Genomic DNA, 57,671 nt, shown 5'->3' with positions numbered 1-57,671 from the left:
CCACATTTAAATAGAGTCCCCAATCCTTGTCTTCTTCACTTGCAGATATGTATTTGAAAAAATCTTCCATTATTGGTCCAAAAAGTGCAAATGAAACGCCAGTTTGTGTATTGAAATTATGTAGGTGTCAATATACATTTGTGTTTCATATTATCAGAATATAACAAAAACAAAAATACCAATTAAATCAAACTAAATCCGAAAATATGCACGCGTTATTAGGAATTATTTATCATTCATTAGGTGGAGTCGCATCAGGTAGTTTTTACATGCCTTTTAACAAAGTAAAAGGCTGGGCATGGGAAAGCTTTTGGATTGTTGGCGGTTTATTCTCATGGTTAATTGTACCACCAATAGCAGCATATTTAACGATCCCAGGCTTTTTTGACATTATCTTAGCCAGTTCATCCCAGATTTTTGCTCTTACATTTGTTTTAGGTCTTTGTTGGGGAATTGGCGGCCTTACTTATGGTTTAGGTGTTCGTTATTTAGGCATGTCATTGGGGAATTCGGTGGTTCTTGGATTTTGTTCAGCTTTTGGCGCAATCGTTCCTTCTATATATTACAATATTAATCCAACAGCGGGGAAGGTTTCTTTTACCGATATGTTGGCTTCTTCAGGAGGACAATTAGTGTTAGTTGGAGTAGTTGTTTGTCTTGTTGGTATTGCCTTGTGTGGTTATGCAGGAATGTTGAAAGAAGGTGAGTTAAGCGAAGAGGATCAAAAAAAGAGTGTTGCAGAGTTTAGTTTGGTGAAAGGTTTAGTGATCGCTATTTTATCTGGTATCCTTAGTTCATTCTTTAATTTTGGTATTGAAGCAGGTAAAACCATGGCCGAATCGGCAGCCTTATTACCCGATTATTTATTCGAAGGTTCAAGTCACTTGTTTCAAAACAATGTATCATTTGTAGTGATTCTTTGGGGTGGTTTAACAACCAATTTAATATGGACTACCATTTTAAGCTTAAAAAATAAGTCATATAAAGATTTTGGAAATAAATCGACACCTATCCGAAATAACATCTTGTTTTCAGCACTGGCCGGAACTACATGGTTTCTTCAGTTTTTCTTTTACGGAATGGGCGAGAGCAAGCTTGGGAATGGTGCAAGTTCCTGGATTCTACATATGTCCACCATCATTCTAACCGCTAACATGTGGGGAATCTACCGAAATGAATGGAAAGGAGTAGCCCCTAAAACCAAATGGACGATAACTATCGGTATTGCCGTAATTATTGTTTCCGTGGTGATTGTTGGTTTGGGGAATGCAATGTAAATGACATTTTTTTTAAGTTTTAGAGAATATTAATTCAGATGATTCACCTGTTTCTGTTGAATTAGAAGAAGTATTTTATTTAGAATATATACGTGTTATGGCAAATAAAGAAATGATTAAAAAGGCCTATGAGTTGGCCAAGGAGCAGTATGCTGCTTTAGGTGTTGATACTGAAGCTGTATTGAATAAAATCAATGAAATTAAAATCAGTCTTCACTGTTGGCAAACTGATGATGTATCGGGTACTGAGAATCCTGACGGTCAACTTTCCGGAGGTATTCAGGCTACAGGTAATTATCCTGGAAAAGCACGTAATATAACTGAAATTATGGCTGACCTGGAAAAGGTAATGTCATTGCTGCCAGGTAAGCAACGCGTAAACGTACATGCTTTATACGGTGACTTCTCTGGTGGAGCTGCTGATCGTGATGCTATTGAAGTAAAGCATTTCCAAGGCTGGATAGATTGGTGTAAAAAGCAAGGTATTGGTATGGACTTTAATGGTTCATTCTTCTCTCACCCTAAGGCTGACAGTGGATTTACCTTATCTTCTAAAGATGAAGAAGTACGTAAATTTTGGGTAGAACACCTTAAGCGTACACGCGAAATTGCTGCTGAAGTTGGTAAACAACTAAAAAGCCCTTGTGTATTGAATACCTGGATTCCTGATGGATCTAAAGATACCCCGGTTGATCGTAACGGAATGCGTTCACAGTTGACTAAATCTCTTGATGAAGGTTTCGCAGCAGAATTTCCAAAAGAATACATGAAGGATGCTGTTGAGAGTAAAGTATTTGGTATTGGTGCTGAGTCTATGACTGTAGGTTCACACGATTATTACCTGGGATATGCTATCAAGAACAACAAAATGATTTGTTTGGATAATGGTCATTTCCATCCAACAGAGGTTGTAGGCGATAAGATTTCTTCGTGTCTTCAATTTGTAGACGAAGTATTACTTCACGTGACACGTCCTGTTCGTTGGGATTCTGATCACGTGGTAACACTTAACGAAGAAGTACAAACAATTGCTTCTGAAATCGTACGTAATGATTTTATCAGTCGTGTAAATGTAGGTCTTGACTTTTTTGACGCTTCCATCAATCGTATTGGTGCTTATGTAGTAGGAACACGTGCAGCACAAAAAGCGTTTATGATTGCTATGTTGGAGCCTACTTCTACATTAGTGAAATATGAAGAAAACGGGCAGAATTTTGAACGTTTAGCACTTCTTGAGGAGTTGAAAACAAAGCCATTTGGTGCTGTTTGGGATTACTACTGTTTACAAGAAGGTGTACCTGTTAGCGAGGATTATATCGCAGAAATACAAGCTTACGAAAAAGAAGTTTTATCTAAAAGATAAGTAGAAGGAGCTGGATGATGAAACACATTTGTTTCATTATCTGGTTCGCTTTTTTATAGAATAAAAATTACAATGGATGGAGATTAAAGTAATCGCAGTTTTTGATATTGGCAAAACCAATAAAAAGATTCTTCTATTCGATCAGGTGTTTAATTTAGTTTATCAATACGAAGAGAAATTTTCGACTACCGTTGACGAAGATGGCTTTGAATGTGATGATATTCAATTGATTCAAAATTGGATGGTGAATACTTTGAGTGTTCTTGTTGAGGAAGGAAAGTTCGATATTCAGGCCATTAATTTCTCAACTTATGGTGCATCTCTTGCCTTTTTAAACAAAGAAGGTAAATTAGTAAAGCCAATTTACAACTACCTAAAGCAAGTAAATCCTGAAATTCAGGAATCACTATTTCAAGAATACGGTGGAATGGATGAGTTTTGCCGTCAAACGGCCAGCCCGGCTTTGGGATTGCTTTTAAATTCCGGAATTCAAGCACTTTGGTTAAAAAAAGAAAAACAAGATATTTGGGAAAAGGTGGAGAATGCACTTCATTTTCCACAATATCTTTCTTTTGTTTTAACCAGACAGATCACTTCTGAACCAACCTCTATTGGCTGTCACACTTTTATGTGGGATTTCGATAAAATGCAATATCACCCATGGCTAAAAAAGGAAGGCTTAAAATTGCCAAAACCTGTTAATAACGATCAGGTTTATCCTGCTCTGATTAAAGGAAAAGAAATTAAAACAGGAGTTGGTATTCACGATAGCTCCGCATCCTTGGTTCCTTATCTTCACAACTCAAAAGAAGATTTTATTCTTGTTTCCACCGGAACGTGGTGCATTAGCATGAATCCATTTAACGATGAGCCTTTAACAAGCGAACAATTAAAGAACGATTGTTTGTGTTTTCTGACTCCTGAAAAGCGACAGGTGAAGTCATCACGATTATTTATGGGGCATTTTCATGAAACGTGTATTGCCAGGCTCAATCATCATTTTAATGCAAGTGATAAGTATTTTCAAAATATTGATTATTGTGAAGATGCAGTAAATTCCATCAACTTAAAATTCGGTAGGGCTTTATTGTTTTTCCCCGAAGGAATTGAAAAATTTAGTGAAGGACTCGAAAAAGTGGATTTATCTGTTTTCGCAGATTATGATGAGGCATACACTCGCTTGGTAATGGAATTAACCCGGTTGTGTGTTTGTTCTATAGAACTTGTTATTCCGAAAAAGGATACAACAAAAACGATTTACGTATCAGGAGGTTTTTCGCGAAATAAAATATTTGTAAGTCTTCTTACCAATTACTTTACGGATAAAAAAGTTCGTACTTCTGAAATTGATAATGCAAGTGCACTTGGAGCGGCTCTGGTAATTGCCGGAAATATAGAGGGTTTTACGACCAATAAAATTGAATTAGAATCAAAATAAAACATAACAATCTCAAAATAAACAAAAATGAATACTTGCAGACGAATTTACTTACCACCTTTAAGTTTGGTAGGCCCAAATGCTTTACTGGAATTAAAAGATGAACTGGCCGCCAGAGGTTTTACAAAAGCTTTATTTGTAACAGATGAGGTTTTGGTGAAGATTGGTGTAGCAGAAAAAGTGGAAGATGTACTAAAAGGAGCTGGCCTGGATTATGTGACTTACAGTAGTGTAAAGCAAAATCCAAATACCGAAAACGTAAAGGAAGGTTTAGCTATTTTAACAGAAAATAAATGTGATTGTATCATTACCTTAGGTGGTGGTTCTCCTCAGGATTGTGGTAAAGCTGTTGGTATTTTAGCAACCAATGGCGGTTCTGTTGAAGAATATGAAGGAATTCATGTTTCAAAAAAGAAATCTTTACCGATAATTGCAATCAATACAACTGCTGGTACTGCAAGTGAAATTACGATCAACTATGTGATCACCGACGAAAAGCGTAAAGTAAAAATGGTGATGGTTGATAAAAACTGTTTGGTAGATATTGCAGTTAATGATAGTATGTTAATGCTAAATAAACCTGCCTCTTTAACAGCCGCAACAGGAATGGATGCCTTAACTCACGCAATTGAAGCTTACGTAACTGTTGGTGCTTTTGAATGGTCAGATACGCTTGCATTAAAGTCGATAGAGCTAATCGGCAGTAGTTTAAGGGATGCGGTAAAAGATGGACAGAATATTGAAGCAAGAACTAAAATGGCTTGGGGACAATTCATTGCCGGACAAGCATTTTCAAATTGTGGATTAGGCTATGTACACTCTATGGCTCACCAGCTGGGCGGAATGTACGATTTGCCTCATGGTGTTTGTAATGCAATTCTTTTGCCTTATGTAGAAGAATTTAATGCAGAGGTATGTGGCGAAAAATTGGGTAAGGTAGCAGAAGCTTTGGGTGCTGATACAACAGGCATGTCGGTAGATGAAAAGAAGAAAGCGGCTATTGCAGCTATTAAAAAATTGTCGAAAGATGTTGGCATTCCTGCAGGATTAAAAGAATTGAATGTTGATCCGAAGGACTTTGAAGCGATGGCGAAAAATGCGATGGCAGATGTTTGTACTGGAGGTAACCCAAGAGAAGTTTCCTTGGAAGAGACCATTAAGATTTACGAAGCAGCATACTAAAAAGAAATTATTTAAATCTTGTGTCTTGATATTTGCGTCTTGATACTAACTTATAAAATGATGAAAAATTTTAATCCGAATTTATTACATCCAAAAACTCAGTTAACACAAGTTATTGGTAAAATTTACAGAGATGGAATGACCACCACATCAGGAGGGAATATTTCTATCATGGATGAAAATGGCGACATGTGGGTAACCCCATCGGCTATTGATAAAGGCAAATTGACCGAAGATGACATTATTTGTGTAAAAAAGGATGGATCGATTGTTGGCAAGCACAAACCTTCGTCGGAATATCCTTTTCACAAGGCAATATATGATGCTCGTCCTGAAATAAAAGCAGTAATTCACGCGCATCCGCCGGCATTGGTTTCTTTCAGTATTGTTCGGGAAATACCAAATACCAATATTATTCCTCAGGCTAAAAAAGTATGCGGAAAAATAGGTTATGCAGAATATGAATTGCCGGGCAGTGAGGCTTTGGGAGCAGTAATCGCGAAACAATTTATTGGCAGCGATTATATGGCCGTAATTATGGAAAATCACGGTACTGTTTTGGGTGGTACAGATATGCTGGATGCTTATACTCGTTTTGAAACATTGGAGTTCTGCTGTCAGACCATCATTAACGCTAAGGGAATTGGGAATCCAACTTACTTAACCGATGAGCAAATTAAAGCCTACGAAGCTCAAATGCCCGAAGTTAAAGACTGTAATACCAATGTGGTAAATACAAGCATCGAAAAAGCGCTTCGATCGGAGATTGTTGAATTTGTTCACCGTGCTTGTCGTCAAAATTTAATGATCAGTTCTTTTGGAACAATCTCGATGCGTGCCGAAGGAAACGATTTTTTGATTACTCCAACAGGAATAGCCCGATGGGATCTTAAAACTGAGGACATTGTTCAGATTAAAGATGGTAAACCGGAGGAAGGCAAAACACCAAGCCGTTCAACCAAGTTGCATCAGATGATTTATGAGCAAAATCCAAATGTGAATACAATCATTATTACTCAGTCTCCCTATTTAATGGCTTACGGTACAACAGGCGTTAAATTTGATGTAAGAACGATACCAGAAAGCTGGATTTTCTTACAAGATGTACCTTGTTTGCCAATTGAAACACAATTTCAGGGGAATACTACAATTCCCGAAATGATTTGCGATACAGTTCCTGCTGTTTTGGTTGCAAACAACTCATTTTTGGTAACTGGTGGCTCTATGATGCAGGCATTCGACCGACTGGAAGTAGCTGAGTTTAGTGCTAAATCTTTAGTGATTGGTGCTCCTCTTGGCAAAATGGTTCCTATTAATGATGAGCAGGTTGAAGATTTGAGAAAGAAATTCTTAAGTTAATTTGAATTAGTTTTATATAGCAAAAAGATGAACTCAACGGTTCATCTTTTTTATTTTATTAAAATGAATTAAGATTTTTCAACTCTCGTGTTGCTTTGATGAATATTCTTTAGGTGATACACCATAATAAGCTTTAAAAGATTTTGAAAAATGTGATAAATTGGAATACCCGATCGCATAACCTATTTCTCCGATGTTAATTTTACTTGTTGTAAGCAGATAGGCTGCCTGTTTCATCCGAATGTTTTTGATGAAATCACGGGCCGACTGATTGGTTAGTTCTTTTAATTTTCGATGCATATGTACTCTGCTGATTCCAACACCATCGGCCAGCATTTCAACATTTAGCTCACTGTTAGAGATGTTATCTTTAATAATTGCCATTACTTTTTGCATCAATATTTCGTCGTGCGATTTTATTTCTATATTTTCTATTTCATGCTCTTTCTTAGTCTGTAATTTGCTATATATCTTTTTCCGGTTTTCTAAAATATTAGAAATCATTTTAAGGATAAATTCACTTTTGAAAGGTTTTACCAAATACATGTCGGCACCCGTTTCAATGCCTTCTGTTTCATTTTCTTCCTTAGAAAGTGCCGTAAGTAAAATAACAGGAATATGGTTGGTTAGAATATTTGTTTTTATTTTTTTGCACAAAGTGATACCATCCATTTCCGGCATCATAATATCACTAATAATCAGATCTGGTTTTTCGTCCAATAAAATTTCATGAGCTTTTTTACCATTTTCACACGCCACTACTTTATAACAGGCAGATAATTCATTGTACAGATAGTTTCTGATGTCAACTTCATCATCAACAATCATAATCTTGTAATTGGTTTTGCGTTTTACACTTTTATCAATAGGAGTTTGGATGTTCTCTTTTGATACCTGCGAAATATATTTATGCGACGGAGCCTGAAAAGCTGTTTTTTCTGTGATAAGATCTTTTGGGGAAAGATGCTCATTTCCAAGAGGAAGTGTAATAATGAATCGACTCCCGGTTTGGTCATTACGGTTTTCGGCCAACAGTTTACCTTTGTGTAAACTAACCAATGAACGGGAAAGATGCAAACCAATGCCTGTACCTGTTGATTGTTTTGTATCCGGAGAATAAACTTGGTAAAAGCGATCAAAAATTCGCTCAATTTCACTTTCCTTAAGTCCTACACCTGTATCGCTGACAGTTATTTTTACCTGTTCATGTTGATGATTTCCTTTTCCAATGGTTTCTTTTGTAATACTTAATTCTATTTCACCTCCTGAAAGTGTAAATTTAAAAGCATTTGATAATAGGTTGAAAACAACCTTTTCAAAATTCAGAGGATCTATCCATACCTCAATATCCGGATCGCTGGTAGTTATACTGAAAGATATGTTTTTATCGTTGGCTAACAGTTCGAAAGATTGAGCTATCTCCTTAATAAAGCTGTAGATGTTTGTTTGTTGAAATTTTATAAGGATCTGTCCTTTGTCAATTCGTCTCACATCCATCATTTGGCTAACCAAACGGTATATTCTATTGGCATTTTGCTGCATAATAAAGAACAGTCTCGAGTTTTTCTCATCAAAATTTTGTTTGATTAATTTTTCTAAGGGATCTAATATTAACGATAAAGGGGTTTTAATTTCGTGAGATATATTGATGAAAAACTGCATTTTCATTTCATTCACTTTTTCCGCATTCAGGCGTTTTACTTTCTCCATGTATAACATAAATATTCCATAGAATAAAGAGCCGATTAACAGAGTCCATAAAATTTTTGCCCAAATCATTTTATACCAGGGAGGGAAGATAATGATGGTAAGTTTTCTTGGCGTTGACAGGTTCTTTTTATCAACGGCACGCACCGAAAAGGTATAAGTACCATGATTTAAATTGGTGTAGGTAGCCCTTTTATTTGTCGAGCTGGTTACGTTCCAGCTTAAATCAAAGCCTTCCATTAAATATTCGTAAGAAACAGCTGTTTGATTGGCAAAATCCGTTGAAGTAAATCCAATCGAAAATACATTATCCTGTTCGCGAAGCCTGATTGTATCTGCAAGAACTATTGATTTATCCAGTATAACATGCTTACCCGATTTATCACCAATTTTCACCGGTTTATCGAAACTTAAAAATTCAGTAAGCATTACATCTCTTACTTCCCTGCTGATAGTTGCATAATCTTTGCTGATTTGCGTTATTCCATTTATACCACCAAAAAACAGTTCTTGTTTATCCGATTTAAAAGCCGCATTTCTCGAGAATTCATTGGCCTGAATACCATCGTAGGAATAATAATTGGTAAAAGACTCATCTTTTGGATTGAATCTGGACAATCCGTTATGTGTTCCAATCCATAATTGGTTGTATTCATCTTCAACTATTGAACAGATCACATTGTTGCATAAGCCATCGTTGATATCATAAAAGCTGGAGCTATCACCGTTTATTTTCACCAATCCCTCGTAGGTACCAACCCATATGTTATTTTCACTATCGGAAAGAATACAGTCGACGGTGTTATTTTTTAGCAGTCCGTTTTCTTTCGAATACTGAGTTAGTGATTTTGTTTTTAGGTTAATATGAAAGAGTCCTACGTAGGTGCCGATCCATAAATTTTGAGCTTTATCAATGTAAACGCAAAGAATCCATTTAGGAATTTTTTCATTCAGCGATTTGGGAATGTCTAGTCCGTCGTAGAACAATTCTTTTTGAGTGTCAAACCTACATATGCCATCATCTAAGGTTCCTATAATCAATTCGTTCTGCTTGTTTTTTGTGATTGACGTGATTTTATTATAAGTTTTACCTGAAGTGTTGTTCTTTTTAGTAGTAAAGGTCTTAAAGCTTCCGTTTTTCTTATCATATCTGATAAGACCATTAATATATCTGCCTAACCACAGATAGTCGTTTGTATCATTATACAGAGTAAGAATATTCTCTCCAACAAAAATTCCACTTTCATTTTTTAAAGGGATGTGTTTAACTTTTTTAGTTGATCGGTTCAAATAATACAGGCCATCTCCATCTGTTGCAATCCAAAGTTCTTTGCCATTTCCGTCAATTGCCGTTATGCAGCTCGACCCGATACTATTTTGATCAAAGGCTTTATACCCATAGGTTTTAAACGTTTCCTGTGATTCGGGCAGTAAATAAATGCCTTTTTGAAAAATACCCAACCAAATATTACCAGTTTTATCTTCAATAATAGAATGAATTTTACTCTTTAAAAAATCGAAAGAGGCATTCACGGTGGTATAGTTTTCCAATAGATTTGATTCTTTGTTCAATAGCTTTAAGCCAAAACCATCTGTTCCTACCCACAGCCTGTTTTTTGAATCAAAAAGAATATCTTTTACCGGAAGATTGTCTTCATTTTGGTTTGCACAGTTGATTGGTTTTACAACTCCGGTTTGTTTATTTAATTGAGCTAATCCACCGTTTAAAAACCCTATATATATAATGTCCTGATCTCCTTCACAGATACATGAAATTTCTTTGTTCAAGAAGAATGTTTGATTGTTTTTGGATAAGGTGAAATTCTTAATTTCTTTCGTGTCCGGATCAAAAGAATTTAAACTCTGGTTGGAAGCGATCCATAATATTCCTTCTTTGTCTTCAAAAATATCTATCAGACTATGTTTGCCAAATTGTTCATTTAGCTTTTCACAATAATCTGGTTTTAGGGTGTTTTTATCGATTCGAATCAATCCATGCCCTGTTGTTGCCAACCAAATGTCACCATTTGATAATGTTATCATACAGGATATAAACAGATGATCTTTTTGATGAGACAGAGCTAATTCTATTTCATGGAAAGATTCTGTTTCATGATTGTATATTTGCAATCCATTTATTTGAGCAACCCATAAATTTCCCTTTTTATCTTCAGTTAATGCAGTTACAAAGTTGTTTTTTAATGAGTTGCTAAAATTTATATTATTTGCGTACGACTTAAATTTGATTCCATCAAATCGATTTAATCCATCTTCGGTAGCGATCCATAAAAAATTTAAATGATCTTGGTAAACCTTATTAATAAGACTATTGGATAACCCTTCGTTATAGTCGAATAATTTTTTTTTTTGAGAAAAAGCGGATATTGAGAATAAGAGAAGAAGAAGAGTGAGATATTGTTTCGGGCGCATAGTTTTGTCAGTTTTCATTAACGGTGTCTAAAAATATTAAAAAATACTAAAGAGTGTGAAAATTACAAGCCTTAATTTAAGCCTAACAGCACAATGTAACCAATAGGAAAGATAATGTAACAAATATGTAATTCGCAGTAACTAACAGAAAATAGTTGGTAACAAGAGTGTTTTAGTTCAAGAAGAGACTATATGTATCTTGTAGTCCAAAGAAATTAACACTTGTAATGCTTAATGCCATATTCTATGGCTGAGGTAAAAAAGTGAATTTGATAAAAATAAAGAATCTGATTTGTTAACCCTAATATGTTTTTAGCAATTGCGAAAATATATTTTAATAAAGCCAAAACCGATACATATGCTTACTAAATATTTCTTGATCATATTTTTGTATTTTATTACTGGAACGCAATGGGCTTCAGGTCAAAATAAATTGGATGGTTCAGAATTGTGGTTTACACATATGGAAACGATTGAAAGCGCGTCGTTTGCCTGCCCATCTTTTATTTGGATACCACAATCATCTCCAACTTTTACCATCATTCACAAAGAACTCAAAAGTGGTCTTAATAAATTGTATAATAGGGAGGTGAAGGATGTAAGCCGATTGAATTCAAATGGTTTATGCGTTGGCACATCCAGCCAAAAAGATTTATCATCTTACTTTAAGAAAGAAGAGTTGAGTGTATTAGGGAATGACGGTTATATCATAAGAACAACAGGCAATAATGTGACCATTATTATTGCAAATACAGATTTAGGAGCATTATATGGTACCTATCATTATTTAAGATACTTACAAACTGATAATACACATAAAGCAAATTTTGACATTGTAGAAGTACCATCATACCAACGAAGAATTCTGAATCATTGGGATAATTTAGACGGCACGGTTGAAAGAGGATACGCTGGTCATTCAATTTGGCAATGGAAGGATTTGCCTCAAAAAATAAGCCCCGGATATATAGAATATGCACGGGCAAATGCTTCCATTGGCATTAATGGAACCGTTTTGAATAATGTAAATGCAAATCCGGCTGTTTTAAGTATTGAATATCTTAAAAAAGTAAAGACGTTGGCTGATATTTTTCGTCCTTATGGGATTAAGGTTTATTTGTCCATAAATTTTTCTTCTCCTTCTGTTCTGGGTGGGCTTACAACAGCAGATCCTCTTAATAAGGATGTAAGAATCTGGTGGCAGGATAAAGCAAAACAAATCTATTCTCTGATTCCTGATTTTGGAGGTTTTGTTGTGAAGGCAAATTCGGAAGGACTGCCGGGACCTCAGGATTTTGGGCGTACTCATGCTGATGGAGCGAATATGCTCGCCGATGTTTTAGAATCTTACGGTGGAATTATAATGTGGCGTGCTTTTGTTTACAATCCTAACGGAAACGATCGCGCTAAGCAGGCTTACAATGAATTTAAACCTCTCGACGGAAAATTTCGCAAGAATGTAATCCTTCAAGTGAAAAATGGTCCTGTTGACTTTCAGCCCAGAGAGCCATTCAGTCCTTTGTTTGGTGCAATGCAGCACACTACCCTGATGCCGGAATTACAGATAACACAAGAATATTTGGGTTTTTCGGATCACTTGGTTTATTTGGGAACACTGTTTAAGGAGTTTTTAAACTCAGATACCTACACAAATGGAAGAAACTCAACAGTATCCCGGATTACTGACGGATCTGTTTACGATGACTCCATAACCGCTGTTGCCGGAGTAGCTAATATCGGTTTAGACAGTAATTGGTGCGGACATCATTTTGCTCAGGCCAATTGGTATGCTTTTGGTCGTTTGGCCTGGAATCATCAATTATCTGCCCGGAAAATTGCAAAGGAGTGGTTAATGCAAACCTTTTCACACGATCAGGATTTTTTGAATCAAATGTCAGGTGTCATGATGGAATCGAGAGAAGCCACCGTAAATTATATGACACCACTGGGATTACATCATTTAATGGGGTGGGGCCATCATTATGGTCCGGAACCCTGGTGTGAGATTTCCGGAGCAAGACCAGACTGGTTGCCAACTTATTACCATAAGGCAGATAGCATAGGTGTTGGATTTAACCGATCATCAAGCGGAAGTAATGCTGTCAGTCAGTATGCAGAACCTTTGCTTTCAGTTTATAACGATCCTGCACTTTGCCCGGAAGAACTTTTGCTGTGGTTTCATCATTTACCATGGAATTATGAATTGATTAATGGCAGAGATTTATGGTCAGAATTGTGTTACAGATACAGCATGGGAGTTGAACAGGTAAAATATTTTCAATGCACCTGGAATTCTCTTCAATCAAAAGTAGATAAAAATAGGTTTAATGATGTGCAAAATAAATTAGCAATACAATTAAAGGAAGCTATCTGGTGGAGGGATGCGTGTTTGCTTTATTTTCAAACTTTCTCTCACAGACCAATTCCTTCTCAACTGGATCAACCTAAATCTAAATTGGAAGATCTTAAGGAACTTAAATTTTTAAAGACTCACCATAATTAATGATTAACAATAACCAAATGGATGATAAATGTTTTTTTTAAAATGACTGGAGAAGGACTTTAGAAATTTAAGTTTTATTGAACTTCAGCTGAGATTGTGAGTGAAAACAGCCAATTTATGCAGCCCGAGGTGATGTGTTTCAGTTTAATGATAAAAACAAATAAAATCAATATGATAAGATTTATTGTGTTAGAGTTGATTGTCTTGTTCAGTATAATCTCTTGTAAAAATGATACTGGGAAGGAATTAAGTGAGAATAAACTTGTGTCTTTTTCAGTAAATGAGAACAATTTCCCGATAGTAAAATCTCAAAAAGGCACTCCCATATATATTGATGATAAAGACTATTCAGGTGTAATCAAAGTCGCTGAATTATTTCAAAAAGACATCGGAAAAGTAACAGGAGTAACTAGTCCTTTGCATATTGGAAAAAATCCTCAGGGTACTGTTATCATTATAGGAACAATTGGAAAAAGTCAATTGATAGACGGATTAATTAAGTCTGGTAAGTTAATCGCAGATGATGTAAATGGGAAATGGGATAATAGTTTAATTGAAGTAGTTGAGAATCCTTTACCAAATGTTGATAGAGCCTTGGTGATTGCCGGGAGTGATAAAAGAGGTACAATTTACGGCATGTTCGATATTAGTCGTAAAATGGGAGTTTCTCCTTGGTATTTTTGGGCTGATGTACCTGTAAAAAAGCATTCCGAAGTATTTATTAAACCAGGTAGATATAATTTGGGTGAACCTAAAGTTAAATATCGCGGTATTTTTTTAAACGATGAGGAACCAGCTTTGGGAAGATGGGCGGTTGAGAATTACGGCGGATTCAATCATCAAATGTATGAGCATGTTTTCGAATTGATTTTACGCTTAAAAGGCAACTTCTTGTGGCCTGCTATGTGGTGGGCTGGTTTTAATAGTGATGATCCTTTAAATGCTAAATTGGCAGATGAATATGGGATTGTGATGAGCACATCGCACCATGAACCGATGATGAGAGCACATGCAGAATGGAAACCATACGGTGGAAAAAAATGGAATTATAAAAAAAATAAAAATCAGTTGGATGCTTTCTGGAAAGAGGGAATTGAACGAATGGGGAATAAGGAAAGTGTTGTTACTCTGGCTATGAGAGGAGATGGCGACGAAGCCATGGAAGAAGGAACCAACATCGAACTACTGGAAGATATCGTTGCCAATCAACGAAAAATTATAGAAGAGGTAACTCAGAAGCCTGCTAATGAAACACCTCAGGTTTGGGCTTTATACAAAGAAGTTCAGGAATATTATGACAAGGGAATGAAAGTACCTGATGATGTTACACTATTGTTTTGTGATGACAACTGGGGAAATGTTAGGGTATTGCCGGAACCAGAATCTGCTGAACGTTCGGGAGGTTACGGTATGTATTATCATTTTGATTATGTTGGAGGTCCGCGTAATTACAAGTGGCTCAATACGAATTCCTTACCACGGGTTTGGGAGCAATTGAGATTAACCTATGAACACGGAGTTGATCGCATTTGGATTGTGAATGTTGGTGACTTGAAACCAATGGAGTTACCTATTTCATTTTTCTTCGACTATGCATGGAATCCTGAGTCGGTTACTGTAAATGAATTATCAGAATATACAACGAATTGGGCATCAGAACAATTCTCTGGAAAATATGCTAAAGAAATTGCTGAACTGCTGGATTTATATACAAAATATAACAGGCGTCGCACACCCGAATTATTGGACAATCATACCTATAGTTTGATTCATTACCGGGAATTTGAAAAAGTAGTTGAGGATTACAACCGTTTAGCACAAAGAGCTAAAAGTCTTTATGATATCATAGATGAGGATCAAAAAGATTCCTTTTATCAGTTGGTTTATTTTCCAGTAAGAATTTGTGCCAATCTGAATGAAATGTATTGGTATGTGGCTAAAAATAAGCAGTATGCTAAAGAAAAAAGAGTTGCAACTAACTTAATGGCAGATAAAGTAGTTGAACTTTTTAAGCGTGATTCGTTGCTTACTCTTGAGTTTCATACGGAATTAGCAGATGGTAAGTGGAATCATATGATGGCACAGCAGCATATTGGTTATACATATTGGAATCAGCCGGACAGTAATACGATGCCTCAGGTAACCTATTTGAAAGTACCGGAAGTAGGACAGCTTTGTATAAAGATTGAAGGGAAAGATAAAATTTGGACAAAGCATGATTCTACTGCGAATCTTTCAATCTTCGATAATATCAATCAGCAGGAAATTTATTTTGAGCTTTTCAATACTGGAAAAAGAGCAATAGATTATAAAATTGAAACTCCTAAGTGGATGAAAATCAGTGAATGTGAAAATAATTTGAAAGAGGAAGAGCGACATTTTGTTTCTGTTAACTGGGATCAGCTTCCTGTCGGTAATTCAGCAGGAACAATTTCTGTATCTGCTAATGGTCAGGTGATTGAACTAGGCGTTATTGCAGATAAAATTGATCTGAATCAAAAGAAGTTACAAGGATTTATTGAGAACGATGGAGTGGTAAGCATTGAAGCTGCAGACTTTAATTCAAGCAGTACCAGTCAGGGATTTGATTGGGAAGTGATAAATGGTTTGGGGAATACAAAAGGAGGTGTAACATCATTGCCGGTAAATAAAGGTTATCAGGAGTTTAGTAAGGACAATTCACATTTGGAATATACATTCACATTGATTAACAAACCTAAAAATGATTCCATTACTCTTTTCATGAGTTTGGCACCAACGCAGGATTTTAAAAATAAAGACGGATTAAAATATGCGGTATCTGTAGATGATGAAGAACCACAAATTATTAACCTGCATGAAGGTTGTGCAGGTAAGGATTGGAATTACGCAGAATGGTGGTGTACAGCGGTATCCGATAATAAATTAGTAAGAAAGTCAAAACACAAACTGAATAATACAGAAACCCATACTGTGAAATATTGGTTGATTGATCCGGGAATTGTGCTTCAAAAATTGATGATTGATAATGGTGGACTCAAACCATCTTATTTGGGACCTTCTGAGAGTAAATTGTACTAATGAATACTAACTAATGTAGTATTTGTTGGAGCATATCCTTTTACAGAAAAGATTTTATTGGTAAAAACGAGATGCTGATAGTAAGAGTTAAACAATCAACATAAAAACAAAAGAGTATGAGAGCAAATATAAGATCATTTAAGAATTGGATAGCAAGGAGCCTTTTTGTGCTTTTGGGATGTTCAATTTTCCTGTCATGTTCGAAAACAAAAAATAGCGAAACAAATTCCCGTGAACGGATTTTAATCAACAGCGATTGGTATTTTTTTAAGTATGCTTCGCAGGCAGATGCAGATAGTCTTATTTATGATGTGCGTCCTGAAGTGAACGATAGTAAGGATGATAAGGTTGCAGATTCGAAACCAACAGAAGCGGTTCGTGTTGATGCAAAGCAAACTGTACTGAAAGCTTGGGTTTTACCAACAGGAAATCATTTTATTAAGGATTCTGAAAAGCGTCTCATTCGTCCGGAAGGAAATCCTGGAAGTGATTTTCCTTTTGTTCAGGCTGATTTTGATGATAGTTCCTGGAGAAAATTGAATTTACCTCATGATTGGGGTATTGAAGAACCATTTCAGGAAGGTTGGGAGTCTGAAGTTGGAGGAGGAATGGGACGTTTGGCGAGTCATGGAGTAGCATGGTATCGCAGGAAACTTGATATTTTATCTGATGATGCCGGAAAATCAATTTTTCTGGAAATAGAAGGTGCTATGTCATATGCAATTGTATGGTTAAATGGAAATTTGGTGGGAGGATGGCCTTACGGTTATAATTCCTGGCAGGTTGATTTAACGCCTTACATTATTCCCGGTGGAGTGAACCAATTGGCAATCCGAATTGATAATCCACCGAACTCTGCCCGATGGTATCCTGGTGGAGGATTGTACCGTAGTGTTTGGCTAACAAAAACAAATCCGGTTCATGTCGGTCAGTGGGGAACAGTTGTTACAACTCACAATGTTTCCGAAAAATCAGCTGAAGTAGATTTAGTTGTAACTGTTGATAATGACAGCAAGTCTGAAGCCCATATTGAAGTGAATACAACTGTTTATGCTTTGGACAAAAATGGTGTTCAAACAGGTGATCCTGTTGCCCGTTTTTCTCCGGAAAAAGTTATAGTTTCCGCTTTGGGAAAAACTGAAATTAAAAACTCTGTAGTAATTGACAAACCAGCTTTATGGGGACCACTTCCAACACAAATTCCAAATTTGTATTTGGCGGTAAGTTCAATACAAAAAGAGGGAAAGATTATCGATACTTATGAAACCCGATTTGGTATTCGCTCCATGGAGTTTGATCCAGAGAAGGGTATTGTGGTGAATGGAGAAGCAATAAGAATTAAAGGTGTAAATCAGCATCACGATTTAGGAGCTTTGGGAGCTGCTTTTAACAAACGTGCAGCTGAGCGCCAGTTGGAAATATTGCATGAATTGGGTTGTAATGCTATTCGTTTGTCGCATAATCCTCCGGCACCTGAATTACTTGAATTGACTGATAGAATGGGATTTTTGGTGGTTGATGAGATTTTTGATGTATGGGAAAGAAAGAAAACACCGCTTGATTTTCATCTGATTTTTCCGGACTGGTATGAGCAGGATACACGCGCATTTGTGCGCAGAGACAGAAATTGCCCTTCAGTTATCATGTGGAGTTATGGCAACGAAGTAGGAGAACAATATACAGATAAAGAAGGCGCTTCAATTTCAAAACGTCTACGCGATATTGTAAAAGAGGAAGATCCTTCACGACCTGCAACGGCATCTATGAATTTTGCAAAACCAGATATGCCGTTTTCTGAAGTGCCGGATGTAATCAGTTTAAATTATCAGGGAGAAGGGATTCGGAATGCACCCGCTTATGTTGCGATGAAAGGAATTCATACACATCCGCTTTATCCAGATTTCCATGAGAAATATCCCGGTAAGCTTATTGTGAGTAGTGAAACGGCATCAGCATTAAGTACCCGGGGAACTTATTTGTTTCCGGTATTTGCAGGAAGCAGTGCACCTGCTATGGATGGTTCTGGTGGTGATCCTAATACGAAATATGTAAGTTCCTACGAATTGTATACTGCTCCGTTTGGCTCGTCGGCCGATAAGGTATTCGCTACTCAGGATAAACACCCCTATGTTGCCGGTGAATTTGTTTGGTCGGGCTGGGATTATATTGGCGAACCAACACCATATTATCTTTCACGCAGTTCGTATTCAGGAATTATCGATTTGGCAGGCTTTAAAAAAGACAGGTTTTACCTTTACCAGGCACGATGGCTCCCTGATTTACCAATGGCACATATTTTCCCGCACTGGAACTGGCCCGAAAGAGTAGGAAAGCTCACTCCGGTACATGTTGTAACTTCAGGTGATGAGGTAGAATTGTTTTTAAACGGAAAATCGCTTGGACATCAGAAAAAAATAGATGGAGAATACCGTTTTCGTTGGGACGAAGTGAAATATACTCCGGGAGAGTTGAAAGCTATTGCTTACAAAAATGGAGAAAAGTGGGCTGAAGAGATCGTGAAAACAACAGGAAAGGCAAGCCAATTAAAACTTTCTGCGGATAGAAATTATATTACAGGTGATGGAAAAGATTTATCCTTTATTACAGTTAGTGTGTGCGATCAGGAAGGAATTGTGGTGCCTCGTTCAAATAATCTGATAAAATTCAGCATTGAAGGCCCGGGAGAGATTGTTGCCACAGATAATGGAGATCCATCCGATCTGGAAATATTTTCTTCTCATGAACGCAAAGCATTTAACGGACTGGCATTGGTAATTGTTAAGGCAAAGCAAGGAGAGGCCGGAACAATTAAAGTGATTGCAGAATCAGAAGGTATCCGGAAAATTGCAACGACTGTTCAGGTAAAATAGAAAAACGAATCGAGTTAAGGGATTTTTTGACATCATTTAGCGGGCTGTATTTCGGAAGTAAAGAATCGGTTTAAATGCGTAGTGTACGATTGTCTGATCTTTATATGTTGGAATTATTTTGTTAGAGTGAAATTCAATTTAGCCTTCAATATCTGTATTTCATTTTCCGAGTAATTATGAGAATTTATATTCATATTCAATGAAGCTTAGCTTGATCCGAAGTTCTTTACTAAAAGATAAATATAAAATGTTGAAAATGTTTTTAGGTGGCTTGAAAATGGTTAAATACAAGCAATTAAGCCGTCAATGTAACCAAAATAAAATAAAATGTAACGGGTGCGCAAACGATGTAACAAACAAACAATTATTGGTAACATGCAGGCATGTTAGTTTATTTCAATAGAGGTATTTTTAATCAACAAATTTAAGTGTTTTCATATTTATATTATAATTCACTAAGGAATCAATAAAACCACCACATATAGAACCACTGTTTTTAATACTTAAGCAGTTAGTAATTAAATCAGAATTAAATACTACAAATTTTAAATCTATGAAAAAATGCTATGTTCGAACAAAAAAGGGGATATTACTATTGCTCCTTTTAATCGCTGTGCCTTTGGTAACATTAGCCCAGACGATAAGAGTAACTGGTAAAGTAACTGACTCAGGAGGAGAATCCTTACCTGGTGTTAATATTGTTATTTTAGGTACAACCCAGGGTACTATTACTAATATTGATGGTGTTTACAGTATGGATGTACCTTCAAATGCCAAGCTTACTTTTAATTTTATTGGTTTCAATACACAAACGATTGAAGTGAATAATAAAAACACCATTAATGTTGTAATGGTTGAGGATGTACAATCTCTTGATGAGGTCGTTATAGTTGGTTATGGACAAATGAAGCGTTCCGACTTAACAGGATCAGTGGTTTCTGTTTCAAGCGAAGCAATTAATCAATCGGTTACCACGTCTATCGATCAGGTTTTACAAGGGCGTGCAGCAGGAGTACAGGTGCAGCAAAACAGTGGAGCGCCGGGTGCCGGTTCTTCTATTCGCATTCGCGGTATCAGTTCTCTTAATGGGTCAAATGAACCAATTTTTGTTATTGATGGGATAATTATTGATGGGGCTACAGGTTCTGGAACCGAAAATGCTCTTTCTTCAATAAATCCATCAGATATTGTTTCTATGGATGTTTTGAAAGATGCTTCGGCAACTGCGATTTACGGATCTAGAGCTGCAAATGGAGTTATTATTATTACCACCAAGCGTGGAAAGAAAGGTGAAGCTACTATAACTTACGATGGTTATATGGGATGGCAGGAGATGCCTAAAAAGCTTGATTTACTTAATTTGCAAGAGTATGCGATACATAAAAATACTCGTGCAGACATGGGTATTGTAATGCGTGATAATAGTTTTGTTCGTCCTGATCTGTTAGGGGAAGGTACTGATTGGCAAGATGAGATGTTTACTCATGCAATGATGCAAAGTCATAACTTGTCAGTTTCCGGAGGTACAGATAAGAGTACTTATGCCATGGGAGTAGGCTATCTTGATCAAGATGGTATTGCTATTGGTTCAGCATTCGAGCGATTTAACCTAAGGGGAACTTTCGATTCTCAGGTGAAAGATTTTTTGAAAGTTGGGGTGAATTTTGCATTTAGTAATTCTAAACAAAAAACGACTGTTTCTGACGCATCATTAATTCTAACAGCTCTTAAGCAAACTCCTAATGTAGCAGTTCGTAATGCAGATGGATCTTTTGATGGACCGGATACTGACGAGTACGTTCAGAACAATCCAGTTGGTTTGGCTATGATCAAAGACAACCGAAATGAAAAGGCTGGAATAAGAGCCTCCACTTTTGCAGAAGCGACACTGATAAAAGGGCTTACATTTAAAACAGAATATTCATTGGATTATGGTTTTGGCAATGCTTATACATTTAATCCATCCTATACTTTTGGAGCTCTTGTTAACGAAGTACGCGAAGGATCACGAACAAAGTCATACAATAAGTATTGGAATTGGAAAAATATTCTGACTTACAATTGTGAATTTGGTATTCATAATATCAAAATGATGTTAGGACAGGAAATGCAGGAATCTCATTGGGAAAATCTTTACGGTTACCGTTCAGGATATTTAACCAATGGAGCGACAGATTTAAATGCCGGTGACGCTACTACAGCCAAAAACTCAAACGGTAGTGGTGTTAGCTCAATTAGTTCCTATTTTGGTAGAATGTTCTACTCTTTTGATGATAAATATTTATTAACAGCAACTCTGCGTTACGATGGTTCATCAAAATTTCATAAAGATAACCGATGGGGATGGTTTCCTTCGGCGGCAATAGCCTGGAAAGTATCCAATGAAAATTTCCTGAAAGATAATGATATTATCAATAATTTGAAACTTCGTTTGGGATGGGGTACAGTGGGTAATCAAAACGTACCTAATTATGCTTATACCTCAACTTATGCAGCATCAGCTACAAATTGGGGAACTGGATTACTTGCAGCTAATACTGCAAATGAAGATCTGCAATGGGAAACTACTTATTCAAGTAATGCAGGAGTTGACCTAAATCTTTTTAACAATCGCATTGAGTTTATTGCTGATATTTACTATAAGAAAACGAAGAATTTATTATTGCAGTTGCCGTTACCTGCTTACGTTGGTACATCAGGGGTAGGAGCAACATCAGCACCATGGGTAAATGTTGGTTCTCTTGAAAATAAGGGAATTGAATTAACATTGAATACCGTTAATATAGATAAAGGAGATTTCCTTTGGCGCTCTAATTTTGTTTTTTCCGTTAATAGAAATAAAGTGTTGTCTCTCAATACTGAAACCGGAATATTAAACAGAAATATTCAACAGGGATCTGATAATACAATAGTTACCCGAACTGCAGTTGGCAAAGCAATTGGTCAATACTACGGATATAAAGTGATTGGACGTTTCGAGAAGGCTACTGATTTTTATTACAAGAACAGTGCCGGAGATGTAGTACCAACAGCCTTACCAGAAGGAATGGATATTGGTGAAAATAGTGTTTGGATTGGAGATTATATTTTTGAGGATATAAATAAGGATGGTGTAATCAACGAGGAAGACCGAGGTTATATTGGGAATCCTGAGGCTGATTTTACCTTCGGAATTGGTAATTCCTTTTCTTATAAAGGATTTGATTTGAATATCTTTCTATCTGGTTCATATGGAAATGAAGTAGTAAACTACCAACGTCGCTGGTTAGAAAATCCACGTGCAAATACTAACTTGTTGAAATCTGCATTGGGGTATGCGCAATTGTCGTTAATCGATCCAAACGGACCAAATGATTACCGTAACGTACAAATCGCAGGAGGAGCTTCAAATATGCCACGAATAGGTGCTTCTTCAGCTTCTTCAACTTCTAACTATCGTTACAGTAATAAGTTTGTGGAGGACGGTTCTTATTTAAGAATTCAAAGTATTTCTTTTGGTTATAACCTTCCACGTAAACTAGTTTCTCGATTAGGGATTCAAAATCTTAAAGTTTATACCAACTTACAAAACGTATATACTTTCACAAAATATTCTGGTTATGATCCCGAAATTGGATCAACCAATCAGGATGCACTTTTAACAGGTATTGATAATGCTCGTTATCCTTCCCCTCAGATCTATACATTTGGGGTAAATGTTTCATTTTAAATGAAAATGTTCTGAAGATGAAACGAATAGCTAGCATAAGTAATAAAAATATGATACAGATGAAAACAAAATATATTATATATACGGTTCTGTTGATGGTTTTCCCCATTATTTGGACCGGTTGCAGTGATTTTTTAGAGGTACAGCCTCAAGATCAAATCACCAGTGAGAATTTCTATCAGTCAGAAGAGGATTTTAAAGCAGCAACGGCACCACTTTACAACAAAGTTTGGTTCGAATTCAATGACAAATTTTATTACGGATTGGGCGATGGACGTTCTTACAATTTATACGCTCCATACTCTGACTACGTTTATCCGTTTAGTGATTTAACGGAAACGGGTCTGACCGGACCTTTGGTTTCGGCATGGCAATCATTTTACAATGTAATTCAACAATCCAATAAAGTAATTATTGGTATAAAAGGAAGTAATGTTGATGCTGATATTCAAAAACAATATATCGCGGAAGCACGCTTTATGAGGGGAACAGCTTACTGGTATATGGCTTCGTTATGGGGAGATGTAATCATTTCTGAAGATCCCGGAACATTGGTAAATAATCCAATTGTAAACACCAATCCGATAACAGATGTGTATGAATTTGTAATGCGGGATTTAGAATATGCGGCTAAATATTTACCTGAGCAGGCTGCTCAAGGTGGTCGTGTAACAAAATACAGCGCATTTGGGATGCTATCTCGTATTTATTTATCATATTCTGGCTTAAGTGAGGATCCAAACAGTGGAATACGTAATCAGGAATATCTTGATTTAGCTAAAAAAGCTGCTGAAATGGTTATGGATAAAGGTCCTTATGAATTAATGGATGATTATGCTGATTTATTCATGATAGAAAATAACAACAACTCAGAGTCGATGTTTGCATTGCAATGGGTTCCAAATGGCGACTATGGTGTGACCAATACGCAGCAAGCTTATTTTGCAGCAGGATCTGAAATTACCGGCGATGATGCGGCATGGGGATACTGGACAAGAGCTTCCTATGATGTACTAAAGGAGTATGAATCTGCAGATGCTCGTCGTAAAGCTACCTGGATGGGATATGGTGACTTTTATCCTGAAATTAGTAAAGCTAATGGTGGATATACCTATGAAAAATCACACGAAGCTTTAAATGTAAAAAAGGGTGTAGTAGGCTCTACAAAAGATAACCCGAAAATTTCAAAACAAAACTCTGCTCTAAATACTAATATGTTACGTTTGGCTGAAGTTTATTTGAACTACACAGAGGCTGTTTTAGGTAATACTGCAAGCACTTCTGATGCAACAGCTTTACTATATATAAATAAGCTTCGTTCCCGAGCAGGACTTGAAGATAAAAGCAGTCTTACTTATGAAGATATTATTCATGAAAGAAGAGTTGAATTATGCATGGAAGGTCAGTACTGGTATGATTTGGTTCGCCGATCGTATTACCAACAACAGGAGGTAGTCAATTATATTACAAGTCAGGATCGTGGCACTATTGTTCCTTTTACTTATGATACTGCAATAAATACTGCCACTGAAGATGAAACCCGTACTAGATCTTCTCGCTCTATTGGTAATGTGGATGAAACGATCTTTCTGTTACCTTATCCAGAATCAGAAGTTGTGCAAAATCCATTGTTGAAAGCATCACCTGTATCGTATGAGTTTACTGAAGAAAAAATAACTGATTTATTCTAATATTCTCACAGTAAGTGAATTGGAATTTAAAATATCAATTAACATGAAGAAAAATAATTTAAATAAAAATCGTTGGACATCTGTCGCATTCCTTGGAATAATGCTTGTTGCAATGTTGTTTACAGCTTGTGATGATGAGGATTTGAGTACTGGCCCAATTACGATAAGTAAAATATATTTAGAAGATGTGAATTCATCGGTACCTGACAGAGAAGTAACATTTGCCCGTTTGGGACAAATGATTCGAATTGAAGGTTCGGGTTTTATGGGGCTAAGGAAAGTTTACATTAATGGACTTTCATCTTATTTTAATCCAGTATATGTTTCGGATAATTCAATGTTAGTTAGTGTTTCCAAAAATACACCTACAGTTGAAGCCGAAGCCGATGTTCGAAATATCATTCGAATGACAAAGGATGGCAATGAAGCTACGTTTTCATTTGAAATTCGCTCAGCAGCACCATCTATAACAAGTATCTCGCATACTTTACCATTAGCAGGTGAAACTATTACTGTAAATGGTTTTGGTTTAGTTGAAGTCAGTAAAGTTGTTTTTCCTGGTAATGTTGAAGTAACAGAAGGAATTACTTCTGATGTTGGAGGAGAATTTTTTACAGTAATTGTTCCTGAGGGCGTTTCAGATGAAGGTGGTTCTTTACTGATTGAATGTTCTAATGGAGGTGCTTATTCTCCAGCCTATTTCAATTTCAAAAAAGGGGTAATACTTGATTTTGATGGAATTGGAACGCATGGTTTTTGGGGGAGCGCAACAAGTATGATTATGGATGAGGATTTGGAATCTGCTTCTATAGGTACCGAAAATATTTCTCAGGGAATCTATGTGCCGCATCGTCCTTCCCGTATAGCATCATTTGATCCAGCAACACCTCGTTGTTCAGAAGTATGGACAGCAGGAAATGGCACAGATGACTGGCGTGGTCAGTTAACGCCATATATTCCGGCAACAACACCTCTTTCCGAAGTGGCATTGCAGTTTGATATTTATGTACCTGAAGCATGGTCCGAGACAGGATTTTTAAAAATATGTTTAGTAAATGGATTTAATGGAGGTGAATGGGCTGGTGCCTGTTACAATTACGTACCATGGATCGTTAATGGCGAGGCGGAAGCTTTTCAAACAACGGGTTGGACTACTGCAACCATTCCTCTGAATATGATTTATGATTATTCAGAAGACGGTTTCACTTTTGAAGATATATTGACTTATCGGGAAACAGCCAATTATAAGAACTTTGGATTTTACTTCGAAAACACAGATTTTACTCTAGCGAATATTACAGGCAATGATAGTGACAGCGAAACAGAATTCACTTCCGTGGCTACATCTGTTAGTGTTTATACTGATAATTGGAGAATCGTTTCTTTGGAAACACCAACTTATAGTGATTTTCCTGAAGATGAAGAATAAACATATTTAAGCGATAATAACCATGAATTTGTCAAGTTGAGATAATGCTTAGATAAATCGTGTTATTCTAAAACAAAGAAAAATGAAATACATAAAATTATTACCTATAATCGCTGTGGTTTTAACGGTCTTTTCATCATGCGATGATCAAATAATGGACTGGAAAAAAGATTCAACACATGGTGAAGTTACAACAGAGGAACTGCCTTTGGGATTGGTAGAAAAAATTAGCCGTTATGACGCCTTAAATACCTATACTGAATTTACTCTTGGAGTTGGAATCGGTCTTAATCAGTATCTGGAGAATGAAGCATATCATAATTTGACAAATGCAAACTTTGATGAAATTACCGTTGGATACGATATGAAACATGGACCAATGGTTGATGCTAAAGGAGAAATACAATTTGAAAAGGTTGACTCATTTCTTGAAGAAGTGACTGGAAACGGACTTTCAGTATTTGGTCATACCTTGGTTTGGCATGCTAATCAAGATGCAAGTTATTTGAATGGTTTAATAGCAGCGACAGTAATCCCTGCTTCCGGAGGGAGTAATTCACTCGATTTATCAGGTTTAAAAGATGGAACGCTCGCAGGTTGGGGTGCCTGGAATAGTGGAGATGGAATTACTGTTGAGGATGGTTCTGGTTTATCCAGTAGTTCACAAGCGGTTAAAATGATTGCAAGTTCTTCATCTGCTCAAGCATATGAACTACAGCTAATAACACCAGAAATTCCTGTTGTAAGTGGACATACTTATGAGGTTTCTTTCTATATCAAATCAGATCAGGCAGGTAAAGGCCGCATCTCTTTTAGCGGCTTAGAGAATAACTATCCTTATAAGGATTGGTATAACACAGGTGGTAGTTGGACAGAAGCTTTTGAAACAACCTCTCAATGGCAACAGGTGAAATTTACTGTGAACGATTTTACAGGTGTAACATTCAAAGTGAATTTTGATTTAGGTTATTTGCCTGGTGTTACATATTTAATTGATGTTGATAATATTAAGGTAGTGGATCAGGATGCAGTGCCTGAAGTTGTAAATATGATTGCTAATGGAACATTTGACGGAGGCATTGATGGATGGGCAAAGTGGAATGGTGGTGATACAGCATTAAGTCTTGCTGATGTTGCTGATGCTTACGAAGGCAATGGTGCTATGAAAATAATTGCTGATGCTGCTAATAGTGGTGCAGGAGGCCAGTGGAAAACACAAATTCATTCTGATTTTACTGCAAACTTAACTGCAGGCGAAGAATATACTATTTCTTATTTTATAAAATCTGAAGCTGCAGGTTCTGTTCGTTGTTCTACAACTGGTTCAGCACATTACCAGAGCGATCAAGCTACATCTCCAACATGGCAATATGTAGAATGGGTATTTACTGCCGATGGTGGAGAAACAGGTTTAAATTTTGATTTGGGAGGTGTTGAAGGTACTTATTATGTAGATAATGTAGTTGTTACTACAGGAGCTACTGATGGAGGTAATTCAGGCCCAACTATCATTGAAAAAACAGATGAGGAAAAATCGGAAATCATTGGAAATGCAATGGAAGATTGGATTACCGGAATGGTCACTCATTACAAAAACAATATTCATGCATGGGATGTAGTGAACGAACCAATGAAAGAAGATGGAACACTTAGAGATGGGAATAAAACTGATCCTGAAAGTGATTACTTCTCATGGGTAAAATACCTTGGAAAAGACTATGCTGTAACTGCATTTAATTTAGCTCGCCAAAATGGTAATGCAACAGATAAGCTTTTTATCAATGATTATAATCTCGAGTCTAGCATATCCAAATGTGAAGGGTTGATCGATTATGTAGAGTACATTGAAAGCCAGGGGGCAATCGTTGATGGTATTGGAACTCAAATGCACATATCTATTAATAGCGATCGTGATAAGATTGCAGAAATGTTCCAAAAGCTAGCAGCTAGTGGAAAATTGATTAAAGTCTCGGAGCTGGATGTGAGATTGGGAACTAAGAATCCAACGGTAGCACAACAAGCTTCTCAGGCAGACATGTATCAATATGTTTTGGATATGTACATGAAATACATTCCTGCAGCACAGCAATATGGAGTAACGATATGGGGTGTTTCCGATAATGAGGATGAACATCAATATTGGCTTCCAGATGAATCACCTAATCTTTGGGATGCGGATTACAATCGAAAACATGCTTTTAAGGGAGTGTGTGATGGTCTTGCAGGACGCGATGTAAGTGAAGATTTCTCGGGTGAACTAGAATACTAATTTCTAATATTAATTCATTGTAATCCCTCACAATCAATGTGTATCTTAACATGCTGATTGTGAGGGGATTCTATAAATCTGTGTCCAATAGTGTAAGTAATAAGTGAGTTGATTCTGGAATGATAGAAGGAATTAAAATGAACAATAACCGAATTGGATTCAGTATTCTTTTTTTTTGATCTTTTTATTGATTGTTTGAATGGGAGAAGAATATTACTGTACGACGAAGATTGTGATTAATTGTTTTATTAAACGGATAGTCAGCCTAAATTAATAATACATCGCAGGCATAACATTCAATAAACTTAAAGGTCATCATAATAAGCCTAAAGGGCTTGGACAGGCAAAAATCAGGAATTATAAAGACCGGATTTTTCTATGTCTGGAAAAGATAGATAGGTTTTTTTACTGAATAATCACAATTGTTGTACCAATTGAAATTAGCGATGTCGGGAAGAACTTTATGCATATAATATATTGCAAACAGACAGTGAATAGTTATACAATTTGATCTTTAAAGAAGTTCCACAAACAGGATGTAACCAAAATGAAATTAAATGTAACGGGAATGAAAACGATGTAACAAACTAACAAATTTGTGTAACACAGCATTACGAGAGTTTATTTCAATACAAGTATTTTTGGTTAACAGTTTTGGGTGGTTCGCACAGCAATTGAAGTTTATAACGAGCCACTTTTTTAATAAATAACATCGAATAATAAAGTCAGTATTAAATATTACAAAATGACATTAAAATCAGATAAAGTATCGGTAGTTGAAAAGATTGGCTACAGTTTAGGAGACCTTGCTGCTAACCTCATTTTTCAAACGTTGATGACGTTTTTGGCCTTCTTTTATACCGATGTGTATAAGATTCCGGCAGGAACAGCCTCCGTAATTATTTTTTCGGGAGGTATGATTGGAGCATGCTTTAACCCGATAATGGGTGTTATTGCTGATCGTACCAAAACAAGGTGGGGGAAATTTCGTCCATGGATTCTTTGGACATCAATCCCTTTTGGGCTTATGGCCTTGTTGGCCTTTAGTACGCCGCAGTTTGGTCCGGGAGGTAAAATTGCATACGCATTTATTACTTATATCTTATTAGTACTACTTTATAGTGCCAATAACTTACCTTACTCGGCTCTGAGTGGCGTTTTAACAGGAAATATGGCAGAACGCAACAGTATTTCATCATATCGTTTTACTGCAGTAATGGTAGCTCAGTTCATAGTTCAAGGTTTATTATTGCCATTGGTGTTAATATTTGGTGACGGCGATAAGGCAAAAGGCTTTGAAAATGTAATGGGAGTTTTTGCACTTGTTGGTATTGTCTTTTTTATCATCACTTTTTTAACAACAAAGGAACGTGTGGTTTCAACTCAGACAGAAACAACATCGGTAAAACAAGATGTTAAAGATTTGATGAAAAACAGGCCGTGGATTGTAATGCTTGTTGTTACTGTATTCGTATTTATTACGCTGTCGCTGAAAGGCGGTATGTATGTGTTTTATTTCGAAAATTATTTAAGTGAACAACATTTAGCGGTTTTTTTAAATGATATTGGCTTTAATTCTTTTATTAGTGGTTTAAATAATCTGTTGTCAAATATGGGCTTTGTGGGCTTCTTGTGGCCCGAAGATGTTGCAACATCAGGTTTTAGTCTTTTTAATGCCGGAGGAATCATTTTCATGATTATTGGTATTATGTTTTCAAAGGGCTTGGCCGATAAATATGGCAAAAGGGATGTATTTGGAGTGAGTCTTTTTCTTGCCACTTTATGTTTGCTTTTATTTTATTTTTATTCTCCGGAATCTATAGCTTTGGTATTTATAAGTCAGTTACTGCATGGTTTCTTTTATGGCATTACCACACCGCTGTTATGGGCAATGATTGCCGATGTGGCTGATTATTCCGAATGGAAAAATAACCGTAGGGCAACTGCAATTATTTTTTCCGCAATGATATTTGGTTTAAAGGCAGGTTTGAGCGTAGGTGGAGCTTTAGTGGCCGGAATTTTAGCAAGTTATGGATATAGTCATCTACTTGATGTTCAAAGTCCTGAAACAATTAATGGAATAAAACTTTCTTTAAGCGTATTCCCAACTATTACATTTTTTATTGCAATTGGATGCTTGTTTTTCTACAAGATTGATAAAAAGAAGGAAGTAGAAATTGAGGATGCGTTAAGCAAACGAAGAAATGAATTATAGTTTTTAACATTGTCTGCTGGCAGGTTAATTGTATCGGGCAATAAGAACTGTTGATGTTTTTATTTGCTTATGAAAAATAAAAAAATAAACAATTTATGAGTCAATTAAGGCGAATTTGCATTTATGGTTTTTTTTCGGTTTTACTACTGAGTATGTTGTATGGTTGTTCAAAAACAGAAGTAAAGCCAGTATCATTAAAAATGGCTGTTGGCGATAGGTTTTATATAGGCACAGCATTAAATAGTGACCAAATAGTTGGTGCTGACACCTCTGCCATAAAAATCATAAAACAACATTTTAATGCTGTTGTAGCTGAAAATGTGATGAAAAGTGAAGTGGTTCAACCTATTGAAGGTGAGTTTGATTTTAATATGGCTGATAAATTTGTCCGGTTTGGACTTGATAATAAGCTGTTTATAACGGGGCATACTCTAATCTGGCATTCTCAGGCACCAGATTGGCTTTTCGTAGATAAGCAGGGAAATGATGTCTCAAGAGATGTTCTTATTGAAAGAATGAGAAGTCATATACACACAGTGGTAGGTCGTTATAAAGGAATTATAAAAGGCTGGGATGTTGTTAATGAAGCTGTTTTGGATGATGGAACCTGGCGTAAAAGTAAATTTTACGAAATAATTGGTGCAGACTTTGTTAAGTTAGCATTTGAATTTGCACATGAAGCAGATCCGGAAGCTGAGCTTTACTACAATGATTACTCGATGGCGAAAAAGGGCAAAAGAGAAGGAGTTGTGGCTATGGTGAAATCATTGCAGGAACAAGGAGTAAGAATTGATGGTATTGGCATGCAAGGACACATCTCAATGGATGATCCTACGATTGAGGATTTTGAGAAAAGCATAGTGGCTTTTTCCGAATTGGGTGTTCAAGTGATGGTTACTGAGCTGGATTTGACTGTTCTTCCTATGCCAAATATGAATGCTGGGGCCGATATAGCTTTAAATTTCGAATTTCAGAAGGAGTTGGACCCATATGCAAATGGACTGCCTGATTCTATGAGTATAAAAATTACAGAGCGCTATCAGGATTTTTTCAAATTGTTTTATAAACATAGCGATAAAATTAGCCGTGTTACCCTTTGGGGAGTTGCTGATGCTCAGTCATGGCGCAATTATTGGCCTGTTAAAGGACGTACTGATTTCCCTCTTTTATTTGACAGAGAGTATAAAGCAAAACCAATTGTTGAAAAAATAATTAACGAAGATCTGTAATCGGTTTATTGGTTAAAGAGTTGATCCCAAAGTGTCATTTAAATAAGAATTCGATACACGTATTCTATTGATTTAATAATATGAATAGAGCTTGGTAAAAAAGCTTGAAAAAAATAAGATAATGAAGAACCCAAGGTATTTAGTTGATGGTTTATATACCGCAGATCCATCAGCACACGTATTTAACGGAAAACTATATATTTATCCATCTCACGATATCGAATCAGGTATTCCTGAAAATGATAATGGTGATCATTTTGATATGCGCGATTATCATGTATTCTCAATGGATGATATTGATGGTGAAGTAACAGATCATGGAGTGGCTTTGGATGTGGAAGATGTGCCTTGGGCCGGTCGCCAGATGTGGGATACTGATGTTGCTCATAAGAACGGTAAGTATTATTTGTATTTTCCGGTAAAAGATAAAACAGATATTTTCCGCATTGGTGCTGCAGTAAGCGATAAGCCCGAAGGACCTTTTATTCCTGAAAGACACCCTATTATAGGAAGTTACAGTATAGATCCTGCCGTTTTTGAAGATGAGGATGGTCAGCATTATATGTATTTTGGTGGTCTTTGGGGAGGACAGTTGCAACGTTACCTAAACAATAAAGCACAGGAGTGTGGTTTCAAACCTGCCGATGATGAGCCTTCATTACCGGCTCGGGTTGTAAAAATGTCTGATGATTTGTTGGAATTTGCTGAAGAACCTAAAAGCCTTGTTATCTTGGATGAAAATGGAGAGCCTTTAAAAGCCGGAGATCATGATCGTCGCTTCTTCGAAGCATCGTGGATGCATAAGTACAATGGTAAATATTATTTCTCCTACTCAACCGGAAATACTCACTTACTTTGTTATGCTGTAGGTGATTCACCTTATGGCCCTTTTACTTACAAGGGAGTGATTCTTACACCTGTAGTAGGCTGGACTACGCATCATTCTATTTGCGAATTTAAAGGGAAATGGTACCTGTTTCATCACGATAGTAAACCTTCTGGAGGAAAAACATGGCTTCGCAGCATGAAAGTTACAGAGTTGGAATACAATGAAGATGGTTCTATTAAAACGATCGATGGAATGGCCGAATAACCATATGATTTGTATCGCAGCAAGATTACAGAATTGAATTTCTAAATAAAGTTAAAAAAAATTACAGCATGTATTTTAATCGAAGAGCTCTTTCTTTTATTCTTTTGGGTAGTCTGTTTTTGATGCCTTTTATGGTATCAGCGCAGTTGCGTTTGCCTAAACTGATCTCAAATGGTTTGGTGCTTCAACGCGGTGCAGAAGTCAAAATTTGGGGATGGAGTGCGAAAAATGAGAAGGTATCAGTTAATTACAGAGATTCTCTGTATAAAACCATTGCCAATGATAAAGGGGAATGGTTTGTTATGCTTCCGATACAGAAAGCCGGTGGCCCTTATGCAATGAATATCTGCGCAAGCGATACGATTCATCTTAAAAATATTTTAGTTGGTGATGTTTGGGTTTGTTCAGGTCAGTCCAATATGGAATTGCCTATGCGAAGAGTGAGTCCTCTTTACAAGGAAGAGATTGCAAAAGCCGATAACAGGAACATCAGATATTTTGAAGTGCCGAAGAAATATAATTTCAACACGGTTAAAAATGATTTGCAAAATGGAAATTGGGTAGATATTAATAAGAACACGATTAATAATATTTCTGCAGTATCTTATTTTTTCGCCCAAAAATTAAATTCAGAATATAATGTGCCTATTGGGATAATTAACAGCAGTTTAGGTGGCTCTCCGGCGCAAGCTTGGTTAAATGAGGAGGCACTTAAAGAGTTTCCGTCTTATGATGCTGAATTGCAAAAATTTAAAAATCAAGCTGTAATTGATTCAATTGAGCAAAGTGATAATAGTAGAAGTAACAATTGGTATCAAAAATCAACAGTAAATGACGAAGGTCAGAAAGGAAACTGGCGGGCTAAAGGTAGTAATACCTCAGATTGGAGCAGCATGACCATTCCTGGTTATTGGGCTGATGGGAAGTTGGGATATGTGAATGGTGTAGTTTGGTTTCGAAAGGAAATTGAGATTCCTGCTGAATATTGTAACAAAGAGGGCTTACTAAATATGGGGAGAATTATTGATGCTGATTCAGTCTTTGTAAACGGAAAATTTATAGGAACAACCAGCTATCAATACCCACCACGTCGATATACTATTCCTGCAGGAATATTGGTTGAAGGAAAAAATACGCTTTCGATTCGTGTGATCAGTAATGGTGGAAGAGGTGGTTTTGTAGACGGTAAGCCATATCAAATCGTATTCGATGATTTTCAAATAGATCTTAAAGGAGAATGGAAGTACAAACTGGGAGTGGCAATGGAGCCTTTACAAGGACCAACTTTTATCAGATGGAAATCAGGAGGCTTATACAATGCAATGATTGCTCCATTATTGAACTACAAAATTAAAGGTGCGGTATGGTATCAGGGAGAGTCTAATACTGGTCGCCCCAATGAGTATGAACATCTGTTATCATCTCTTATTAAAAACTGGAGGAAGCAATGGGGGCAAGGTGATTTTCCTTTTTTATGTGTTCAGTTACCTAATTTTATGTCACCTAAAGATCAGCCGTCAGAGAGTAATTGGGCAATGCTAAGAGAAGCTCAGTTCAAAGCATTATCAGTTCCAAATACAGGAATGGCTGTAACTATTGATATTGGAGAGTGGAATGATATTCATCCGCTTAATAAGAAGGATGTAGGTGAAAGATTGGTTCTTGCTGCAAAAAGGATTGCTTATGGCGACGATCATGTTATTTATTCAGGTCCCATGTATCGATCTATGAAGGTTGAAAAAAACAAGGTAATTCTTTCTTTTGACCAAATTGGAAGCGGTTTGATCGTAAAAGGAGGAGGAGAGCTTAAGGAGTTTGCTATTGCTGGAAAAGATAAAAAGTTTGTATGGGCAAAAGCAAAAATTGTTGACAATAAGGTTATTGTATGGAGCGATAAGGTTAAAAAACCATTAGCTGTACGATATGCTTGGGCAGATAATCCTGAGAGTGCAAATTTGTTTAATAAAGAGAAATTGCCTGCTTCTCCTTTTAGAACAGATACTTGGTAGTTGATACATGTTGAGAATTTTAATCACCAAAATTAAGCTGATGAAGAAAAATGTATTTTCACTGATGATATTATTTTTGCTCGTAATTACAGGACTTAGAGCACAAGAAAATACCACAGAAACGAATAAAACTTACGAGAACCCAATTTTAAGAGGATTTTACCCCGATCCATCAATTTGTCGGGTAGATGATGATTACTATTTGGTCAATTCTTCCTTTGAATGGTTTCCCGGAGTACCGATTTTTCATAGTAAAGATTTGGTGAACTGGAAACAAATAGGCCATGTGTTGGATAGGCCGGAGCAATTGCAATTGAATGAAGGCTTGGGTGCATCAAGAGGAATTTTTGCGCCTACATTGCGTTATCACGATGGTTTATTTTACATGATAACGACTTGTGTAGGTTGCAAAGGTAATTTTTACGTTACGGCAAAAGATCCGGCAGGACTTTGGAGTAATCCTGTTTGGTTAAATACACCAGGAATAGATCCTACTCTTTTCTGGGATGATGATGGTACATGTTGGTACGTTGGAGCTCATAATATTTCAGGGAAACGTGAATGGGAAGGTCAGAATGGCGTTTTTATTCAGCAGCTCGATTTGGAGACAAAACAACTTGTAGGTGAGCCGGTTCAGGCCACTTTTGGTCATGCCACAAATGCAGTTTGGGGCGAAGGACCACACCTTTATAAAATAAATGATCGTTATCTGTTGATGATTGCCGAAGGTGGCACAAGTTTTAATCATGCCATTACGGTTTTTGAGAGTGATAAAGTAAACGGTAAATATACACCATCAAACATTAATCCGGTATTAACACATCGTAATTTAGGACGCGATTATCCCATTTCTGCAGTTGGACACTGCGATATTGTTCAAACGCAAAATAATGAGTGGTGGGCTGTAATGTTAGCTGTTCGTTCGTGCGGGGGAAAAAATTTGTTGGGTCGTGAAACTTATCTTGTGCCAATGGAATTTGAAGATGGTTGGCCATTGTTTAATCGTGGAGTTGGTAAAGTACGTTTCGAGGAAAAACGACCAAACTTACCCTGGACACCAGTTGAGTCGTATCCAGTCCGTGATGATTTTGATGATGATAATTTGGCTTTGAAATGGGTTTTTCTGCGCACGCCGTATGAGAAATGGTTTGATATTTCAAAAGGCAAAATTACTTTGGATACTCGTCCTCAAATGATGACTAAACTTGAGCAACCTTCATTATTGGCACAGCGAATCAGTGAATTTTCTTTTGATTCTTTTACAAAAGTGAATTTTAATCCTGCCAACGATAATGAAGAGGCTGGTTTTGTCGCAGTTTATAATAATGCACGTAATTTCAGATTAGTAAAAACATCAGAACAGGGTAAAAATGTTGTGAAACTATATCGTGTTAAAGAGGGCGAAGAGATGCTGGTTGCAACAGAGAATGTTATGTCTGGGGATTTAATTTTGGGTTTAAAAGCAAATAAATTAAAATATCAGTTTTATTTTGGCAAGGATAAAACCTCGCTTCAGCCTATTGGCGATATTCAGGACGCTACGGTAAATGCTAGTCAGAGCGGTACCGATTTTACCGGGCCTATGCTTGGGTTTTATACCAGCAGTAATGGTCATGAGTCAACAAATAAGGCTGAATTTGATTGGTTTGAGTATGATGCAAAGTAGTTGGCAATCTGTCAATTGTATTGATTCTGTCAAATATTTCAATTTTAAAAATGTATGGTTGTTCGTTGTTCTGCGGACAACCATTTTTTTATGTTGAGTAATTGTTGTTGCTATATTAATCACATTACTAATGGTATAGCTATTTTTTTTAGAGAGTCTCTAAAAAATTCAAACAATATACGTATATTGTACGCAAACTAATTATTTCATGCGGGATATATTATTAAATGTTTCAATTGATTGTGCCATATTTGGTTACGTGAATGGAGAATTGAAGGTCTTATTAATAAAAAGAGATAAGGAGCCTGAATATAATGAATGGTCACTTCCGGGTGGAAATATTTATATCGATGAAAATATTGATGATGCTGCCCATAGGTTACTTAACGAGTTAACGGGTATGTTAAATCTTTTTTTATCACAAGTAGGCTTGTTTGGTGAAACCAATCGGTATCCTGATCGCAGAGTTATTTCAATATTGTATTGTGCTTTGGTAAAACCTGAGCAGTTTGAATTGATAGCAGGAGCGCATGCGAAAAGAATCAAGTGGAGTAAAACGAATAATCTTAAAAAATTGCCTTTCGACCACAATGCAATGATAGCATATTCTTTAAAGTGGTTAAAGGACGAAATTTGGAGAAAACCAATTTTAGTTAATTTATTGCCTGAAAAATTTCCGCTCAATCAAATGCAGGACTTGTATGAAACTTTTCTGCAGCAGACAATTGACAATAGAAATTTCAGAAAAAAAGTAATGGTTCAGGGACTGGTTGAAAAACTGAATGAAAAAACAATTGGTGGAAAACAGCGTCCTGCTTTTTTATATCGATTAAAAGAAAATAGCTAAAAAAATTTATACAAATGATATAACGTACAATATACGTTAAAAATAAATTAAACGATGTTTGAAATTAAAGGAAAAGTTGCCGTAGTAACCGGTGGAGGGGGCGTATTAGGAGGAAGTATTGCCCGTAGTTTAATTAATGCAGGGGTAAAAGTTGCCATACTGGATATCCGGGAAGAAAATGTAAACAACCGGGTAAAGGAGTTGGAAGAATTGGGTGGTGAGGCCATTGGTTTTGTATCCAGTGTTTTAAGCATGGATGAGCTCAAACAAGCTCGGGAAATAATCATTAAAAAATGGGGAAAGGTTGACATTTTAGTAAATGCAGCTGGTGGTAATTTGCCCGGAGCAACACTTACCGAGCAACAAACTGTTTTCGATATGAAAATTGAGGATTTTGAGAAAGTAAATAACCTCAATATGAATGGAACTGTGTATCCAAGTCTTGTTTTTGGCGAAGCAATGTCTGAACAAGGGGAAGGCAGTATCATAACCATTTCATCAATGGCAACTTATTCTGCAATTACCCGTGTTTTGGGATATTCCGTAGCTAAAACAGGAATCAATATTTTCACTCAGTGGATGGCCATGGAAATGGCAACGAAGTTCAGCGAAAAAATTCGTGTAAATGCAATTGCCCCGGGTTTCTTTATTGGAGATCAAAACCGGAATGTATTAATTAACCCGGATGGTTCATATACTGAAAGAAGTGAGAAAGTATTGGCACGCACGCCAATGGGACGATTTGGGGATATTAAAGAATTAAATGGAGCAGTTCAATTTTTATGCTCTGATGCAGCATCCTTTATCACAGGTGTGATATTGCCTGTTGATGGAGGTTTTAGCTCATTCAGTGGTGTATAAATCGTAGATTATGGCATTAGAAAAAACTTGGCGTTGGTTTGGTGTTAAAGATCCAATTACGTTGGATATGTTGGTTCAGATGGGGGTTGAAGGTGTAATTACAGCTTTACACCACATCCCCAACGGGGAAATTTGGGAAAGAGCTGAGATTCATAAAGTGAAGGAATTGATAGAATCCAAAGGAATGCGATGGAGTGTGGTAGAGAGTTTACCTGTATCCGAAGGGATAAAACTGCATTCGGAGGATTATCCCCGTTTAATTGAAAATTATAAGCAATCTGTTCGGAATTTGGGCGGGTGTGGAATTGATACAATCTGTTATAATTTCATGCCGGTGCTCGATTGGGCCCGTACTAATCTTCATTACAAGCTGGACAATGGTGGTGAATCCATGTATTTTGATTTCCCCACTTTTGTAGCTTTTGATATCTACATCCTAAAAAGACCCGATGCAGTGAAGGATTATCCACAAGAGATTGTGGAAGCTGCAACTAAGGCATACGAATCAATGTCGGAAGAGGAGGCCGAAGAGCTCGCTTACAACATTATTGTAGTTACTCAAGGATTTATTGATGGTTTGATTGATGGTTCTGTAACGGATCCAAAAGCACTTTTTCTGCAGTTTATTGAGAAGTATCGAGGACAAGATAAAAATTCGATGCGCAGTAATTTGAAGATGTTTCTGGATGACGTTATCCCTGTAGCTGAGGAAGTAGGAGTGCGATTTGCTATTCATCCTGATGATCCTCCATTTCCTGTTTTGGGTCTTCCTCGAATTATCGGGCAAGAGGAGGATTACGAGTGGCTTTTTGAAGCAAATAAATCAGTAAATAATGGGATCACTTTTTGTGCCGGATCTTTGTCAGCACGCAGAGAAAACGATTTACCACATATTATTGAGAGGTTTTCAGAACGCATTCATTTTGTTCATTTGCGTAATACTCAAATGCTTGAAGATGGCAGCTTTTATGAGTCAGGTCATATCTCGGGAAGCCAGAATATGGTGAAAATAATTAGTGCTTTATTAAAAGAGCAGAAACGCCGGATAGCCGAAGGACGGGAAGATGTGCGCATGCCGGTTCGTCCCGATCACGGAATAAAAATACTTTCAGATTACGAACATCAGTACAATCCTGGTTATCCATTAATTGGTAGGTTAAAGGGCTTGGCTGAGTTAGATGGTTTAATGACAGGAATTGAATCATTTATAGAGTAGATAAAAAAAGACTGTAAATCAATTGATTTACAGTCTTTTAGTTTAGGATGATTCCCAAATTGCGGAGAGAGAGGGATTCGAACCCCCGGTACGTTGCCGCACAATAGTTTTCAAGACTACCGCATTCGACCACTCTGCCATCTCTCCAATAATAATTGAGCGGGAAACGAGACTCAAACTCGCGACCCTCAGCTTGGAAGGCTGATGCTCTATCAACTGAGCTATTCCCGCATTAATGATCTCATAAGGATTGAGCATTCTCAATCGAAATCAAAGTGGGGAGAGCAGGATTCGAACCTACGAAGACGAAGTCAGCGGAGTTACAGTCCGCCCCAGTTGGCCACTTTGGTATCTCCCCAAATAATAATTTCAAAAAAAGTGAGCGGGAAACGAGACTCAAACTCGCGACCCTCAGCTTGGAAGGCTGATGCTCTATCAACTGAGCTATTCCCGCATGCAAGAAACACGTTTGTTCCTTGGTTAAAATTTAAAGTGGGGAGAGCAGGATTCGAACCTACGAAGACGAAGTCAGCGGAGTTACAGTCCGCCCCAGTTGGCCACTTTGGTATCTCCCCAAATGCAATGTATGTAAAGAACTTTGTTTCTTGATTGCGGATGCAAATATAGGAGCTTTACTACAAAATACAAGGGGTGCCTGCGTTTTTTTTTCAAAAAAAATGAAATATTTATGTAAGTGTTTGATTTCCTATGAAATATTTTTTCAATATAATTCTCTTAGAAATTTGAGTCGTCGATTTTTTATGAAATAGGACTGGTTTTATTACGATCTGAAAATTGAATTTAAGCTAATTTTGCTTTTGTAAATTTTCTGATGGAGATATTAAGAGGTGTACTCTTTTAAGGCTGTTTAAAGAGTAAAGAATTGTGAACGGAGCAGAACGTTGATTTATACTTGTAAGTCTTTTCCTGCGCTTTCTATTCTTGTAAATAGCAATTCTTATCAGTTTGTATTTTAGAAAAAGAGCAAAAAAAAACGGAGACTATTGTTTAGCCTCCGTTTTTATATTTTGAGTTTGTTTTACTTTATCATCGACTTAGCTCTTGTGATGTATTTTTCAACATCACGGGCTTCTGCTGATTTAGAAAAGTCTTGTTCAATAGTTTCGTAAGCAGTTAGTGCTTTATTGTACTCACCTAACATTTCGTAAGCAAGTCCTGCTTTTTGCAAATAGATAGGTGTTGTGAAATCATTCGTATTAAAAGAACTGGCATCCATATAATTTGAAGCTGCTTTTTTAGTATCTCCTAATTCCATATAAGCATCTCCTATAGCCGCTTTTGCAAGAGCACTAAGTAAGAAATCATCCGAACTGAATTTTTCTAAATAATCAACTGCATTTTGGAATTCGCCCATTCTTAAATAAGAAATACCAGCATAATATTCTGAAATATTTCCTGCCGGAGTTGAGCTAAACTCATCAATAATATCCAAAAACCCAGGATAATTTTCATCTCCGTTCAATGCAAAATTAAATGAATCCTTCTCGAAATATCTTTGAGCCTGAAACAACTGATTTTGAGCACGCTCATTAAGAGGAGCTTTATAGTATTTTTGATAAGCAAAAACTCCTACAGCCAAAAGAATTATTACAAAAGCAATAGTGGACAGTTTTTTCTGATTTTTCTCAATATATTGTTCGGTTTTGCTTAACGCTTCTTCTAAATTTTCAAAATTATCTTCAGATACCTGATTGTTTTTATTTTTTGACATGCTCAAATATTATTAGTTTTATTTTTTCTAACGCAAATGTAATTTTTTTTACGAAATATCAGACATTTTTTCTGTAAAAAATGAAGATAGGAATTTAGAATATTATAGAACTAAATAAGTAAATCCAAATTGATTTAATTTAGTAATTTTGCAACAGTCATCTAAATCCATTTATACATGCATCTGGAAAAATTATCCCTCTTAAATTATAAAAACATACTTGATTTGGAATTGAATTTTTCACCAAAAATCAATTGTTTTATTGGGAATAATGGAATGGGAAAAACCAATTTGCTGGATGCGGTGTATTATTTAAGTTTCTGTAAGTCATATTTTTCTGTGAGTGATCAGCAAAATATCAATCATAATGAACAGTTTATGGTGCTGGAAGGAACTTACCGACGAAAAGAATTAAATGAGCTTGTGTATTGCGGTGTAAAGCGCGGGCAGAAGAAGAATTTTAAAAGGAATAAAAAGGAATATAAAAAACTTTCGGAACACATTGGTTTATTGCCTATTGTAATGGTTTCTCCGGCAGATGCCAGTTTGATTACGGATGGGAGTGAGGAGCGACGCAGGTATATGGATAGTGTAATTTCACAATATGATCGTAAATACCTGGAAGATTTAATTCGTTACAATCGTGTTTTGCAGCAACGAAATAAATTGCTGAAAGATTTTGCATCAGGAAGCAGATTCGATGAAGATACTCTAAGTATTTGGGACGAACAGATGATTGTGCTGGGAACATCTATTTATGAAAAGAGAAAGGATTTTTTGAATAAGCTAATGCCTGTTTTTCAGGAGTACTATCAGATGATTTCTTTAGGGAATGAAACTGTAAATTTGGATTATAAATCACTTTTACATGATAACTCATTACGTGATCTGCTGATAAATGCCCGTTGGAAAGATCAGGTATCTCAGTATACCACAGTAGGAATTCATAAGGACGATTTGGAATTAACTCTGGGTGGATATCCTATTAAAAAGATGGGTTCTCAGGGACAGCAAAAGACTTATCTGATTGCTTTAAAACTCGCACAATTCGATTTTATCAAGCAAATTGCCGGATTTAATCCGATACTTTTGCTCGATGATATTTTCGATAAATTGGATTCGCAGCGGGTAGAGCAGATTGTAAAATTGGTTTCTGAAGATCGTTTTGGTCAAATCTTTATATCCGATACCAATCGTGATCATTTGAACGAAATACTTTCGGGAATGGAGCAGGAGTACCAACTGTTTGTAATTGATAAAGGAGCCATTGTAAGCTAAATAAAATGAGAAGAAGCCAAACACAAAAAATAGATGAATTAATTCGGCAGGTACTTAAGGAAAGCAATCTGGACGGGCGCTTGAAAGAGTATGAATTGGTTAATTCGTGGGAGAAAGTGATTGGTAAAACGGTTGCCAATGCTACTACTGATATTTACATTCGTAATCGAAAGCTATTTGTAAAAGTGCGCTCATCAGTAATTAGAAATGAACTGCTAATGATTCGTGAAGGCCTAATGCGAGCTTTAAACAGGGAAGTGCAGGCGAACATTATCGATGAGATTATTGTTCGGTAAAAGAAAAGACGCACTAAGATGACCCTAATGCGCCCTGTATTTTTAAAATTTACAGATTAAAATATCTCAGTTCCTGAGAAATGAAAAGCTCCTTCAATACAAGCATTTTCATCACTGTCCGATCCGTGAACGGCATTGCGCGACATCGATTCTGCAAATTCTTTACGAATTGTTCCTTCTTCAGCTTCAGCAGGATTGGTTGCACCGATTAATTTTCTGAAATCAGCAACAGCGTTATCTTTTTCAAGAATTGCAGCTACAATTGTTCCCGAGCTCATAAAATCGGTAAGATCCTCATAAAATGGTCTCTCCTGATGAACCTCATAAAATTTCTTAGCTTGATCTTTAGTTATTTTGGTGTATTTCATGGCAGCAATGCGGAATCCTGCTTCATTAATTTTTGCCAGAATAGCTCCGATATGTCCGTTTGCAACAGCATCCGGTTTTATCATGGTAAAGGTTCTATCGCTTCTCATATATGTGTATAGTTAAATGTTTCGAATACAAAAATAATGATTCTGAGCACTTGTGCAACTGTTCATTTAACAAAACAGGTAATTGAGAATTTAATTCTTCAAAGTATTCCTCATGCTCGGCAAATGATTCGTAAATCTATACTGCTTCCATATCTAAAATCTAACGATCTATTGTATCTTTACCAGCTTATAATAATTATTACAAGAGAAATAGAATGAATAATTTGCAAAATAGAATTGATGCTGAGCTGATTAAGGAAGCGGAAATATTGCTTAATGAGTGTGCAAAAATTTCAATTATACCGCATTCGGGTCCCGATGGTGATGCTATTGGATCTTCGTTAGCCTTGCATCAGTATTTGATAAAGAAAGGAAAACAGGCACAAATAATCAGCCCAAGTGCTTATCCCGTTTTCTTAAAATGGCTGCCTGGAAATTCTGATGTTTGGATTTATACCAATGGAAAGAAAAAGGCTGAGGAGTATATTAATTCATCTGACCTTATTTTTATTGTAGACCATAATTCATTTAAGCGCTCAGGCGATTTGGAAGGAGTGCTGGAGAAGGCAACTGCAAAAAAAATCATGATTGATCATCATCCTGAACCTGAACAAATTGTTGATTTGATGTTTTCGGATACTCAAATGTGTTCTACCTGCGAAATGATGTATGAATTTATTGAAGCTTTAGGTGATGAAGACATGATTGATGAATCAATTTCGGAATGTATCTATACCGGAATTATTACTGATACAGGAGGTTTAAGTTACAATTCCTCTCAGCCAAGAACTTATCAGGTGGTGGGGAGTTTACTTGCAAAAGGAATTGACAAAAGTAAAATTCATTCGAATATCTACGATAATTTTTCTCCGGACAGGATGAAGTTATTAGGACATTGTTTGGATCAGGGGTTAGAAGTTTTGTCCGAATTCAATACAGCCATTATTACATTAACAAAGGAAGATTTAGTTCGATTTAACTATAAGGATGGCGATACAGAAGGATTTGTGAATTATCCTCTTTCCATTCAGGGGATGCTTGTTTCTGTAATTTTTATTGAAAAAGATGATGTCGTTAAGATATCTTTCCGATCGAAAGGTGATGTTCCTATAAACAGGGTTGCCAGAGATTATTTTAATGGGGGCGGGCATATAAATGCTGCTGGCGGCAGAACCGAGAAGTCATTAAAGGAAGCAATTGATCAATTCAAAAAGGTTTTGCCTGAATTTTATAATAGCTTGTAAAGAAACTGATTTGATTTTTTGTTTTAAGAAGTTGTAAAATTTACAGCGCAGATTAATGAATCTGCGCTGTTTTTTTTTTATTTTTCTCTGTGGATCAAAAAGATAGCAGGTCTTTTGTGTAAATCCGGCAGATTGTTTTTCCATGCCTGTACCGACATGGTTTTGATGTATTCCGATTCAAGTGTGATATCGGCAGCAATACAAAGTTTAGTGGCCGGACTGCAATTTTGAAGTAAATCTTCAAGCATTTTCATGTTTCGGAAAGGAGTTTCAATGAACATTTGTGTTTGACCTTCACTTAGCGAACGGTGATCCAGATGTTTAATTTTCTTGCTTCTCTCGTCGCTCGGGATAGGTAAATATCCATTAAAGGCAAAGTTTTGTCCGTTAAAACCAGATGCCATTAAAGAAAGTAATATGGAGGAAGGTCCAACCAATGGAACTACCTGTATGTTTTTAGTATGGGCAATTTTTACAACATCGGCTCCGGGATCAGCAACACCAGGACATCCGGCTTCCGAAATAATCCCCATGTCGTGATCGGAAATAGCGTCCAAATAAGTTGAGATGTCTTTTGGAGAGGTGTGTTTGTTTAATTCATAAAAGGTAAGCTCATCGATATTGATATCCTGATTCACTTTTTTAAGATAACGACGTGTTGTCCTTATGTTTTCTACAATAAAGTGTTTAATATCCGGAATCAGTTGTTGAATGTTATTTGGTATTACCTGATCGATTTCTGTATCTCCCAAAGTAGTTGGGATTAAAAAAAGTTTGCCTTTCATAAATGATATATTTTCGGCAAATGTACAAAATAAGTCTGTTACTCTTTAAATGGTCGCTTGTCAAATGCAATCTTGTTATCTGTAATCATTCTGAATAGTTTTGAACTTATCTTGATTTATTACATCTTTGCAGGTAATTGATAATATTTATAATAATATGACACAAATTGCAAGTAAAATAATATTAAATCGAAACTTTATTTTGGTTCTTGCTGTCGTTTTAGGATTGTTGATTGGCGATTGGGCGAGTCTGTTAAAAGAGTATACTTTTTATATTTTAGCAATCGTAATGACCTTTTCAACCACTGGAATTTCTACAAAAGCCATGTTTCCTTTAAAGCAGATGATACTGCCAATGCTGATGGGATCGTTTTTGAATTATGTGGTATTTGGAGCTGTAATCATTGCATTGTCGTATTGGTTGATGCCAACGCCTGAGCTTTTTCTGGGGTTTGTGGTGATTGCTTCTACACCGCCAGGTGTTGCTGTGATTCCTTTCTCACATATATTGGATGGTGATTTAAAGTATGCCATAGTCGGAACTTTAGGAGCTTTTATTTCGTCCTTGTTTTTTGCACCGCTAATTGTTGGTTTGTTTTCAAATATTGATGGAGGGATTAATCCGCTCGATTTATTCATTACTATGGTTCAACTTGTTTTAGTTCCCCTGCTAATTTCAAGACTGCTGCTTTGGCAACCCATTAAACCAACAATAGAAAAGGTGAGAGGTAAAATTGTTGATTGGGGATTTGCTCTGATTATTTTTACTGCTGTTGGCTTAAATAGACAAGTATTTTTTTCTAATTTTGATGTACTCTTACTGGTGTCTCTGGTACTTTTTCTTGGGATTTTTGGTTTGGGATGGATTTATGAACTGTTTAGTCGTAAACTTGGAATTAAAGCTCCGGCAGCGATAACTCAGAATCTTTTGGTTACGATTAAAAGTTCAGGTTTTGCAGTTGTTACGGCTTTAACATTATTTGGAGAAGAAGCAGCAATTCCTTCAGCAGTAATGGCCGTTTTTGTACTGGCATATTTGCTTTATCTGTCTATTCGAAAAGAGTTAAGGGATTCAAGTAAGTAATCTTGATCAATCAGGTAAGGGAATTCGAATTAGAAATACAATATGGTGAAATTAACTTTTTTAGGAACAGGAACTTCTCAGGGGGTTCCTATTATTGCCTGTAAATGTCCGGTTTGTCAGTCAAAAAATCACAAAGATAAACGGCTGCGTTCTTCAGTGTTGATAAATGTTGATGGTCAGAATTTGGTGATTGACAGCGGACCCGATTTTAGATATCAGATGCTGCGTGCAAAAGTTGAGAATATTTCTGCAATTATCTTTACGCATGAACACAAAGATCACACAGCTGGTTTAGACGATATTCGTGCATTTAACTGGGTGAATAAAAAAGCAGTTTCCATTTATGCCGAAAAGCGTGTACAGGAATCTTTAAAAAAAGAATTTTCTTACGTTTTTGCTGAATTTAAATACCCGGGAATTCCTCAGATGAACTTGATCGATGTGACTGGCGAAACTTTTCATATTAATGGCACAAGCATACAACCTATTCGGGTGAAGCACTTGAAACTCCCTGTTTATGGTTTTCGAATTGGGGATTTGGCTTACATTACTGATGCGAACTATATTTCTCCGGAAGAAAAAGAGAAATTAAAAGGTTTAAAGGTTTTGGTTCTGAATGCTCTTCGAAAAGAAACACACATTTCGCACTATACTCTTTCTGAGGCATTGGATATTGTGAAAGAACTAAAGCCTGAAAAGGCCTATTTTACTCACATTAGTCACCAAATGGGTTTTCATGATGAGGTGGAAGCTGAATTACCTGATAATGTATTTTTGGCTTACGACGAGTTGGAGATAGAGGTAGGATAATTAATTGAAAGAATTCTATTTCTCCGCCTTAGTCATGAAAATCACACTTATTCCGCCCAGAACAAAAAAGATTGTTCCAGCAAGCAGTAAGGCTGATGAAAGGTTGAAATGGTCGGTGTACCATCCCAAAAAAGGACCAATAATGGCAAAACAAATTCGAATGATAAAATTCCTGACTGAGAGTACCGTTGCTCTCATTTCCGATTCAGTAATTTGATTGATGTAGTTTTTTAAAACAGGAGTTGCAATTCCACGCACAAAATAGAAAAAGAAAAGGACGCCAACACCAATCAATGAATTGAACCAGCCAGTTAGTATAAAACCTCCCGAGATTCCTATGACAATAAAAACAGAAGTCCCTGTTTTTCCAAGATATTCCTCCGCTTTATGTGCTGAAAGTGCTGTAATTCCCACGGTTAGGTTCAAAAGAGTCCAGATTACTCCAATGGTGCTGACTTCCATGTTTAAATCCCGCAGATAGGGTTGAATGAACCAGGCAAGTGTTAGTGTTGCACATCCAATAACCGATGAAAAAACAATATTCCAGCGTAATTTGGCATTGTCCCAAAGCGAGAATTTTACAATGCCAAGAATATGATTGAATCCAACTTTTAATTTTATTGAATTCTGATTTGGATCGACTAATAGAATGGAGGCAGGAATGGCAATGAACGCAATGAATGATTGAAAAATGAAGGGCGTTCTCAGGCTGATTAAAGCCAAACTGCCACCGGCAATTCCAGCAAGAGCTTCCGCAAAATTCCCAACCGACATCACTCTGCTTTCCTGTTTTAGATATTCTTTTTCCTTATTCATTTTAAGCAGACTATCATAAAGCATAGCTGAATCGGAACCGGATATAAAGCTGCTGCCAACGCCCAATATTAATTCTGCAATTAAAAATCCATTAAATCCTGAGCTAAACGAGTAGACTGCAAATCCCAAACAACCCAGAATAGAACCTAAGATCAAAGACTTTTTTCTACCCCAAACATCAGCAATATACCCCGATGGAATTTCCAGAGCCACAACTGCTACTGAATAAATTCCCTTAAGGGTTAGCACATCCTGCATACTCAAACCATTCTCCTGATAAAAGAGAACAATAATGGGCATGGTGAGCATAAACCACTTGGCAATTTTAATCAAATACAGTTTGGGGATATTTCCGGAAATAGATCTTGTCATTGCTTCAATTTGAGTTGCAAAGATACTCGCACATTCGAAATAGAAAAGCCTTTATTCTTGATTATTTGATCTTCATTGTATTTCTTGCAGAGGCTAATGGAATGGCTTTGTCGTTCATATAGAGTAGTATATCTATTGGTAAAGCCAACGGAACTTATATTTTTTGCATTCAATCGGGCTGTTTGTAAAACTGAATTAAATGGTGATGATGGCGAAGATATTTTGTGTAAATTTAGAAGGTGAGTAGTTGGTTATGTGAGCTGTAGTATAATAAGAAGAGATGATATCAAATCTAAAACACTTGAAACTATGGGAATGACATTAATCGAGAAGATCTTGGCAAATCACTCCAAAGAGAGTGTTGTAAAGCCTGGCGATATTATTGATGTTGAGATTGACATTCGTGCTGCCCGGGATTTTGGGGGAGCGAATGTGGTTAAAAATATCCAGGAGCATAAATTGAAAATTGCCGATCCGAAAAAGACTTATTTTACATTTGATTGCAACCCTACGGGTTCTGATCAAAAATATGCTATAAACCAACAAATATGCCGATTGTTTGCGCGGGATAATGGTGTAAAAGTATTTGATATCAATACAGGTATAGGAACGCATACTTTAATTGAGCAAGGTCTCGCTTATTCAGGAATTACTGCCGTAACTACAGATTCTCATGCCAATATTCTGGGAGCTGTTGGTGCATTCGGGCAAGGAATGGGTGATAAAGACATAGCCGCTGCAATTCATAAGGGAAAAGTTTGGTTCAAAGTTCCTAAATCAGTTAAAATAAATTTAAATGGAAAACGGCCGGAGCGAATTTATGCCAAGGATATTGTCTTGGAATTGTTGAACCGGTTTGGAGCAAATTCTCTTCTTGGATATTCTGTGGAGATTTATGGAGGGGAAGTAGATCATCTTACTCTTGATGAAAGAATCACAATTTCATCGATGGCTACAGAAATGGGATGTATCATCATTTTGTTTACTCCCAATGATTCCATTATGGAATACAGTCAGTTTCGAAATGGAAGGAAGTTTGATGTAGTGAAAGCTGATCCGGATGCTGAATACGATCAGGTGTTTGAAATAGATTTGGAAGAGTTTGTTCCCCGGGTTTCCTTGCCGGGAGAACCTCACAACACTGTTCCGGTTAGCAAAGTCAGAGGAGTGAAAATAGACTCGGCTTTTATAGGAAGTTGTACCAATGGACGAATGGAAGATTTTCGGATTGTGGCGGATATCCTAAAAGGGAAAAAAGTGGCTCCTGGTGTCGTTTTTAAGATCGTTCCCGCCACCGATGAAATTTGGAATGAATGTTTAAAAGAAGGCTTGATTAATATTTTTAAAGAAGCCGGAGCCATGGTTTCCAATGCTGGTTGCGCAGGTTGTGCTGCCGGTCAGGTGGGACAGAATGGTGAAGGAGAGGTAACCATTAGTACCGGGAATAGAAATTTTCCAGGCAAGCAGGGAAAAGGAAAGGTGTATTTGGCATCACCAGCTACAGTAGTAGCTTCTGCAATTGCCGGTTGCATTGTTCCGCACGATGAAATACCAGAGCATCCCGTAACATTTGGTCCCCGAAAAGAAATAGAAGTGGGTACAATACTTCATTCAAGTTCTGAGGTGTTGATTAGACCTAAGAGAATTGAAGGGCGTGCTTGGTACATTCCTATGGATAATATCGATACAGATATGATTTATCACAATCGATATCTTTCTATTACTGATACGGATGAAATGGGACAGTATACTTTTGATAATCTGGAAGGATACGAAGATTTTGCACAAAAAGCCAAGTCGGGCGATATTGTGATTACACACAAAAACTTTGGAAGCGGCAGTTCCCGGCAGCAGGCGGTTGATTGTTTCAAAGCATTGGGAATACAAGGTATTCTTGCCGAATCTTATGGAGCAATTTACGAGAGGAATGCCATTAATGCAGCTTTCCCAATTATGACTTGTGTTGATGTTTCAAGACTAAACCTGACTGATGGTGATACAATTCGTTTGGATTTAGAGACGGGTAAAATCACCAATACAACTAAAAATATATCGGTACAGGGAGAACGTTTCTCTGAAGTTCAACTGGAAATTTATCAAAACGGAGGACTCTTTTAAATAGTTAACCACGAAGTATTTTGAGTGTCCTTTGTGGTTAAACACATTTAAAGATTTAACCACAAAGGTAAACGAAGGATAACACAAAGTGAAAATTAGGGGACTCTCTGTGCAGTACTTTGAGTTTACTTAGTGGTTAAGGTTAGTTATTGGTTAAAAAATACGTTAATACTATGCAGAATCTAACTTTCGTTGAAAAGATATTCCGGGCAAAATGTGGAAGCATTGTTTTCAAAACTCCCGATATTGTTCTGACTCATGATAATACGGCCAGTATCAAAATTACATTTGAAAAAATGGGTGGCGATCGAGTGAAAGATCCTGATCAGCTTTTGGTTGTTCTGGATCACAATGCGCCGCCAACCAATGCCAAGTTGGCTACCGATTATCAGAGGGTTCGTGAATTGGTTCAGAAACAAGGAATCAAAAAGTTTTACGATGCAGGCTCAGGCATATGTCATCAAATCATGTCATACCATGCCAAACCTGGAATGATAATCGTAGGCAGTGATAGTCATACATGCACCGCCGGCGCATTTAATGCCATGGCTGCAGGTATAGACCGCACGGAAGCTGCCGGATTGTGGAAAAGGGGAGAAACATGGTTTCGTGTGCCCGAATCCATTAAAATCATTCTAAATGGAAAGTTGCTGCAAGGTGTTTATGCAAAAGATCTTTCTTTATGGATTATCGGGATGATTGGTTCGGCCGGAGCCAATTACATGTCTATTGAATATCATGGTGAGGGAGTGAAAAGTCTTTCCATTTCTGATCGCATGACATTGGCAAATCTGGCTTCTGAAATGGGCGCTAAGAATGCCGTATTTCCTCCCGATAAGGTGTTGGAAGATTTTTATGAACAAAAGGTAAAAGGCATTTGGGCCGATGAAGGTGCCCAATATTTTAAAGAATACGAAATTAATTTAAGCGATTTAGTTCCACTGGTTGCTGCGCCGCATCATGTCGACAATGTAAAAAGCATATCAGAAGTTAAAGGAGTAAAGTTAAATCAGGGATTAATAGGAACCTGTACGAACGGGAGATTGGAAGATTTGCGGATTGCCTCCAAAATACTGGATGGTAAACAGATTGTCAGTGGTTTTCAGTTGTTGGTGGCTCCAGCTTCCAAAGAAATATATTTGGATGCGATTAAAGAGGGAATTATCACCAGATTGATGAAAGCCGGTGCCACTATCTTGGGTTCTTCCTGCGGTCCGTGTTTGGGAACCGGACAAGGAATTCCTGCTGATGGATTTACGGTGATTTCCACCGCGAACCGAAATTTTTTAGGTAGAATGGGCAATAAAAATGCTCAGATTTATCTTGCTTCTCCTGCTGCGGTAGCCTGTTCGGCTCTCACTGGTGAAATAACAGATCCAAGAACAGATGCTTCCCATCAGATAAAATTTCCATTTCAGAAAGAACAAAGTGCCACAATTCTGATTCAGGAATCAGACCAACGAAAATCGAATGGTGTTTGGGATTACTCCGATGTTGATCATTTAAATACCGACCAAATGTTTGCAGGAAACTTAACTTACGAGGTTTTGAGTTCCGATCCGGATGGAATTCGTCCACATTTGTTCAAAGGATTTGATGATTCTTTTGCTGATGGAGTAGAGGAAGGTGATATTTTGATTGCCGGGGAAAATTTTGGTTGCGGCAGTTCAAGAGAACATCCTGCAGTTGGATTGGCTCATGCAGGAGTACGTGCGGTGATCGTAAAATCGGTAAACCGGATCTTTTACAGGTCGGCAATTAATCAGGGTTTATTACTCATTGTGAACCGCGAAATTGTTGAATCATACCATAGAAATGATGTGCTTGTGCTTGATTTTCAGGAAGGAGTCGTTCAGGTTGGTGAAAAACGATTCGAAATACCTGTTTTACCCGATAAATTACAGCAGATAATAAAATGCAAAGGCCTTGTAAACTGGATAAGAACTGTGATATAAGCTCTTACTGGTCTGTAGTTGATTTTTACTGAAAAAAAACGCGAAAATACTTGTTTGGGAATGTAATAAATACCTATATTTGCATCGCCTTTTAAAGGAATGGTCCAGTAGCTCAGTTGGATTAGAGCAATAGCCTTCTAAGCTATAGGTCCCAGGTTCGAGCCCTGGCTGGATCACTCATTTTTAAAGGCAAAAATAGAAAAAAAACAAGGACGGTCCAGTAGCTCAGTTGGATTAGAGCAATAGCCTTCTAAGCTATAGGTCCCAGGTTCGAGCCCTGGCTGGATCACAAAGCCGATACGAAAGTATCGGCTTTTTTGTTGCGGGCTCAGAAAATGATCCTTTGTATACTTCCTATTTTTAATATCATATATTGAGTTCAATATTTACAATCTAATTTTAGTTTGGAAAAGTTAATACTACAGTAGCTCCGATCTCATCATTATTTGTTGCTATAATTTCTCCGTTATGGGCATCCATAATAAGTTTCACTGTAGCCAAATCAAGACCATTTTGATCATCATGATACTGGGAGTTAGTAGCAAATAATTTAAATCTGTTTTTTAGTGTCTGTGGGGTAAAGCCTTCACCTTGATCAATAAAAGAACAGGTTGTTTTTTTTATATCAGAATCTATGTTCACACGAACAAGCCCACCATTGGGTGAATATTTGATCGCATTGTCAAGAATGCTTTCAAAGCAAAATTCAACTAGTTCTTGAGCACCATTTATGTGCGTATTATCAATCTTGCCATCAAAAACTACATTCGCCTTTTTTGCTTTAATTTGTTCCGAAAGATTAAGCTTGGTTGATTCAATTAAATCGCTTAATCTAATTTCACTTTTTTGAAGGGTCTGTTTTTTAGTGCGTAACTCGGTAATTTTCAAACTTATTTTAGCAAAGCGATGAAGCCGATTGGCAGAAATTTCAAGATAATGTAACATTTCTGTAACATTAGAATCGACTAATTCATTTTTCAATATGCCAATGAAACCAATTATGCCATTTAAAGGTGTGTTAATTTGATGGCTAATTATGGACAGAAAATCTGATTTTGCTTTATCCAACACCTCTAATTCCTGATTGACTTCTTCAAGTTCACTATTTGCTTTCTGGAGCTCTTTGGTGCGCTCTGTTACTTTTTCTTCAAGCCATTGGTTTATTTTTTTAAGTTGGTCTTTACTCCTTTTCAGATCGATATGAGTTTTCACTCTCACCAATACTTCTTTTGAATTAAAAGGTTTGATAATATAATCCTGCCCTCCAACTTCAAAGCCATTAACCACATTTTCAGATTCGTTAAGTGCAGTCAGGAATACGACTGGAATTTCCTTCATGTTTTCGTTTTCACGCATGGCTTTACAGGTCTCGAAACCATTCATTACGGGCATATTTACATCTAAAAGGACCAGATTAAAATCTTGTATTTTATTTAAAAGATGTAAGGCTTGCTGACCGTCATAAGCAAATCCAACAGAATATCCCTCATCGCGCAGGATGCTGCCAATTACCTGAATATTTTTAGGATTATCGTCAACTGCGAGTATCTTAATTTTATTATTGCTAATTGTTTCCATATGCTTTTAGGTTATATTTTGTTCATTTTAAGTTGTTCTATTACTTTCGGGAATTTTACCAGAGTTTTCAACAATCTGTCGATCTCGAAATTATCTGCCAAACTGCAAACTTCGCTTGCATAATCTTTAAGATATTCAATCTTATTTTCTTCAGCTAGTTTAATTAATTCTTTACCGAATTCTTCAATTTGGTCAATCATTTGCGATTGGATAGCATTCTGACAAAAAGGAACAAACTTATTTTCAAGAACTGGTATGAGTTCAGGCAGCTGATTTAATTGTTCCTCAGTCAGTGCAATGTCAATTTGTTTGGAATCAGCTGTAGCTGCTTCGTCTTTAACCTGATATGTGAGATACTTCTTCATTTTATCAAACAAGTCAGAAGCATCCAATGGTTTCATTAAAAACTCATTAAATATCTCTACATTTCTATTTCCAGTTATTATACTTTTTGCAGAAGCTGAGATTGCAATAACCGGAATGGATTTGGTACTTTTTGTTTGCTTCAGTATTTCTGTGGCCTTATAACCATCCAGTACTGGCATACGCAAATCCATCAGAATTAAATCGGGCAGATTTTTTGTTGCTGACTGCACAGCTTCTTCGCCATTTTCTGCTTCAAAGACATCAAGCTGTGAATGTTCTAACATATCCTTAATCAGTTCACGATTTAATTCATTGTCGTCAACAAGAAGAATTTTTGCTTTATTGAATTTTATTATTGATAAGTCAATCAAGCTCTCCTCGGGTTCGATCTCAATCTCAGAAATAGGTATGTTTGGAATAATAACCCTTATGTTACTCCCTTTACCTGCTTCACTTTCAAGATGAATAGTACCCCCCATTTTTTCAATCAATTTTTTAGTGATGGGTAAGCCTAAACCAGTTCCACCATATTTTGCACTTTGTCCTTTCTGCTGACTGAAAGGCTCAAAAATTAATTTCTGTTGATCAATCGGGATGCCAATACCAGTATCTTCGATCTGAAATATAATGTCAAAATTCTTATTTTCCTTATGGTTTGTTTGTATATCCAAGCTTAAAATAACATGGCCTTTATCCGTAAATTTAATTGCATTTCCAATAAGATTGAACAGGATCTGAAGTATACGAACTTCATCAAGTAGAATCATTTTATGCATTACACTTGCATATTCGACTGAAAACAGGATTCCTTTTTCATCCACTTTTTGAAGAAACATATTTTCTATCTCACGCACCAAATTCTGAAGATCCACTGGTACAGGAATTATTTCAATCTTACCTGCTTCAACCTTTGACAGATCCAAAATATCGTTAATAATTTTCAATAAGTTTTTCCCACTGCTCCGAATAGACTCTATCTGTGAACGTTGCTTTTCTTCTTTTACCGATTTGGACAACAAATCAGAAAACCCAATAATAGCATTCATGGGAGTACGGATTTCATGGCTCATATTGGCAAGAAATTCACTTTTTGCACTGTTTGCAGAATCAGCCTCCTCCTTTGCATTAATAAGATCAGCTTCAACAATTTTTTTAGGGGTGATATCAAATCTAATTGCAACATATTGATAAGGCTTTCCATTTTCATCGAGAAAAGGAACTATAGTAGAATCGACCCAATAAAAGCTTTTATCCTTAGCTTTATTCTTAATTTCTCCCCGCCAGACTTTCCCCTTTGAAATAGTACTCCACAAATCAATAAAAAAATCTGTCGAATGATGACCTGAATTTATAATTTGGTGGGTTTGCCCAAGAAGCTCTTCTCTGCTAAATTTTGATATTTTACAAAAATTATCATTTACAAAATTAATGATTCCTTTGTTATCGGTTATAACTACAATGCTTGATTCTTCAAGAGCAAATTTATAATCAGAAATGTCTTTCAGACTCTTTTTTAATTTTTTTTCCGAGATGGTCAACTTTTGTGTTCTTTCAGAAACCATTTCTTCCATATTTTCACGGTGCTTTATTATTTCTTCTTCCGACCTTTTTCGATCGGTAATATCCATGTTAATACCCAGCATACGTACAGGATTTCCTAATGCATCATAACTAACAATACCCGAAGCCTTTAAGTAGCGAATAGATTTATCCGGCCAAACCACCCGAAATTCAGTATCAAACTCTTTTTCACCTTTTAATGCCATTTGAATTTCTTCATGTCCACGGATTAGATCATCTGGATGAAGGGTTGTATTCCAGGCCTCATATGCACCAGTAAACATCTCTGCAGAAATACCATAAAGCCTGTACATTGTACCATCCCAAACAAGTTTATCATTAACTATATCGAAATCCCAAATTCCGATATTAGCTGCACTTGCAGCAAGTTGCAAACGGCTGGTTATATTATGGATTTCTCTCTCCGCCAGTTTTTTGTCTGTTATATCGCTTATCGTTCCTATTAATCTTACAGGATTATGCTTCCTGTCAAATTCTAATTTACCCAAGCCGTGTATCCACCTCTCCTCCTTATCGTTATTTCTGACAATTTTGTATTCTTTATCGAAAAATTTTTCTTCCCTTATCACATTATTTAAATATTCTTTCAATTCATTGCTGTGTTCTGGATGAATCATAGCACTCCATCCCTCAATTGTGTGTGTATAATTTTCATCGATCCCAAATATAGCATCGAGTATTTCGGAACTCTTCCACATACCCGTTTTTAAATCCAGCGAATAGGTTCCCAGGCGTGCAATTTCTTGTGATTCTTTCAGTAAATGCTCACTTTCTTTTAGTTCAGAGGTTAATTCTTCTGCGATTTGTTGTGCCTTAAGCTTTGTGCTAAGCATTGATTTGGAGAGCAACAATAGTAAAATACTAATAATTAAACCTCCAATAAATACCAACCATGAGGCAATGTATTCAACAATAAAATTTTCTTTTTTTTGAACAAATACCAATGTCCATTGATGTCCATTAAACTCAATAGGTACTTTTAAAGAGAAACGTATATTCTTGAGGTCTTCCTGTTTTTCATCTTTAAGTGAATTAAACAAAAGTGATTTTGCAGAACAAATCTTTCCATCGAAAATATTTAAGCTAAACAATTTTTTATTATCGTTTAATTCCCAGTCTTTCAAGATACCCAACATCAGGTCAGTCATGCGGTAAGGACTGTAAACCCATCCTATGATAGCCGAACGTCTTTGTTCAACAGTGTTTGTTACGGCTCCTTTCCGGAAAACGGGAACATACATTAAGTTTCCTGCCTGTACGTCTGTTTTTGTTTCCTGAACTAAAAGTATTTTTCCTGAAAGGGCAGCTATATCTAAATCACGCGCACGTTCCATTGCTTCCCTTCTCACGGGCTCGGTTGTCATGTCATAACCAAAGGCACGTAAGTTGCGTTCTGAAAAAGGTTCAAGAAAAATAATTGCAGTAGATGTATCACCCGAATTTTCGGGCCAGACCTTATAGTCAGGAAATCCCTCATTTCTGATTTGTAAAATATGATTTTCCAACTGATTCTTAGGTACAAGTAAGGAAAATCCTGTTCCTAATATTCCTGGCAAATTCAGGTCTACTTTTGACTGTTTTATGAAATTACTCCAAGTCTCACGCCGTACGGTGTCTGATACACTAAAAAATGCAGCCCCGCTGCGAAGCAGTTGTGCATGAGCATGCAACCGCAAATCTATTCTACTGCTGATTTCCTTACATTCGAACCTAAATTCAGCTTCATCCTTTTTATCAATTTGAAACTTTACAAAAAT

The 57,671-nt window shown here is 36.7% G+C and carries 35 protein-coding genes and 7 tRNA genes (2 of these 42 cut by a window edge); 29 read left to right on the top strand and 13 right to left on the bottom strand.

Translation table 11 applies throughout. From position 1 onward, the window contains the following. Positions 1-70, bottom strand: partial view of an AraC family transcriptional regulator gene (locus tag BZG01_RS06760; RefSeq protein ID WP_101309059.1) — the 5' portion only. It extends 806 nt beyond the left edge of the window; 70 of the gene's 876 nt are visible here — the first part of the coding sequence; the start codon lies at positions 68-70; its stop codon lies off the left edge, out of view. A gap of 136 nt (positions 71-206) precedes the next feature. Here BZG01_RS06760 and rhaT point away from each other — a divergent pair, with 136 nt between their 5' ends. The 5 genes from rhaT (at position 207) to BZG01_RS06735 (ending at position 6,619) form a co-directional block, all read left to right on the top strand. Next, positions 207-1,277 carry an L-rhamnose/proton symporter RhaT gene (rhaT, locus tag BZG01_RS06755; RefSeq protein WP_101309058.1) on the top strand — a complete coding sequence of 357 codons (1,071 nt, stop codon included), beginning with the start codon at positions 207-209 and terminating at the stop codon, positions 1,275-1,277. A gap of 97 nt (positions 1,278-1,374) precedes the next feature. Further along, positions 1,375-2,640 carry an L-rhamnose isomerase gene (locus BZG01_RS06750; protein WP_101309057.1) on the top strand — a complete coding sequence of 422 codons (1,266 nt, stop codon included), beginning with the start codon at positions 1,375-1,377 and terminating at the stop codon, positions 2,638-2,640. A gap of 76 nt (positions 2,641-2,716) precedes the next feature. Continuing rightward, complete coding sequence (locus BZG01_RS06745; RefSeq protein WP_101309056.1) at positions 2,717-4,078, top strand: FGGY-family carbohydrate kinase; 1,362 nt, start codon at positions 2,717-2,719, stop codon at positions 4,076-4,078. A 27-nt stretch (positions 4,079-4,105) separates the two neighbouring features. Beyond that, the gene (locus BZG01_RS06740) at positions 4,106-5,260 is read left to right on the top strand and encodes an iron-containing alcohol dehydrogenase (RefSeq protein WP_101309055.1); all 1,155 of its coding nucleotides are present in this window, start codon (positions 4,106-4,108) and stop codon (positions 5,258-5,260) included. Positions 5,261-5,320: 60 nt separating this feature from the next. Then, positions 5,321-6,619 carry a class II aldolase/adducin family protein gene (locus BZG01_RS06735; protein ID WP_101309105.1) on the top strand — a complete coding sequence of 433 codons (1,299 nt, stop codon included), beginning with the start codon at positions 5,321-5,323 and terminating at the stop codon, positions 6,617-6,619. Positions 6,620-6,697: 78 nt separating this feature from the next. Here BZG01_RS06735 and BZG01_RS06730 read toward each other — a convergent pair whose 3' ends face one another. After that, positions 6,698-10,774 carry a hybrid sensor histidine kinase/response regulator transcription factor gene (locus BZG01_RS06730; RefSeq protein WP_101309054.1) on the bottom strand — a complete coding sequence of 1,359 codons (4,077 nt, stop codon included), beginning with the start codon at positions 10,772-10,774 and terminating at the stop codon, positions 6,698-6,700. Between the two features lie 340 nt (positions 10,775-11,114). On the opposite strand from BZG01_RS06730, the gene BZG01_RS06725 reads away from it, so the two are divergent. From BZG01_RS06725 to uxuA, 15 genes are all read left to right on the top strand, one after another. Beyond that, complete coding sequence (locus BZG01_RS06725; protein WP_101309053.1) at positions 11,115-13,259, top strand: alpha-glucuronidase family glycosyl hydrolase; 2,145 nt, start codon at positions 11,115-11,117, stop codon at positions 13,257-13,259. A gap of 171 nt (positions 13,260-13,430) precedes the next feature. Next, a complete protein-coding gene (locus tag BZG01_RS06720; RefSeq protein ID WP_101309104.1) occupies positions 13,431-16,319 on the top strand; it encodes a glycosyl hydrolase 115 family protein in 2,889 nt (962 codons plus the stop codon). Between the two features lie 116 nt (positions 16,320-16,435). Next, a complete protein-coding gene (galB, locus tag BZG01_RS06715) occupies positions 16,436-19,189 on the top strand; it encodes a beta-galactosidase GalB (RefSeq protein ID WP_101309052.1) in 2,754 nt (917 codons plus the stop codon). 553 nt (positions 19,190-19,742) lie between these two features. Then, positions 19,743-22,898 carry a SusC/RagA family TonB-linked outer membrane protein gene (locus BZG01_RS06710; RefSeq protein WP_101309051.1) on the top strand — a complete coding sequence of 1,052 codons (3,156 nt, stop codon included), beginning with the start codon at positions 19,743-19,745 and terminating at the stop codon, positions 22,896-22,898. A gap of 59 nt (positions 22,899-22,957) precedes the next feature. Then, on the top strand, positions 22,958-24,589 hold the full coding sequence (locus tag BZG01_RS06705; protein ID WP_101309103.1) for a RagB/SusD family nutrient uptake outer membrane protein: 1,632 nt from the start codon (positions 22,958-22,960) through the stop codon (positions 24,587-24,589). A gap of 43 nt (positions 24,590-24,632) precedes the next feature. Then, the gene (locus tag BZG01_RS06700; RefSeq protein WP_101309050.1) at positions 24,633-26,018 is read left to right on the top strand and encodes a glycan-binding surface protein; all 1,386 of its coding nucleotides are present in this window, start codon (positions 24,633-24,635) and stop codon (positions 26,016-26,018) included. Positions 26,019-26,100: 82 nt separating this feature from the next. After that, entirely contained in the window at positions 26,101-28,287 is a 2,187-nt protein-coding gene (locus tag BZG01_RS06695) for an endo-1,4-beta-xylanase (protein ID WP_101309049.1), read from the top strand. A 745-nt stretch (positions 28,288-29,032) separates the two neighbouring features. Next, positions 29,033-30,502 carry an MFS transporter gene (locus tag BZG01_RS06690; RefSeq protein ID WP_101309048.1) on the top strand — a complete coding sequence of 490 codons (1,470 nt, stop codon included), beginning with the start codon at positions 29,033-29,035 and terminating at the stop codon, positions 30,500-30,502. A gap of 95 nt (positions 30,503-30,597) precedes the next feature. After that, entirely contained in the window at positions 30,598-31,731 is a 1,134-nt protein-coding gene (locus tag BZG01_RS06685) for an endo-1,4-beta-xylanase (protein ID WP_101309047.1), read from the top strand. A gap of 121 nt (positions 31,732-31,852) precedes the next feature. After that, positions 31,853-32,824: a glycoside hydrolase family 43 protein gene (locus BZG01_RS06680; RefSeq protein WP_245870293.1), complete on the top strand. Its 972-nt coding sequence runs from the start codon at positions 31,853-31,855 to the stop codon at positions 32,822-32,824. A gap of 68 nt (positions 32,825-32,892) precedes the next feature. Further along, positions 32,893-34,833 carry a sialate O-acetylesterase gene (locus BZG01_RS06675; RefSeq protein WP_218973030.1) on the top strand — a complete coding sequence of 647 codons (1,941 nt, stop codon included), beginning with the start codon at positions 32,893-32,895 and terminating at the stop codon, positions 34,831-34,833. Between the two features lie 40 nt (positions 34,834-34,873). Continuing rightward, positions 34,874-36,499 carry a glycoside hydrolase family 43 protein gene (locus BZG01_RS06670; protein ID WP_101309100.1) on the top strand — a complete coding sequence of 542 codons (1,626 nt, stop codon included), beginning with the start codon at positions 34,874-34,876 and terminating at the stop codon, positions 36,497-36,499. Between the two features lie 208 nt (positions 36,500-36,707). Further along, entirely contained in the window at positions 36,708-37,346 is a 639-nt protein-coding gene (locus BZG01_RS06665) for an NUDIX hydrolase (protein WP_101309046.1), read from the top strand. Positions 37,347-37,400: 54 nt separating this feature from the next. Beyond that, a complete protein-coding gene (locus BZG01_RS06660; protein ID WP_101309045.1) occupies positions 37,401-38,207 on the top strand; it encodes an SDR family oxidoreductase in 807 nt (268 codons plus the stop codon). Between the two features lie 10 nt (positions 38,208-38,217). Further along, positions 38,218-39,423, top strand: coding sequence for a mannonate dehydratase (gene uxuA, locus BZG01_RS06655; protein ID WP_101309044.1), 1,206 nt, complete (start codon positions 38,218-38,220; stop codon positions 39,421-39,423). Between the two features lie 62 nt (positions 39,424-39,485). Here the strand turns inward: uxuA and BZG01_RS06650 are convergent. From BZG01_RS06650 to BZG01_RS06625, 6 genes are all read right to left on the bottom strand, one after another. After that, positions 39,486-39,570, bottom strand: a tRNA-Ser gene (locus BZG01_RS06650). 11 nt (positions 39,571-39,581) lie between these two features. Next, positions 39,582-39,654: transfer RNA gene (locus BZG01_RS06645), tRNA-Gly, on the bottom strand. Positions 39,655-39,699: 45 nt separating this feature from the next. Then, positions 39,700-39,781 (bottom strand) — tRNA-Tyr (locus BZG01_RS06640). 23 nt (positions 39,782-39,804) lie between these two features. Continuing rightward, positions 39,805-39,877 (bottom strand) — tRNA-Gly (locus BZG01_RS06635). Between the two features lie 39 nt (positions 39,878-39,916). Further along, positions 39,917-39,998, bottom strand: a tRNA-Tyr gene (locus tag BZG01_RS06630). 464 nt (positions 39,999-40,462) lie between these two features. Then, a complete protein-coding gene (locus BZG01_RS06625; RefSeq protein ID WP_101309043.1) occupies positions 40,463-41,155 on the bottom strand; it encodes a tetratricopeptide repeat protein in 693 nt (230 codons plus the stop codon). A 177-nt stretch (positions 41,156-41,332) separates the two neighbouring features. Between BZG01_RS06625 and recF the strand changes: the two genes are divergently transcribed. Beyond that, positions 41,333-42,433 carry a DNA replication/repair protein RecF gene (recF, locus tag BZG01_RS06620; protein ID WP_101309042.1) on the top strand — a complete coding sequence of 367 codons (1,101 nt, stop codon included), beginning with the start codon at positions 41,333-41,335 and terminating at the stop codon, positions 42,431-42,433. Positions 42,434-42,438: 5 nt separating this feature from the next. Continuing rightward, positions 42,439-42,729, top strand: a complete 291-nt coding sequence (locus BZG01_RS06615) for a DciA family protein (RefSeq protein WP_101259901.1) — start codon at positions 42,439-42,441, stop codon at positions 42,727-42,729. 56 nt (positions 42,730-42,785) lie between these two features. Here BZG01_RS06615 and BZG01_RS06610 read toward each other — a convergent pair whose 3' ends face one another. Beyond that, positions 42,786-43,205, bottom strand: a complete 420-nt coding sequence (locus BZG01_RS06610) for a nucleoside-diphosphate kinase (RefSeq protein ID WP_101309041.1) — start codon at positions 43,203-43,205, stop codon at positions 42,786-42,788. 215 nt (positions 43,206-43,420) lie between these two features. Between BZG01_RS06610 and BZG01_RS06605 the strand changes: the two genes are divergently transcribed. Next, entirely contained in the window at positions 43,421-44,449 is a 1,029-nt protein-coding gene (locus tag BZG01_RS06605) for a DHH family phosphoesterase (protein WP_101309040.1), read from the top strand. A gap of 77 nt (positions 44,450-44,526) precedes the next feature. On the opposite strand, the gene BZG01_RS06600 is transcribed toward BZG01_RS06605, so the two are convergent. Beyond that, positions 44,527-45,234: an SAM-dependent methyltransferase gene (locus BZG01_RS06600; protein WP_101309039.1), complete on the bottom strand. Its 708-nt coding sequence runs from the start codon at positions 45,232-45,234 to the stop codon at positions 44,527-44,529. A 157-nt stretch (positions 45,235-45,391) separates the two neighbouring features. On the opposite strand from BZG01_RS06600, the gene BZG01_RS06595 reads away from it, so the two are divergent. Together BZG01_RS06595 and BZG01_RS06590 are read left to right on the top strand one after the other, a co-directional pair. Further along, positions 45,392-46,318: a bile acid:sodium symporter family protein gene (locus BZG01_RS06595; RefSeq protein ID WP_101309038.1), complete on the top strand. Its 927-nt coding sequence runs from the start codon at positions 45,392-45,394 to the stop codon at positions 46,316-46,318. Positions 46,319-46,360: 42 nt separating this feature from the next. Further along, positions 46,361-47,128, top strand: coding sequence for an MBL fold metallo-hydrolase (locus tag BZG01_RS06590; RefSeq protein WP_245870291.1), 768 nt, complete (start codon positions 46,361-46,363; stop codon positions 47,126-47,128). 15 nt (positions 47,129-47,143) lie between these two features. Here BZG01_RS06590 and BZG01_RS06585 read toward each other — a convergent pair whose 3' ends face one another. Further along, the gene (locus tag BZG01_RS06585) at positions 47,144-48,316 is read right to left on the bottom strand and encodes an MFS transporter (RefSeq protein WP_180327240.1); all 1,173 of its coding nucleotides are present in this window, start codon (positions 48,314-48,316) and stop codon (positions 47,144-47,146) included. 309 nt (positions 48,317-48,625) lie between these two features. Between BZG01_RS06585 and BZG01_RS06580 the strand changes: the two genes are divergently transcribed. The 4 genes from BZG01_RS06580 (at position 48,626) to BZG01_RS06565 (ending at position 52,678) form a co-directional block, all read left to right on the top strand. Then, positions 48,626-50,434: an aconitase/3-isopropylmalate dehydratase large subunit family protein gene (locus tag BZG01_RS06580; RefSeq protein WP_218973029.1), complete on the top strand. Its 1,809-nt coding sequence runs from the start codon at positions 48,626-48,628 to the stop codon at positions 50,432-50,434. Between the two features lie 173 nt (positions 50,435-50,607). After that, positions 50,608-52,389 carry an aconitase/3-isopropylmalate dehydratase large subunit family protein gene (locus tag BZG01_RS06575; protein WP_101309037.1) on the top strand — a complete coding sequence of 594 codons (1,782 nt, stop codon included), beginning with the start codon at positions 50,608-50,610 and terminating at the stop codon, positions 52,387-52,389. 101 nt (positions 52,390-52,490) lie between these two features. Then, positions 52,491-52,565: transfer RNA gene (locus BZG01_RS06570), tRNA-Arg, on the top strand. 38 nt (positions 52,566-52,603) lie between these two features. Continuing rightward, positions 52,604-52,678: transfer RNA gene (locus BZG01_RS06565), tRNA-Arg, on the top strand. A 110-nt stretch (positions 52,679-52,788) separates the two neighbouring features. Here the strand turns inward: BZG01_RS06565 and BZG01_RS06560 are convergent. Both BZG01_RS06560 and BZG01_RS06555 read right to left on the bottom strand, forming a co-directional pair. Continuing rightward, positions 52,789-53,967, bottom strand: coding sequence for a hybrid sensor histidine kinase/response regulator (locus BZG01_RS06560; protein ID WP_101309036.1), 1,179 nt, complete (start codon positions 53,965-53,967; stop codon positions 52,789-52,791). 11 nt (positions 53,968-53,978) lie between these two features. Next, positions 53,979-57,671 carry the 3' portion of a CHASE domain-containing protein gene (locus tag BZG01_RS06555; RefSeq protein ID WP_101309035.1) on the bottom strand. The gene runs 72 nt beyond the window's last position, so only the last 3,693 of its 3,765 coding nucleotides appear in the window; the start codon falls outside the window, past its right edge; the stop codon is at positions 53,979-53,981.

It is taken from the genome of Labilibaculum manganireducens (genome assembly GCF_002843385.1).
In the GTDB taxonomy this organism is placed as follows: domain Bacteria; phylum Bacteroidota; class Bacteroidia; order Bacteroidales; family Marinifilaceae; genus Labilibaculum; species Labilibaculum manganireducens.
This window is presented reverse-complemented; position numbering and strand designations above follow the sequence as displayed.

Excerpts from the sequence above, each read along its gene's own strand:
- BZG01_RS06595 (WP_101309038.1), top strand. The coding sequence starts at position 45,392 with ATGACACAAATTGCAAGTAAAATAATATTAAATCGAAACTTTATTTTG.
- BZG01_RS06750 (WP_101309057.1), top strand. The coding sequence starts at position 1,375 with ATGGCAAATAAAGAAATGATTAAAAAGGCCTATGAGTTGGCCAAGGAG.
- BZG01_RS06695 (WP_101309049.1), top strand. The coding sequence starts at position 26,101 with ATGAAATACATAAAATTATTACCTATAATCGCTGTGGTTTTAACGGTC.
- BZG01_RS06725 (WP_101309053.1), top strand. The coding sequence starts at position 11,115 with ATGCTTACTAAATATTTCTTGATCATATTTTTGTATTTTATTACTGGA.
- BZG01_RS06685 (WP_101309047.1), top strand. The coding sequence starts at position 30,598 with ATGAGTCAATTAAGGCGAATTTGCATTTATGGTTTTTTTTCGGTTTTA.
- BZG01_RS06705 (WP_101309103.1), top strand. The coding sequence starts at position 22,958 with ATGAAAACAAAATATATTATATATACGGTTCTGTTGATGGTTTTCCCC.
- BZG01_RS06585 (WP_180327240.1), bottom strand. The coding sequence starts at position 48,316 with ATGACAAGATCTATTTCCGGAAATATCCCCAAACTGTATTTGATTAAA.
- BZG01_RS06660 (WP_101309045.1), top strand. The coding sequence starts at position 37,401 with ATGTTTGAAATTAAAGGAAAAGTTGCCGTAGTAACCGGTGGAGGGGGC.
- BZG01_RS06580 (WP_218973029.1), top strand. The coding sequence starts at position 48,626 with ATGGGAATGACATTAATCGAGAAGATCTTGGCAAATCACTCCAAAGAG.
- BZG01_RS06615 (WP_101259901.1), top strand. The coding sequence starts at position 42,439 with ATGAGAAGAAGCCAAACACAAAAAATAGATGAATTAATTCGGCAGGTA.
- BZG01_RS06670 (WP_101309100.1), top strand. The coding sequence starts at position 34,874 with ATGAAGAAAAATGTATTTTCACTGATGATATTATTTTTGCTCGTAATT.
- BZG01_RS06610 (WP_101309041.1), bottom strand. The coding sequence starts at position 43,205 with ATGAGAAGCGATAGAACCTTTACCATGATAAAACCGGATGCTGTTGCA.
- BZG01_RS06710 (WP_101309051.1), top strand. The coding sequence starts at position 19,743 with ATGAAAAAATGCTATGTTCGAACAAAAAAGGGGATATTACTATTGCTC.
- BZG01_RS06720 (WP_101309104.1), top strand. The coding sequence starts at position 13,431 with ATGATAAGATTTATTGTGTTAGAGTTGATTGTCTTGTTCAGTATAATC.
- BZG01_RS06560 (WP_101309036.1), bottom strand. The coding sequence starts at position 53,967 with ATGGAAACAATTAGCAATAATAAAATTAAGATACTCGCAGTTGACGAT.
- BZG01_RS06690 (WP_101309048.1), top strand. The coding sequence starts at position 29,033 with ATGACATTAAAATCAGATAAAGTATCGGTAGTTGAAAAGATTGGCTAC.
- BZG01_RS06740 (WP_101309055.1), top strand. The coding sequence starts at position 4,106 with ATGAATACTTGCAGACGAATTTACTTACCACCTTTAAGTTTGGTAGGC.
- BZG01_RS06700 (WP_101309050.1), top strand. The coding sequence starts at position 24,633 with ATGAAGAAAAATAATTTAAATAAAAATCGTTGGACATCTGTCGCATTC.
- BZG01_RS06605 (WP_101309040.1), top strand. The coding sequence starts at position 43,421 with ATGAATAATTTGCAAAATAGAATTGATGCTGAGCTGATTAAGGAAGCG.
- BZG01_RS06665 (WP_101309046.1), top strand. The coding sequence starts at position 36,708 with ATGCGGGATATATTATTAAATGTTTCAATTGATTGTGCCATATTTGGT.
- BZG01_RS06680 (WP_245870293.1), top strand. The coding sequence starts at position 31,853 with ATGAAGAACCCAAGGTATTTAGTTGATGGTTTATATACCGCAGATCCA.
- rhaT (WP_101309058.1), top strand. The coding sequence starts at position 207 with ATGCACGCGTTATTAGGAATTATTTATCATTCATTAGGTGGAGTCGCA.
- uxuA (WP_101309044.1), top strand. The coding sequence starts at position 38,218 with ATGGCATTAGAAAAAACTTGGCGTTGGTTTGGTGTTAAAGATCCAATT.
- galB (WP_101309052.1), top strand. The coding sequence starts at position 16,436 with ATGAGAGCAAATATAAGATCATTTAAGAATTGGATAGCAAGGAGCCTT.
- BZG01_RS06600 (WP_101309039.1), bottom strand. The coding sequence starts at position 45,234 with ATGAAAGGCAAACTTTTTTTAATCCCAACTACTTTGGGAGATACAGAA.
- BZG01_RS06675 (WP_218973030.1), top strand. The coding sequence starts at position 32,893 with ATGTATTTTAATCGAAGAGCTCTTTCTTTTATTCTTTTGGGTAGTCTG.
- BZG01_RS06730 (WP_101309054.1), bottom strand. The coding sequence starts at position 10,774 with ATGAAAACTGACAAAACTATGCGCCCGAAACAATATCTCACTCTTCTT.
- BZG01_RS06745 (WP_101309056.1), top strand. The coding sequence starts at position 2,717 with ATGGAGATTAAAGTAATCGCAGTTTTTGATATTGGCAAAACCAATAAA.
- BZG01_RS06590 (WP_245870291.1), top strand. The coding sequence starts at position 46,361 with ATGGTGAAATTAACTTTTTTAGGAACAGGAACTTCTCAGGGGGTTCCT.
- BZG01_RS06625 (WP_101309043.1), bottom strand. The coding sequence starts at position 41,155 with ATGTCAAAAAATAAAAACAATCAGGTATCTGAAGATAATTTTGAAAAT.
- recF (WP_101309042.1), top strand. The coding sequence starts at position 41,333 with ATGCATCTGGAAAAATTATCCCTCTTAAATTATAAAAACATACTTGAT.
- BZG01_RS06575 (WP_101309037.1), top strand. The coding sequence starts at position 50,608 with ATGCAGAATCTAACTTTCGTTGAAAAGATATTCCGGGCAAAATGTGGA.
- BZG01_RS06735 (WP_101309105.1), top strand. The coding sequence starts at position 5,321 with ATGAAAAATTTTAATCCGAATTTATTACATCCAAAAACTCAGTTAACA.